This window comes from Lentibacter sp. XHP0401 (assembly GCF_025751535.1).
Taxonomy (GTDB): domain Bacteria; phylum Pseudomonadota; class Alphaproteobacteria; order Rhodobacterales; family Rhodobacteraceae; genus Lentibacter.
In genome coordinates, this window is the sequence record NZ_JAOWLC010000002.1 from 112058 (window position 1) to 167700 (window position 55643).

General features: G+C 57.4%; 59 protein-coding genes and 1 tRNA gene (2 of these 60 running past the window's edge). 32 read left to right on the top strand and 28 right to left on the bottom strand.

Going from position 1 to position 55643, the window contains the following annotated elements:
• From OE750_RS03405 to miaA, 3 genes are all read right to left on the bottom strand, one after another.
• Positions 1-100, bottom strand: partial view of an ABC transporter permease gene (locus tag OE750_RS03405; protein WP_412176189.1) — the 5' end (the start) only. The gene continues 1745 nt to the left of window position 1, outside the view; only the first 100 of its 1845 coding nucleotides appear in the window; the start codon lies at positions 98-100; its stop codon lies beyond the left edge, outside the window.
• A gap of 12 nt (positions 101-112) precedes the next feature.
• On the bottom strand, positions 113-1198 hold the full coding sequence (locus tag OE750_RS03410; protein WP_263761402.1) for an ABC transporter permease: 1086 nt from the start codon (positions 1196-1198) through the stop codon (positions 113-115).
• A 385-nt stretch (positions 1199-1583) separates the two neighbouring features.
• The gene (miaA, locus tag OE750_RS03415; protein ID WP_263761404.1) at positions 1584-2462 is read right to left on the bottom strand and encodes a tRNA (adenosine(37)-N6)-dimethylallyltransferase MiaA; all 879 of its coding nucleotides are present in this window, start codon (positions 2460-2462) and stop codon (positions 1584-1586) included.
• A gap of 130 nt (positions 2463-2592) precedes the next feature.
• Here miaA and pyrH point away from each other — a divergent pair, with 130 nt between their 5' ends.
• The 13 genes from pyrH to lpxB all read left to right on the top strand — a co-directional run bounded on the left by pyrH (position 2593) and on the right by lpxB (position 14808).
• Entirely contained in the window at positions 2593-3324 is a 732-nt protein-coding gene (gene pyrH / locus OE750_RS03420) for a UMP kinase (RefSeq protein ID WP_263761406.1), read from the top strand.
• Between the two features lie 130 nt (positions 3325-3454).
• Positions 3455-4018, top strand: a complete 564-nt coding sequence (frr, locus tag OE750_RS03425) for a ribosome recycling factor (RefSeq protein ID WP_263761408.1) — start codon at positions 3455-3457, stop codon at positions 4016-4018.
• Positions 4019-4045: 27 nt separating this feature from the next.
• Positions 4046-4771, top strand: a complete 726-nt coding sequence (uppS, locus tag OE750_RS03430) for a polyprenyl diphosphate synthase (protein WP_263761411.1) — start codon at positions 4046-4048, stop codon at positions 4769-4771.
• Positions 4768-5574, top strand: coding sequence for a phosphatidate cytidylyltransferase (locus OE750_RS03435; protein WP_263761412.1), 807 nt, complete (start codon positions 4768-4770; stop codon positions 5572-5574). The genes uppS and OE750_RS03435 overlap by 4 nt, the downstream gene beginning before the upstream one ends.
• Positions 5575-5576: 2 nt before the next feature.
• The gene (dxr, locus tag OE750_RS03440) at positions 5577-6752 is read left to right on the top strand and encodes a 1-deoxy-D-xylulose-5-phosphate reductoisomerase (RefSeq protein WP_263762008.1); all 1176 of its coding nucleotides are present in this window, start codon (positions 5577-5579) and stop codon (positions 6750-6752) included.
• Between the two features lie 31 nt (positions 6753-6783).
• Positions 6784-8106: an RIP metalloprotease RseP gene (rseP, locus tag OE750_RS03445; RefSeq protein ID WP_263761414.1), complete on the top strand. Its 1323-nt coding sequence runs from the start codon at positions 6784-6786 to the stop codon at positions 8104-8106.
• A gap of 90 nt (positions 8107-8196) precedes the next feature.
• On the top strand, positions 8197-8328 hold the full coding sequence (locus OE750_RS03450; RefSeq protein WP_263761416.1) for a hypothetical protein: 132 nt from the start codon (positions 8197-8199) through the stop codon (positions 8326-8328).
• Between the two features lie 131 nt (positions 8329-8459).
• Positions 8460-10841, top strand: coding sequence for an outer membrane protein assembly factor BamA (gene bamA / locus OE750_RS03455; RefSeq protein ID WP_263761418.1), 2382 nt, complete (start codon positions 8460-8462; stop codon positions 10839-10841).
• 19 nt (positions 10842-10860) lie between these two features.
• On the top strand, positions 10861-11430 hold the full coding sequence (locus OE750_RS03460) for an OmpH family outer membrane protein (RefSeq protein WP_263761420.1): 570 nt from the start codon (positions 10861-10863) through the stop codon (positions 11428-11430).
• A 67-nt stretch (positions 11431-11497) separates the two neighbouring features.
• Positions 11498-11971 carry a 3-hydroxyacyl-ACP dehydratase FabZ gene (gene fabZ, locus OE750_RS03465; RefSeq protein WP_263761422.1) on the top strand — a complete coding sequence of 158 codons (474 nt, stop codon included), beginning with the start codon at positions 11498-11500 and terminating at the stop codon, positions 11969-11971.
• A complete protein-coding gene (lpxA, locus tag OE750_RS03470) occupies positions 11968-12756 on the top strand; it encodes an acyl-ACP--UDP-N-acetylglucosamine O-acyltransferase (protein WP_263761425.1) in 789 nt (262 codons plus the stop codon). Before fabZ ends, lpxA begins: the two co-directional genes overlap by 4 nt.
• Position 12757: 1 nt before the next feature.
• Complete coding sequence (locus OE750_RS03475) at positions 12758-13678, top strand: LpxI family protein (protein WP_263761427.1); 921 nt, start codon at positions 12758-12760, stop codon at positions 13676-13678.
• Positions 13666-14808 (top strand): lipid-A-disaccharide synthase, encoded by a 1143-nt coding sequence (gene lpxB / locus OE750_RS03480; RefSeq protein ID WP_263761429.1) that lies wholly within the window; start codon positions 13666-13668, stop codon positions 14806-14808. The genes OE750_RS03475 and lpxB overlap by 13 nt, the downstream gene beginning before the upstream one ends.
• On the opposite strand, the gene glp is transcribed toward lpxB, so the two are convergent.
• The 5 genes from glp to OE750_RS03505 are packed head-to-tail and all read right to left on the bottom strand — an operon-like array spanning position 14801 to position 18853.
• The gene (glp, locus tag OE750_RS03485) at positions 14801-15976 is read right to left on the bottom strand and encodes a gephyrin-like molybdotransferase Glp (RefSeq protein WP_263761432.1); all 1176 of its coding nucleotides are present in this window, start codon (positions 15974-15976) and stop codon (positions 14801-14803) included. The two genes, lpxB and glp, sit on opposite strands and share 8 nt — an antisense overlap.
• On the bottom strand, positions 15973-16449 hold the full coding sequence (gene moaC, locus OE750_RS03490; protein ID WP_263761434.1) for a cyclic pyranopterin monophosphate synthase MoaC: 477 nt from the start codon (positions 16447-16449) through the stop codon (positions 15973-15975). Before moaC ends, glp begins: the two co-directional genes overlap by 4 nt.
• A complete protein-coding gene (gene trpC, locus OE750_RS03495) occupies positions 16450-17256 on the bottom strand; it encodes an indole-3-glycerol phosphate synthase TrpC (RefSeq protein ID WP_263761436.1) in 807 nt (268 codons plus the stop codon).
• Positions 17253-18275 carry an anthranilate phosphoribosyltransferase gene (gene trpD / locus OE750_RS03500; protein WP_263761438.1) on the bottom strand — a complete coding sequence of 341 codons (1023 nt, stop codon included), beginning with the start codon at positions 18273-18275 and terminating at the stop codon, positions 17253-17255. The genes trpC and trpD overlap by 4 nt, the downstream gene beginning before the upstream one ends.
• Positions 18272-18853: an anthranilate synthase component II gene (locus OE750_RS03505; RefSeq protein WP_263761440.1), complete on the bottom strand. Its 582-nt coding sequence runs from the start codon at positions 18851-18853 to the stop codon at positions 18272-18274. The genes trpD and OE750_RS03505 overlap by 4 nt, the downstream gene beginning before the upstream one ends.
• A 124-nt stretch (positions 18854-18977) precedes the next feature.
• On the opposite strand from OE750_RS03505, the gene OE750_RS03510 reads away from it, so the two are divergent.
• Entirely contained in the window at positions 18978-20366 is a 1389-nt protein-coding gene (locus tag OE750_RS03510) for a divergent polysaccharide deacteylase family protein (protein ID WP_263761444.1), read from the top strand.
• A gap of 14 nt (positions 20367-20380) precedes the next feature.
• Here OE750_RS03510 and OE750_RS03515 read toward each other — a convergent pair whose 3' ends face one another.
• The 8 genes from OE750_RS03515 to fabI form a co-directional block, all read right to left on the bottom strand.
• Entirely contained in the window at positions 20381-20935 is a 555-nt protein-coding gene (locus OE750_RS03515) for a pseudouridine synthase (protein ID WP_263761447.1), read from the bottom strand.
• 152 nt (positions 20936-21087) lie between these two features.
• A complete protein-coding gene (gene trpE / locus OE750_RS03520) occupies positions 21088-22599 on the bottom strand; it encodes an anthranilate synthase component I (protein WP_263761449.1) in 1512 nt (503 codons plus the stop codon).
• Positions 22600-22614: 15 nt separating this feature from the next.
• Positions 22615-24462, bottom strand: coding sequence for a peptidylprolyl isomerase (locus OE750_RS03525; RefSeq protein ID WP_263761451.1), 1848 nt, complete (start codon positions 24460-24462; stop codon positions 22615-22617).
• Positions 24463-24539: 77 nt separating this feature from the next.
• Entirely contained in the window at positions 24540-25715 is a 1176-nt protein-coding gene (locus OE750_RS03530; protein WP_263761452.1) for an aminotransferase, read from the bottom strand.
• A gap of 53 nt (positions 25716-25768) precedes the next feature.
• Positions 25769-26287, bottom strand: coding sequence for a xanthine phosphoribosyltransferase (gpt, locus tag OE750_RS03535; RefSeq protein WP_263761454.1), 519 nt, complete (start codon positions 26285-26287; stop codon positions 25769-25771).
• Positions 26288-26307: 20 nt separating this feature from the next.
• Positions 26308-26919: a LysE family translocator gene (locus OE750_RS03540; RefSeq protein WP_263761456.1), complete on the bottom strand. Its 612-nt coding sequence runs from the start codon at positions 26917-26919 to the stop codon at positions 26308-26310.
• Positions 26916-27509 carry a LysE family translocator gene (locus OE750_RS03545; RefSeq protein ID WP_263761458.1) on the bottom strand — a complete coding sequence of 198 codons (594 nt, stop codon included), beginning with the start codon at positions 27507-27509 and terminating at the stop codon, positions 26916-26918. Before OE750_RS03545 ends, OE750_RS03540 begins: the two co-directional genes overlap by 4 nt.
• 4 nt (positions 27510-27513) lie before the next feature.
• Positions 27514-28335: an enoyl-ACP reductase FabI gene (fabI, locus tag OE750_RS03550; protein WP_263761460.1), complete on the bottom strand. Its 822-nt coding sequence runs from the start codon at positions 28333-28335 to the stop codon at positions 27514-27516.
• Positions 28336-28445: 110 nt separating this feature from the next.
• Here fabI and pdxH point away from each other — a divergent pair, with 110 nt between their 5' ends.
• The 3 genes from pdxH to OE750_RS03565 all read left to right on the top strand — a co-directional run bounded on the left by pdxH (position 28446) and on the right by OE750_RS03565 (position 30195).
• Positions 28446-29051 carry a pyridoxamine 5'-phosphate oxidase gene (gene pdxH / locus OE750_RS03555; RefSeq protein WP_263761463.1) on the top strand — a complete coding sequence of 202 codons (606 nt, stop codon included), beginning with the start codon at positions 28446-28448 and terminating at the stop codon, positions 29049-29051.
• 161 nt (positions 29052-29212) lie between these two features.
• The gene (locus tag OE750_RS03560; RefSeq protein ID WP_412176190.1) at positions 29213-29728 is read left to right on the top strand and encodes a cold-shock protein; all 516 of its coding nucleotides are present in this window, start codon (positions 29213-29215) and stop codon (positions 29726-29728) included.
• A 35-nt stretch (positions 29729-29763) separates the two neighbouring features.
• The gene (locus tag OE750_RS03565) at positions 29764-30195 is read left to right on the top strand and encodes a DUF192 domain-containing protein (protein ID WP_263762012.1); all 432 of its coding nucleotides are present in this window, start codon (positions 29764-29766) and stop codon (positions 30193-30195) included.
• On the opposite strand, the gene OE750_RS03570 is transcribed toward OE750_RS03565, so the two are convergent.
• The 4 genes from OE750_RS03570 to OE750_RS03585 all read right to left on the bottom strand — a co-directional run bounded on the left by OE750_RS03570 (position 30162) and on the right by OE750_RS03585 (position 33480).
• Complete coding sequence (locus OE750_RS03570) at positions 30162-31040, bottom strand: glucokinase (RefSeq protein ID WP_263761465.1); 879 nt, start codon at positions 31038-31040, stop codon at positions 30162-30164. The genes OE750_RS03565 and OE750_RS03570 overlap by 34 nt on opposite strands.
• An 80-nt stretch (positions 31041-31120) precedes the next feature.
• Positions 31121-32200, bottom strand: coding sequence for a methyltetrahydrofolate cobalamin methyltransferase (locus tag OE750_RS03575; protein WP_263761468.1), 1080 nt, complete (start codon positions 32198-32200; stop codon positions 31121-31123).
• A gap of 12 nt (positions 32201-32212) precedes the next feature.
• Entirely contained in the window at positions 32213-33157 is a 945-nt protein-coding gene (locus OE750_RS03580) for a methylenetetrahydrofolate reductase (RefSeq protein WP_263761470.1), read from the bottom strand.
• Positions 33158-33174: 17 nt separating this feature from the next.
• Positions 33175-33480: a virulence factor gene (locus tag OE750_RS03585; RefSeq protein WP_263761472.1), complete on the bottom strand. Its 306-nt coding sequence runs from the start codon at positions 33478-33480 to the stop codon at positions 33175-33177.
• Between the two features lie 277 nt (positions 33481-33757).
• Here OE750_RS03585 and OE750_RS03590 point away from each other — a divergent pair, with 277 nt between their 5' ends.
• From OE750_RS03590 to OE750_RS03600, 3 genes are all read left to right on the top strand, one after another.
• On the top strand, positions 33758-34414 hold the full coding sequence (locus tag OE750_RS03590) for a sulfotransferase family protein (protein WP_263761474.1): 657 nt from the start codon (positions 33758-33760) through the stop codon (positions 34412-34414).
• 82 nt (positions 34415-34496) lie between these two features.
• Entirely contained in the window at positions 34497-35609 is a 1113-nt protein-coding gene (locus OE750_RS03595) for a Ppx/GppA phosphatase family protein (RefSeq protein ID WP_263761476.1), read from the top strand.
• Positions 35610-35623: 14 nt separating this feature from the next.
• Positions 35624-36337, top strand: coding sequence for an RlmE family RNA methyltransferase (locus OE750_RS03600; RefSeq protein WP_263761478.1), 714 nt, complete (start codon positions 35624-35626; stop codon positions 36335-36337).
• Positions 36338-36340: 3 nt separating this feature from the next.
• Here OE750_RS03600 and OE750_RS03605 read toward each other — a convergent pair whose 3' ends face one another.
• Positions 36341-36508, bottom strand: a complete 168-nt coding sequence (locus OE750_RS03605; protein WP_263761480.1) for a hypothetical protein — start codon at positions 36506-36508, stop codon at positions 36341-36343.
• Between the two features lie 179 nt (positions 36509-36687).
• On the opposite strand from OE750_RS03605, the gene glpD reads away from it, so the two are divergent.
• Together glpD and glpK are read left to right on the top strand one after the other, a co-directional pair.
• Positions 36688-38214, top strand: coding sequence for a glycerol-3-phosphate dehydrogenase (gene glpD / locus OE750_RS03610; RefSeq protein ID WP_412176191.1), 1527 nt, complete (start codon positions 36688-36690; stop codon positions 38212-38214).
• Between the two features lie 20 nt (positions 38215-38234).
• Positions 38235-39713, top strand: a complete 1479-nt coding sequence (gene glpK / locus OE750_RS03615; RefSeq protein WP_263761484.1) for a glycerol kinase GlpK — start codon at positions 38235-38237, stop codon at positions 39711-39713.
• 9 nt (positions 39714-39722) lie between these two features.
• Here glpK and OE750_RS03620 read toward each other — a convergent pair whose 3' ends face one another.
• Positions 39723-40646 carry a cation diffusion facilitator family transporter gene (locus OE750_RS03620; RefSeq protein WP_263761486.1) on the bottom strand — a complete coding sequence of 308 codons (924 nt, stop codon included), beginning with the start codon at positions 40644-40646 and terminating at the stop codon, positions 39723-39725.
• A 66-nt stretch (positions 40647-40712) separates the two neighbouring features.
• A tRNA-Ile gene (locus tag OE750_RS03625) sits at positions 40713-40789 on the bottom strand.
• A 120-nt stretch (positions 40790-40909) separates the two neighbouring features.
• Between OE750_RS03625 and purM the strand changes: the two genes are divergently transcribed.
• The 3 genes from purM (at position 40910) to rnd (ending at position 43762) form a co-directional block, all read left to right on the top strand.
• Positions 40910-41953: a phosphoribosylformylglycinamidine cyclo-ligase gene (gene purM / locus OE750_RS03630; RefSeq protein WP_263761488.1), complete on the top strand. Its 1044-nt coding sequence runs from the start codon at positions 40910-40912 to the stop codon at positions 41951-41953.
• Positions 41950-42540, top strand: coding sequence for a phosphoribosylglycinamide formyltransferase (gene purN / locus OE750_RS03635; RefSeq protein WP_263761490.1), 591 nt, complete (start codon positions 41950-41952; stop codon positions 42538-42540). Before purM ends, purN begins: the two co-directional genes overlap by 4 nt.
• A gap of 64 nt (positions 42541-42604) precedes the next feature.
• Positions 42605-43762 carry a ribonuclease D gene (gene rnd / locus OE750_RS03640; RefSeq protein ID WP_263761492.1) on the top strand — a complete coding sequence of 386 codons (1158 nt, stop codon included), beginning with the start codon at positions 42605-42607 and terminating at the stop codon, positions 43760-43762.
• Between the two features lie 20 nt (positions 43763-43782).
• Here the strand turns inward: rnd and OE750_RS03645 are convergent, their stop codons facing one another.
• On the bottom strand, positions 43783-44295 hold the full coding sequence (locus OE750_RS03645; RefSeq protein WP_263761494.1) for a hypothetical protein: 513 nt from the start codon (positions 44293-44295) through the stop codon (positions 43783-43785).
• Between the two features lie 122 nt (positions 44296-44417).
• Between OE750_RS03645 and OE750_RS03650 the strand changes: the two genes are divergently transcribed.
• A complete protein-coding gene (locus tag OE750_RS03650) occupies positions 44418-44825 on the top strand; it encodes a SufE family protein (RefSeq protein ID WP_263761496.1) in 408 nt (135 codons plus the stop codon).
• Between the two features lie 85 nt (positions 44826-44910).
• Here the strand turns inward: OE750_RS03650 and OE750_RS03655 are convergent, their stop codons facing one another.
• From OE750_RS03655 to OE750_RS03670, 4 genes are all read right to left on the bottom strand, one after another.
• Positions 44911-45555 carry a DUF1638 domain-containing protein gene (locus OE750_RS03655; protein WP_263761499.1) on the bottom strand — a complete coding sequence of 215 codons (645 nt, stop codon included), beginning with the start codon at positions 45553-45555 and terminating at the stop codon, positions 44911-44913.
• Positions 45556-45623: 68 nt separating this feature from the next.
• Positions 45624-46328, bottom strand: coding sequence for a corrinoid protein (locus OE750_RS03660; RefSeq protein ID WP_263761501.1), 705 nt, complete (start codon positions 46326-46328; stop codon positions 45624-45626).
• A gap of 186 nt (positions 46329-46514) precedes the next feature.
• The gene (bmt, locus tag OE750_RS03665) at positions 46515-47528 is read right to left on the bottom strand and encodes a betaine--homocysteine S-methyltransferase (protein ID WP_263761503.1); all 1014 of its coding nucleotides are present in this window, start codon (positions 47526-47528) and stop codon (positions 46515-46517) included.
• Between the two features lie 260 nt (positions 47529-47788).
• Positions 47789-48106, bottom strand: a complete 318-nt coding sequence (locus OE750_RS03670; RefSeq protein WP_263761505.1) for a DUF1476 domain-containing protein — start codon at positions 48104-48106, stop codon at positions 47789-47791.
• 156 nt (positions 48107-48262) lie between these two features.
• On the opposite strand from OE750_RS03670, the gene purC reads away from it, so the two are divergent.
• The 6 genes from purC to OE750_RS03700 form a co-directional block, all read left to right on the top strand.
• The gene (purC, locus tag OE750_RS03675) at positions 48263-49021 is read left to right on the top strand and encodes a phosphoribosylaminoimidazolesuccinocarboxamide synthase (protein ID WP_263761507.1); all 759 of its coding nucleotides are present in this window, start codon (positions 48263-48265) and stop codon (positions 49019-49021) included.
• 66 nt (positions 49022-49087) lie between these two features.
• The gene (gene purS, locus OE750_RS03680) at positions 49088-49318 is read left to right on the top strand and encodes a phosphoribosylformylglycinamidine synthase subunit PurS (protein ID WP_263761509.1); all 231 of its coding nucleotides are present in this window, start codon (positions 49088-49090) and stop codon (positions 49316-49318) included.
• A gap of 10 nt (positions 49319-49328) precedes the next feature.
• Positions 49329-49997, top strand: a complete 669-nt coding sequence (gene purQ / locus OE750_RS03685; RefSeq protein WP_263761511.1) for a phosphoribosylformylglycinamidine synthase subunit PurQ — start codon at positions 49329-49331, stop codon at positions 49995-49997.
• A 103-nt stretch (positions 49998-50100) separates the two neighbouring features.
• Positions 50101-51807 (top strand): sensor histidine kinase, encoded by a 1707-nt coding sequence (locus OE750_RS03690; RefSeq protein ID WP_263761513.1) that lies wholly within the window; start codon positions 50101-50103, stop codon positions 51805-51807.
• Between the two features lie 18 nt (positions 51808-51825).
• Positions 51826-53163: a sigma-54-dependent transcriptional regulator gene (locus OE750_RS03695; RefSeq protein WP_263761515.1), complete on the top strand. Its 1338-nt coding sequence runs from the start codon at positions 51826-51828 to the stop codon at positions 53161-53163.
• Between the two features lie 422 nt (positions 53164-53585).
• On the top strand, positions 53586-55643 hold the 5' portion of the coding sequence (locus tag OE750_RS03700) for an Rne/Rng family ribonuclease (protein WP_263761517.1). It continues 687 nt past the right edge of the window; only the first 2058 of its 2745 coding nucleotides appear in the window; the start codon lies at positions 53586-53588; the stop codon falls past the right edge of the window.

Genomic DNA, 55643 nt, shown 5'->3' on the forward strand with positions numbered 1-55643 from the left:
GCGCGGCGCAGAGGCCTGCTATGACAGCCATTGTTGCGAAGACGGCGAGGAAGGTTCCGAAGAAGCCTGCGTATGCGCCAAACCATGTAAGAGGTTCCATAATCATTATCCCTTACGAAATGCGAATGCGCGGGTTGAGGAAGACGTAGCCGATATCACTCAGAAGCTGGGTGATGAGGACCACGAAGACGGAGACAACCGAGACCCCGAGCAGAAGCTCGATATCGTTGTTGCCGGCGGCCTGCACCAGCGTCCAGCCGAAGCCCTTGTAGTTGAAGAGCGTCTCGACAATGACCACGCCGTTGAGCAGCCACGGGAGCTGGAGCATGATAACTGTGAAAGGCGCGATGAGCGCGTTTCTGAGGGCGTGCTGCATGACGATGTTGCGAAAGCTCACCCCTTTGAGGCGGGCGGTGCGGATGTATTGCGCTGTCATGACTTCGGCCATGGAGGCGCGGGTCATGCGGGCGATATAGCCCATGCCGTAGAGCGCGATGGTGAGCACGGGGAGAAAGAAATTCTCGAAGTTGGCGGATTCCATCGCCGAGGTGGCTGTGCCTTTGAAGAGGGTTTTGCCTTCGATGAGGCCTGCGTCGGCGAGAATCGGACTGAGGCCGAAGCGCGAGCTTGCCAGAAGGGCGATGAAGATAACGCCCGAGACGTATTCGGGTGTTGCTGTGGTGGCGATGGAGGCGGTTGAAAGCGTGCGGTCGGTGCGGGAGCCTTCGCGCATTCCTGCGAGCACGCCGACGAGCAGGGCCGAGGGGACCATGAGCACCATAACCCAGAACATGAGCTTTGCGGTGAGGCCGAGGCGGATGCCGATTATGGTTGTGACGGGTTCCTTGAAGACGGTGGAGTAGCCCCAATCGCCCTGAAGGATGCCACAGAAAGTTGGCGCTTTGGCGGGGTCAACGCCCGGGCGCAGGCAGCGGCCTGTCGCTTCGCCCTCGGAGTTGACGCCTGTGAAGCCGGGGGCGAGGCCGAGCCACTCGGCATATTTGCGCGGCAGCGGCTGGGTGTAGCCGCGGTTGTCGAGCCAGGAAGAGACCTGCTCGTCACTCATGCGCATGTTGCCTTGGGTTTTGGCGAGTTTTTCAAGGTTTGGGTAAAGGTTGGTCAGGAAAAAGACCACAAAGGTGAGGCAGAGCGCGGTGAGGATCATGACACCGAGCCGCCGGAGGATGAACAGTCCCATTCAGGTTCCCCTGTTATTCAGGCGATTGTCAGGCGTGAACGCCTGTTTTGGGTGATGCGCTGCGGAGAGTATCCTGTGGCGTATCTGCGAGTTTGGTTGCGTGCTACACGGAGGGGGGAGAACATACGGAAAGGTAGATGCGGCAATGCGGGCAAAAGCCTGCTTGGCTGGTAGGTGCTGCGACGGACACAAGAAGCCCGTTTCAGCCGCGCATGAGACCTGCGGCATGTAATACTCCCTTTTACGCCGGGGCCGTGCCGCTTTGATGCAGTCTTGTTCCTCCGACTTCTTTATACGGACACAGGAATGCCCCCTGCGTCAATGGGGTTTGGGAGAAAAATTTGTCGCTTTGCGACATTTTACTAGGCCAAAAACGACATGCGCCTCAGCCGAGAGGGATGGGTTGCCAGTTTCTCATTCGTGCGCGAAACCATGTGCGCTGGCGTTTGGCGTATTGGCGCGAGGCGATGATGGCGCGGGCGCGGGCCTCATAGAGGGTGATCTCGCCTTTGAGGTGCGCAATGAGTTCGGGTGCGCCGATGGCTTTTGATGAGGGTTTGTCGGGAGACCAATCGGGGAGGTTTGCCTCGGCTTCTTCAAGGGCGCCAGCGGCGAGCATCATGTCAAAGCGGCGGGTGATACGGTCATTGAGCCAGTCTTTGTCGGCGTGCATCACCAAGGGCTGGGCCGCGGCAAGTGGCATATCGGGCGCGGGTGTTTCGGCCTGCCATGTGGCGAGGCTGCGACCTGTGCTGCGCTGCACCTCGTAGGCACGCTGCACGCGCATCGGGTTTTGCAGATCGATTTTACCTGCGGTTGCCGCGTCCAGAGCGGCGCGCATTTGGGCCAGCCCTTCGGGTGTGCTGCGCAAGGCGTCGGCCTCAAGGCGCACTTCGGGAAGGGTGGCTGGAATGGCGGCGAGGCCTTCTGTGAGGGCGGCGAAATAGAGCCCCGTGCCGCCAACGATGATGAGGCGGTTGCCCACTGCGCGCAAAGCCCTGACTTCGGAGAGCCATTCGCCGACGGAATAGGGATGCGTGCCTGCGACATGGCCATAAAGCGCGTGGGGCGCACGGGCTTCTTCCTCAGGGGAAGGGCGCGCCGTGAGCACGCGCCAGTCGGAATAGACTTGCAGCGCGTCGGCATTGACGATGACACCGCCCTGCGCTTCGGCAATTTCAAGCGCCAGCGCCGATTTTCCGGAGGCCGTGGGCCCCGCGATGAGCACGGGCAATTCGGGAGAGAGGGAGGCCAAATCAAGCATACCCAGCCTTTAGCGCAGCCACGCGATGAGGCAAAGCGCGCTTTTTGGCTTGGGGGGACGCTTCGGGCGTTGCGCCTGAGCTGGAATTGCGACATTTAGAATAAAGCCCAACACAATCAGGAGACGCCAGATGTCAGAGCCAGCCGCGCCGAAAACCACCTTCAAACGCGTTATGCTCAAAATATCAGGCGAGGCCCTGATGGGGGATCTGGGGTACGGGCTGCATCCGCCGACTGTCCAGCGCATTGCGCAGGAGGTGAAGTCGGTTCAGGAAATGGGTGTCGAGATTTGCATGGTCATCGGCGGCGGAAATATCTTTCGCGGGCTGCAAGGCAGCGCGCAGGGTATGGAGCGCACGACGGCGGACTATATGGGAATGCTCGCCACGGTGATGAACGCGCTGGCGATGCAGAGTGCGCTGGAAGATCTGGGCGTGTTTACGCGGGTTATTTCGGCAATTACGATGAACGAAGTGGCGGAGCCTTACATCCGCCGACGTGCTGTGCGCCACCTGGAAAAAAAGCGGGTTTGTATCTTTGCCGCAGGTACAGGCAACCCGTATTTCACCACCGATACGGCCGCAACGCTGCGCGCCAACGAGATGGCCTGTGAAGCGATCTTCAAGGGCACAAAAGTTGATGGAGTTTACGACAAAGACCCCGCCAAGTTTGCCGATGCGGTGCGTTATGACGAGGTGAGCTACGACGATGTGCTGCAAAAGCGGCTTGGCGTGATGGACGCGAGCGCGATTGCTTTGGCGCGGGATAACGACTTGCCGATCATTGTCTTTAGTCTCGACGAACCCGGTGGCTTCAAGGGCATCCTCGCGGGCGAGGGAACCTATACGCGGGTACATGGGTGAAGCGGTTTGACGAGGCTCCTTCTACTTTTGGTGGCTGATCTTTGCGCCTGAGAGGCGGGGAGATTGAAGTGCTGGAAGAGCCTGAACAAAGCGGATATAGACAGGGCAACAACTTAAGAGGGATGGTCTCATGTCAGACGATTTTATGCTGGATACAGATGAACTTGAGCGCCGTATGGACGGGGCTATGGCCAATTTGCGCACCGAGTTTGCAAGCCTGCGCACAGGGCGTGCTTCGGCGGGCATGTTGGAGCCGATTGTTGTGGACGCCTACGGGCAACAAACGCCTATCAACCAGCTTGGCACAGTAAACGTGCCCGAGCCGCGCATGGTGACCATCAATGTGTGGGACAAGAGCATGGTGCAGGCCGTTGAAAAAGCGATCATGAATTCGGGACTGGGCATCAACCCGCAGACCAACGGCACGATTGTTATGTTGCCTATTCCCGAGCTCAACGAAGAACGCCGCCGTGATTTGACACGGGTTGCGGCGCAATATGCCGAGCACGCGCGGGTTTCTGTGCGCAATATTCGCCGCGACGGGATGGACCAGGTGAAGAAAGCCAAGGCAGACGGGCTGAGCGAGGATGACCAGAAGTTCTGGGAAGATGCGGTGCAGGATATCACCGACAAGCACATCAAGGCGCTGGATGCGGCGCTTGAGGCCAAGCAAGCCGAGATCATGCAGGTGTAAACCTGATATTGGCAAAGGGGCTGCAATTTGACGAGTGATACGGATAATAAAACGGGTCCACGCCATGTTGCGATTATCATGGATGGCAATGGCCGCTGGGCGCAATCGCGCGGGCGCCCAAGGCTGTTTGGCCACCACGCCGGTGCGAAACGTGTGCGCCAGATTGTGGAAGCCTGCCCTGATCTGGGTGTGAAATATCTTACGATTTTTGCCTTTTCGACCGAGAACTGGAAGCGCACACAAGTGGAAGTTGCCGGGCTGATGGGCTTGTTCCGTCGCTATATTTCCAAGGAAGCACGCGCCCTGAAAGACGAGGGTGTGCGCGTGCGTTTTATCGGTGATCGTGTGCGTCTGGATGACAAGCTGGTCAAGCTGATGGACGAGCTTGAGCTTTTGACCAGCGAGAACGACCGCGTACATCTGACGATTGCTTTGAATTATGGCGGGCGTGACGAGGTTTCGCGCGCGACAAAGCGCCTGGCGCAGGATGTGGCGGCGGGCAGGCTCGACCCTGAAAAAGTAGATGAAGAAACGCTGCCAAGATATTTGGATACTTATGTTTTGCCTGATCCTGACCTTGTGATCAGAACCAGTGGCGAAGCGCGGATTTCAAACTTCCTGCTCTGGCAATCGGCCTATGCGGAATACGAGTTTATCGACACGCTCTGGCCGGATTTCAGCCCCGAGATTTTTGCGGGGCTGGTGAACAACTATGGCAACCGGGACCGACGCTTTGGCGGGGTCGTGGCATGAGTGCCGGGGCGGGCAAATGGGGTGATTTGCGCCCGCGGATTCTCTCTGCCGTTGTGATGGTTGTGGTTGCGGGCGTTGATATCTGGCTCGGCGGTTACTGGTTTCTTGCGCTGTTGGCGCTTGTGGCGGCTGCGATGGTCTGGGAAGTGGCGCGGCTTGGCGGCGCGGCAAGCGGGCCTTTGCGAGACGTGCTGCTGCCTGTTTCGGGGGCTTTGGCCACCTTGGCGGCAGCCTGGCTTGGCTCGCCGCTCGGATTTGTTGTGATCGCCTGTGTAGCGGCGGGTGTTTGGGTGCTGTCTGAGCAGTTGCGCCACAGGCTCGCGCTTTATGCGTTTTTCTGCATGGTCGCGGCGCTGGCGCTTTATGCTATACGCGATGTCTTCGGGCTTGCGGTGCTGCTCTGGCTGATCGGAGTTGTGATTGTTTCCGATGTGATGGGCTATTTCGCAGGGCGGGTTCTTGGCGGGCCGAAGTTCTGGCCCAAGGTGAGCCCCAAGAAAACATGGTCCGGCACGGTGGCTGGCTGGATCGGGGCAGCGCTTTTGGGCTGGTATATGAGCGATATGACACTGGCCGCGTCCAAGCTGGACTGGCCTATACCGCTTGCTGTGATCTCTGTGGTTCTGGCTTTTGCGGCGCAGATGGGCGACATTGTCGAGAGCGCTTTCAAGCGCAAGGCTGGGATCAAGGACAGTTCGAACCTCATTCCGGGGCATGGCGGGGTTCTGGACCGTTTTGACGGGATGATCGGGGCGGCACTGGTGTTTTTCCCTGTTCTGTTCCTGGCGGGGCTTGCCGCGTGACTTTGCGCCGTATTTCTATTTTCGGGGCGACGGGTTCTATCGGGCAATCGACGCTTGATCTGATTGGCCGCGCGCCGGAGGCCTATGAGGTTGTCGCGCTGACGGGTGGGGCGAACGTGGCGCAGCTTGCCGCGGATGCGAAGCGGTTTAGCGCGCAGGTTGCAGTGATTGCGGATGAGGCTTTGTTGCCCGAGTTGCGCGCAGCCCTTGAGGGCAGCGGCACAGAGGCAGCGGCGGGGCAGGCGGCCCTGATCGAGGCGGCGGCGCGGCCTGCGGACTGGGTGATGAGTGCCATAGTCGGTGCGGCCGGGCTTGAGCCGGGGTTGAAGGCTTTGGAGCAGGGGGCCACGCTGGCTCTGGCCAACAAGGAATCGCTGGTGACGGCGGGTAAGCTTCTGCTGAAAACGGCGGAGCAGTATGGCGCGCAGGTTTTGCCTGTGGACAGCGAGCATTCGGCTGTGTTTCAGGCGCTTGTGGGCGAGGATATAGCCGCTGTCGAGCGGGTGATTATCACGGCATCGGGCGGCGCGTTTCGCGACTGGCCTATGGAGAAGCTGGCAAAAGCGACAGTGGCCGAGGCGAGCAGCCACCCCAACTGGGACATGGGCCAGCGGATTACGATTGACAGCGCCTCCATGTTTAACAAGGCGCTCGAACTTATTGAAACACATGAATATTTCGGAGTTTCATCCGAGCAGATCGAGGTTCTGGTGCATCCGCAATCGCTTGTTCATGCGCTTGTCGGTTTTCAGGACGGCGGGCTGATGGCGCATCTTGGTGCGCCCGATATGCGCCACGCGATCGGCTATGCGCTGCATTACCCGACCCGCGAGAAGCTGCCGGTGGAGCGGCTCGACCTTGCGCGCATTGGCCAGCTTGATTTTATTGCCCCTGACGCTGCGCGATATCCTGCTTTGGAGCTGGCATACAGGGTGATGCATGAGGGCGGGCTGAGCGGCGCGGTGTTCAACGCGGCCAAGGATGCGGCGCTTGACGGATTTATTGAAGGAAAGATCGGTTTTTTGCAGATGGCCGAGGTTGTCGAGCGGGTGCTTGACCTGCTCTTGCCAGACGATGGCCTTATCAATGCCCCAATGAACCTTGATAACGTGCGCCGCGCGACCCACTTAGGGCAGAGCAGTGCAGAGCGCCTGATACGCGGCATCGACAAGACCTAAAACAAGAAAACAGGTATATCTTTTGGACTTTATGACCCTCCTGCCAGAATTCGGCAATGTTATCCTCACCCTTATTTCATTTGTTGTTGCTTTGTCGATCATCGTCGGTGTGCATGAATACGGGCATTACATTGTCGGCCGCTGGTCGGGGATCAAGGCGGAGACCTTTTCTATCGGATTCGGCCCTGTGCTATGGGCACGAAAAGACAGGCACGGCACAAAATGGCAGATCGCGGCGATCCCGTTTGGCGGCTATGTGAAATTTCTCGGTGATGCCAACGCGGCGAGCGGCAAAGACGGCGAGGCTATGGAAGCGATGCCTGAGAGCGAGCTGCGCCACACGATGCACGGAGCGCCGCTCTGGGCGCGTTCGGCCACTGTTCTGGCGGGGCCTGTTTTTAACTTTATCTTCTCGATCCTTGTGTTTGCGGGGTTGCTTCTGGCTGTCGGCCTGATGACCAACCCACCGAAGATATCGACGCTTTACCCTTTGCCTTATGAGGGGATCACGATCGAGGAGGGCGACCAGATTCTGGCGATTGCAGGCAATCCTTATCCTGAAGAGCCGACACGAGAGTATTTTGACGCGCTGCCAGACACGCTTTTGCTGGATTACACAGTGATGCGTGATGGTGAGCAGATGACTGTGAAGGGGCCGCAATACAGCCCCGCGCGCATTGGCATGGTGCAGCCACGCTCGGCAGGTGAGGCGGCGGGGCTATTGGCGGGGGATGTGATCTTGCGCGCCGATGGCGAGGAGCTGGAGAATTTCGGCGAGCTTGTCAGTGTTGTGAAGGCGGCCGATGGTGGCCCTGTGCGGCTGAACGTCTGGCGGACGGGGGAAGAGAAAGAATTTGTAATCCAGCCCGAGCTTAGGGATGTGCCGACAGCCGATAACGGCTTTGAGAAGCGCTTTCTCATCGGGATTTCGAGCGCGACCTTCTTTGAACCTGTGACGGAACGCCCCGGTGTGTTTGAGGCTGTGGGCCTTGGTGTGAAGCAGACCTATTCTGTTGTCGAGCGTTCGATTTCGGGATTGTATCATTTGGCCGCGGGTAAAATCAGCTCTTGCAATATGTCCGGCGCGATCGGGATTGCGCGGGCTTCCAAAGATCAGGCGGAGGCAGGGCTTGTCGAATTTATCGGCTTTTTGGCGCTGCTTTCGACGGCTGTCGGGTTTTTGAACCTGTTGCCGATTCCGATGCTCGATGGCGGACACCTCGTGTTTTATGCCTATGAGGCAGTCATGCGCAAAAAGCCGAGTGACAAGGCGATGAACTTTTTGATGAGCCTTGGTATGGCGCTTGTTTTGAGTGTGATGGTCTTTGCTCTGTGGAACGATATTTTCTGCTAAAAATCGCGATTGCCTTGAAAAAACCACATTTGCGCCAAGCTTCCTGCACAAAGCCTTGCTAGCATAATTGCAAGAGCAGGAGAGGCTTTAATGGATACGATTGCGAAGAGTTACCAAGGTTTGCACTTGTTGTGGGATCTCAACTGGGACCGTGTGCTTTATCTGGCAACCATCACCCTCGCGCTTTTTGCGGGTGGCTGGCTTGGCAGTGTAATGCTCTGAGGGCGTTCTGTTCCACTGGAAATGTTGAGGTTTTAACGAGCGCGCCGTGATTTGGTGCGCTTCTCGTTTTGACATCAACGCCCAATGCGATTAGTCAGTTTGCATCGGGGTGTCTGACTGGAAAAGATAAAATGACGAGCAGAGTCAAAAGGGCAAAAGCCCAAACAGGCGATAACAAAGCCATAGGCAACACACTCAAAGCACTGCTTTTCGCAGCGTTTTCAGTGACTTTCTTATGGGTCGCAAGCGCTGTAGAAGCGCAAAATTACCGCTTTGGATCGGTTTCGATCGAAGGCAACAAGCGGATCGAGTCAGGAACGATCCTGTCTTACGCGGGAATCGCTCGCAACGAGACAGTGTCGGCGGGCGATCTGAATGAAGCATATCAGCGCATTCTGGCATCGGGTTTGTTCGAAAGTGTCGAAATCGAACCACGCGGCGGCACGCTGAATATTCGCGTCAAAGAATTTCCAACCATCAACCGCATCAACTTCGAGGGCAACAAGCGCCTCAAGGATGACGAACTTGCCGGCTTTATCAAGCTCAAGCCACGTCTTGTTTTCAGCCCGACGCAAGCCGAGCGTGATGTGGCAACGCTGACGGAAGCCTATGCCGAGAACGGCCGTCTGACAGCCAAGATCACCCCCCGTATTATCCGCCGCAGCGACAACCGTGTTGATCTGGTGTTCGAGATTTTCGAAGGCGGGATCACAGAAGTGTCGCGGATCGGCTTTGTGGGCAACCAGGTCTACTCTGACCGCCGTTTGCGCCGTGTTCTGGAAAGCAAACAGGCGGGGCTTTTGCGTGCCTTCATCCGCAAAGATACTTTTGTGGAAGACCGGCTGCAATTTGACCAACAGGTTTTGCGCGACTTCTATCTGTCACGCGGGTATGTCGATTTCCGCACAACGGCTGTAAACGCCGAGATTGCGCGCGAGCGTGACGGGTATTTTGTGACATTCAATGTGGAAGAGGGCCAGCAGTTTGCCTTTGGTGCGATCACCACAGTGAGCGAAATTGCCGAAGTGGATGCAGATGAGTATCAGAACGCGATCAAGCTGCGCGAAGGGCAGACTTACTCGCCCTCGCTGATTGAAAACTCTATCGCACGCATGGAACGCTTGGCGATCAAGAATGGTCAACCTTTCTTGCGGGTTGAGCCTCGTATCACCCGCAACGAGCGCGAATTGACGCTGGATGTGGAATTTGTTCTGGCCAAAGGCGAGCGCATTTTTGTTGAACGGATCGACATTGAGGGCAATGCAACCACGCTTGACCGTGTTGTGCGCCAGCAGTTCCGTGTGGCCGAAGGCGACCCGTTTAACCCGCGTGAAATCCGGGAGAGTGCCGAGCGTATCCGCGCACTTGGCTTCTTTGGGGAGGCCACTGTCAACGCGCGTGAAGGCTCTTCGCCCAACACCGTTATTCTGGATGTGGATGTCGAGGAGAAGACAACGGGTTCGCTTAACTTTGGCGGCACCTATTCAACCGACAACGGCTTTGGCATTGTTGCGCAATACACTGAAACCAACTTCCTTGGCCGTGGCCAGACCGTACGTTTCCGCGTATCGGGGGCGACGGACAACACCGATTACGGGCTTTACTTTGAAGAGCCTGCCTTCCTCGGGCGTGATGTGAAGTTTTTCTTTGATGTGGCTTATCGCGAAACCGAGAGCGCGAATGCAAACTACGATACAAGCCGTGGGCTTTTTGCGACGGGGCTTGAATTCCCGTTGGGAGACCGGGCGCGTTTGGGTGTGAACTACAAGTTTGACGCGACCAAAATGTCGCTGGATGACGATACGGGCCAACTTGCTGGCTGCGGCTTGACCACCTGTGTTGGCAGTGTTCTGTCAAACGAAGTAAATCTTGGTCGGCGCTCGAACAGTTCGCTTGGATACACCTACCAGTGGGATTCGCGTAAAGCTTCGCTTGATCCCGATGAAGGTGTGACGTTCCAGTTCAGCCAGGACTTCGGTATCGGGGGCGATGACACGTTTGTTCGCTCGAAAGCCAAGGTTACTGCGCAGATGCGTATCCTGAATGAAGAAGTTACCCTGCGTGCCACGCTTGCGGGGGGGGCAGTAAACTTCTCCGGCTCGGGCCCGGGCAGCCGCGCAACCGACCGCTGGCTGTTTGAAGATGACATCGTGCGCGGCTTTTCACCCGGCGGTGTCGGCCCGCGCGACTTCAACTCAGGCACAGGCATCAACGATGCTTTGGGCGGGAACTATTTTGCGACAGCCAAATTCGAAGCGTTGTTTCCGCTGGGTCTGCCAGAAGAATACGGTGTGACCGGCGGTGTTTTCTACGATATCGGGAATGTCTGGGGGCTTGATGCCACCGGTGCCGATACAATCTATGAAAGCGGTTCGTTCCGTCATGTTGCCGGTGTTTCGATTTTCTGGAAAACACCTGTTGGACCAATGCGTCTGAACTGGAGCAAGGCGCTCGAGAAAGAAGAGCAGGACGACGAGCAGAGCTTCGAGTTCACGATTTCAACCGAGTTCTAAAATGGCCTTTTGGCACAGAATGAAACCCGTAGCGCTCGCCTTAGGCTTTGGCCTTTGGGCGGGCGTTGCTCTTTCACAGAGCGCGGACCAACCTCTCAGCAATTCGCAAAGCGAAGTCGTGATTGTTGATCCGAACAGACTGTTTTCAGAGACACTTTTCGGGCAACATATTTCGGAGCAACTTGAGGCCGAAGCGGAAGAGCTTGCCGCCAACAACCGCAGGATTGAAGAAGAGTTGCGCACGGAAGAGCGCGACTTGACCGAGCAGCGCCCGACAATGAGCCCCGAAGACTTCCGTGATACGGCCGAGGCCTTTGACCAGAAGGTACAGGCGATCCGCCGTGAACGGCTTGACCGCGCGCGCGAGCTTGAGGAGAAACGCGCCAGTGCCGAAGCGCGGTTTCTGGCCACGGCGCAAAGCGCGCTTGTCGAGCTGATGAACGAGCGCGGTGCAAATATTTTGCTGGATATGCGATCGGTGATTTTGCGCGACAATGCCATCGACATTACCAATGATGCGGTGCGCAAAATTGATGAAGCGATTGGGCGCGGGGAGAATATGACGCTGCCCGATCAACAAGAGGACTAGCGCTGCGCGCTTGTTTCGCGGGCTGCGCGTTGCTACTGATGTGGCATATAGACCAAAAGGAAAAACAATGACATCTGAAGTTCTTCGCGCCGATATCGGGCTTATCCAGCGGATCATTCCGCACCGTTACCCCTTCCTGTTGGTGGACCGTGTTGAAGATATTGTCGGCACGCAATCGGCCCGTGGTATTAAGAATGTCACGATGAACGAGCCGCATTTTCAGGGGCATTTCCCGGGCAAGCCGATTATGCCCGGTGTGACGATTGTGGAGGCAATGGCGCAGACCGCTGCTGTTATGGTGGGTGTTGCGCTTGATATGGCCGACAAGGAACTGCTCGTTTACTTCATGGCGATCGAGAAGTGCAAATTCCGCCGCATGGTTATCCCCGGGGATGTGCTTGAGATGCAGCTGACAACGCTGCGGGGCAAGCCCGGAGCCAAGGTTTGGCGCTTTGGTGGTGTGGCGACTGTGGAGGGCGAAATGGCCTGTGAAGTTGAATTCACCGCGATGATGGACCTGCCGAAGGATGCCGCAGAGTGAGCATAGATATTCATCCAAGCGCGGTTGTTGAAGACGGCGCACAGATTGGAGAAGGCTGCTCTATCGGGCCGTTTTCACTGATCGGGGCCGATGTGGTGCTGGGTGCGAATGTGCAGATCAAGAGCCATGTGGTGATCACAGGGCAAACCGAGATTGGCGAGGGCACAGTTGTGTTTCCTTTCGCTGTGATCGGGGAAGTGCCGCAAGACCTTAAATTCAAGGGTGAGAAAACGGCGCTCAAGATCGGGGCGCGCAACCGTATCCGCGAGCATGTGACCATCAACTGCGGAACCGAAGGCGGCGGTGGTGTGACGCGCGTAGGCAATGACGGGCTGTTTATGGCGGGCTGTCATATTGCCCATGATGCGCAGGTCGGGGACCGTGTGATTGTGGTGAATTCTTCGGCTGTGGCGGGGCATTGTGTGATCGAGGATGATGTGATCATCGGCGGGCTGTGCGGCATCCACCAATGGGTGCGGATTGGTCAGGGAGCGATTATCGGTGCGCTGAGCATGGTGACCAACGATGTGATTCCGCACGGGCTTGTGCAGGGGCCGCGCGGCGAGCTTGACGGGCTGAACCTTGTGGGCCTCAAGCGGCGCGGTGTGGCACGGGCAGATATTACGGCGCTCAGGGCGGCGTTCCAGATGCTTGCGCAGGGCGAAGGCACGTTTCAGGAGCGCGCGCGCCGTTTGGGCGAAGACAGCGAAAGCGACTATGTGCAGCAGATCGTTGGCTTTGTGACGGGCGCGAGCGACCGTTCTTTCCTGACGCCCGGAAGCTGAGATGCTGGCGCTGATTGCAGGGCGTGGAGCGTTGCCCAAGACGATTGCGGGTGCGCAAGAGGTGATGCCACTGATCTGCGCTATGGAGGGGTTTGAGCCTGACGGGCTTGAGGCTGATCTTACATTTAGATTGGAAACTTTGGGAACATTGCTGCTCAGACTGGGCGAGCGCGCTGTGACGGAAGTATGCTTTTGCGGGGTGATCGGGCGGCCAGCTGTAGACCCCAGCAAGCTTGATTCCGAGACATTGCCGCTTGTGCCTATTTTTGTCGAGGCGTTTCAAAAGGGCGATGACGGTGCGCTGCGGGCGGCCATGGGGATATTCGAGCAGACGGGCTTTACGGTGCGGGCTGCACATGAGCTGTTGCCCGACCTGACGCGGCCTGAAGGTGTGCCGACGAAGGTAAAGCCCGAGCCCCGCCACGAGGCGGATGCACTTGTGGGTGAATCTGTGCTGGCCGAGATGGGCGCGCAGGATTTGGGGCAAGCCTGTGTTTTGCGGGCAGGTGAGGTGCTGGCACGGGAAGACGACAACGGGACCGATGCGATGCTGGCGAAGTTTGCCGAGAAATATGTGCCGCACCAGAACGGGCTGGGGCCGCTGGACTGGGCGCTGAACGCGGCGGACTGGATGAGCACGCCGCTGGACAACGCTTGGGACAGGATCGAAAGCTGGCTTGAGGATGCGCCCGAGCCCGTAGAAGGCCCGAAAGCAGCCAACGGGGCAGTGCTTTTCAAGGCGCCCAAACCCGAGCAGGACCGCCGCGCCGATTTGCCGACCATCGGACCCGCCACGGCGATGCGCGCGGCAGAGGCCGGGCTGGACGGGATCATCATCGAGGCGGGCGGTGTGATTGTGCTGGATCAGGAGCATGTCGTGAGAATTCTTGATGCCATGGGCATGTTTTTATGGGTGCGATAAGGCGTATATTTATCGTGGCGGGGGAAGCCTCGGGCGATAAACTGGGGCAGGCTGTAATGCGCGGATTGAAGGCTTTGCAGCCTGACATTGCGTTTTCGGGTGTAGGTGGGCCGCTTATGGAGGCCGAGGGACTCGACTCACTTTTTCCGATGAGCGAGTTGAGCGTAATGGGGCTTGCCGAGGTGCTGCCGAAATACCGCGCGCTTGTGCGGCGCAAAGACGAGACTGTGGCAGCGGCACTGGCGTTTGAGCCTGATCTCTTGCTGACCATCGACAGCCCTGATTTTTGCAAGCGCGTGGCAAAGGATGTGCGCGCAGCCAATCCTGCAATCAGAACGGTACATTATGTTGCGCCCTCGGTTTGGGCATGGCGGCCCAAGCGCGCGGAGAAACTGGCGAAGTTCACCGACAAGGTGCTGACACTCTTGCCGTTTGAGCCGCAACTCATGCAGGCGGCGGGGATGGAGGCGGAGTTTGTCGGCCACCCTGTTGTGGCAGAGCCCAAGGCGAGCCGCGATGATATTGCCGCCTTTCGGGCTGGACACGGGCTTGGTGATGCGCCGCTTTTGTTGTTGCTTCCCGGCTCACGGATGGGCGAGGTGAAGCGGCTTTCAGAGCGCTTTGGGGCTGCGGCGGAGGCTGTTTTGGCCAAGCAGGCGGGAATGCGGGCTGTGGTTGTCGTTGCGGATAATGTGCGGGACTATCTGACCGAAAACGAAGCACTTTTTCCGAAGGGCACGCTTTTTCTCAGCCCTAAAGATGCTGATGAGAAGCGCGCGGCGTTTGCGGCTTGCGATGTGGCGCTGGCGGCTTCCGGCACGGTGTCGCTTGAACTTGCCGCGGCAGGCACACCTATGGTGATCGGTTATGATATGGCGTGGCTGAGCCGTGTGCTCATGTCGCGAATGCTGCTTATTGACACGGTGACGCTTGTGAACCTTGTGAGCGAAACGCGTGCTGTGCCTGAGCGGATTGGCAAGTCCTGCACAGCAAAGGCGCTGGCGGAAGCCGTGTTGGACGTGCTCGCGCAGCCCAACGCGCAGGCGGAGGCGATGCGCCTCACGATGGAGCGGCTGGGCAGAGGCGGAGTAGATCCGGGCCTGCGCGCGGCCAAGGCGCTGCTTAACTGAGCCAAATATACTCGACGGTTTCATCCACACCACGCGCGCTGTCATGCGGAGGACGGATGAGCAGCGCGTTGGCCTTGGCCAGCACTGAAAGCAGCGCAGAATCCTGACGGGATTCGGCCGCGATCCGGCCGTTTTCAACACGCGCGCGCATGTAGTGCTCACGTGGCCCGTTGGCTTCGAGCGGCTTTGAAAGCGTGGCTGTGAAGCGCTGTGAGGGGGCGGCTTTGAGGCCCGTCATGGCGCGCAGGAAGGGCAGCAGAAAGACATGGCCACAAACCATGGCGGAGACGGGGTTTCCGGGCAGACCGATCATCACGGCACGGCCCATCCGGCCAGCCATGAGTGGCTTTCCCGGGCGCATGGCGACTTTGTAGAAGCTTTGCTCAAGGCCGAGGCCTGCGGCGACATCGGCCACGATATCATGATCGCCCACAGAAGCGCCGCCGATTGTGACGATGAGATCAGCGCCTTCACAAAGCGCGAATACGGTTTCCAGACTGGCGCGGGTGTCGCGCGCGATGGGCAGGATGCGGGCCTCGGCTCCGTTGGCATCGAGCAGGGCTTTTAAGCCATAGGTATTGGAGGCGATGATCTGGTCTTGCGCGGGCGTTTCACCCGGCTGGACAAGCTCGTCACCCGTTGAGACCAGCGCAACCACGGGGCGCTTGTAGACGGGCAGCTCTGCGTGGTTCATCGAGGCTGCGAGGGCGATATCGGAGGCTGTGAGTTGGCGCGGAGCGCTCATCTCGTCACCGGTCATGAAATCCTGCCCTGCAGGGCGGATGTTGGATTTACCTTTGTATTCGGTGAGCAGCGTAATGAGCTTGCCGCGGCGCTCGACTTCTTCCTGAATGGCGACCATATCGGCCCCCTCGGGCACGGGAGCACCTGTGAAGATGCGCACGGCTTGCCCCGCACCGAGCTTGCCTATGAAGCTATGGCCGGCGGCAGATTCGCCCACGACGACAAACTGCGCGTGTAGGTCGGCCTCGACCGAATTGAGCGCATAACCATCCATGGATGAGCTCGCGAAAGGCGGCTGTGTGAGCTTGGCTTTGATGGGCTCTGCCAGCACACGGCCAGCGGCTTGCGCAATCGGGCAAAGCTCGGTTGGTTGGGTGCGGACAAGTGCGAAAAGCTGGGCGAGCGCCTCTTCAACGGAGATCATTTGGCTTCATAACGTCCTGATTTTCCACCATCTTTCAGCACAACGCGGGTTGCGCCTATTTCCATGGCTTTGTCGACGGCTTTGACCATATCGTAGACTGTGAGAGCGGCAATGGAGACGGCTGTGAGCGCTTCCATTTCAACGCCTGTTTGCCCCGTTGTCTTGACGGTTGCTGTGATCTGTATGCCTGGCAGGCTTTCATCGGGCTCAAGCTCAAGCGCAACCTTGGTGATGGGCAGCGGGTGACAGAGCGGGATGAGACGCGAGGTTTCTTTTGCCCCCATGATGCCTGCAAGCTGCGCCACGGCGAGGACATCGCCTTTTTTGGCGCGGTCCTCGATGATCATGGCGAGGGTTTCGGGGGCCATGCGGATATGGCCCTTGGCTGTGGCGACACGAGAGGTGACGGCTTTGTCGGAGACATCGACCATATGGGCGTTGCCTGTCTCGTCAAAATGGGTGAGGCCCGACATTTACATGCCTCCAGCGGTGAAAGGGTTGGCCAGAAGTGTGCGTGTGGCGATTTCAACATTCTCCTGCCGCATCAGGCTTTCGCCGATGAGGAAACAACGCGCGCCATAGCGGGCCATTTCGGCAAGGTCATCCGGGGTTGAAAGGCCGCTTTCCGACACGATCATCCGCTCGACAGGAACATGCTTGGAGAGTTTGCGTGATACATCAAGAGAGGTTTCGAAGGTATTGAGATTGCGATTATTTATGCCGATGAGGCGAGAACTTAGCAGGTGTGTGCGTTCGAGCTCTTCAGCATCGTGCACCTCGATCAGCGCGTCCATGCCCCATTCGGTGGCGGCGGCTTCAAGCTCTTGGGCTTGCGCATCGGAGACAGAGGCCATGATGATCAGGATGCAATCTGCGCCGAGTGCGCGGGCTTCGGCGACCTGATAGGTATCGTAGAGAAAATCCTTGCGCAACACAGGCAGGTTGCACGCGGCGCGGGCTTCGGTGAGGAAGCTTTTATCACCTTGAAAACTGGGGGTATCGGTGAGAACCGACAGGCAAGTTGCACCGCCGGCTTCATAGGCCTGTGCCAATGCGGCGGGGTCAAAATCTTCCCGGATGAGACCTTTTGAGGGGCTGGCCTTTTTGATCTCGGCGATGAGGCCGTAGCCTGTTTTGCTTGCTTCAAACAGCGCGTCTGCAAAGGGGCGCACGTGCGGTGCAGCGTGGGCCTCGGCCTCGACCACATCAAGTGGTTTGGCGGCTTTGTCGGCGGCGATTTCCTCAAGCTTGTAAGCTTTGATTTTGTCGAGAATGGTCATGTGGCCTCCGATGTGAATTTGGCAAGGGCTGCAACTTTTTCGGCGGCGCTACCGCTGTCGATGCTCTCGCGCGCCATGTCGACGCCTTGGGCCACTGTATCAGCTTTGCCCGCAACGTGAAGGGCTGCGGCGGAATTGAGCAAAACAGCATCACGATAGGCTGAGGGAGCGCCTGCGAGGAGGGCGCGGAAGGCTGTTGCGTTTTCCGCCGGTGTGCCGCCGATGATCGCCTCGAAGGGATGTTCGGGCAGGCCGGCCTCTTCGGGGTGCAGCTCGTGCTCTGTTACAGAGCCGTCTTCATTGAGCGCGGCGATCCATGAGACGCCTGTAATGGTGAGTTCGTCAGTGCCATCGGAGCCGTGAACCAGCCATGCGCGCTCGCTTCCGAGCTGGCCGAGGGTTTCGGCCATGGGGCGGATCAGATCGCGGCTGAACGTGCCAGTGAGCTGGCGTTTGACGCCTGCCGGGTTTGTCAGCGGGCCGAGGATGTTGAAAATCGTGCGTGTTCCAAGCTCGGCCCGTGCGGGGCCGACATGGGCCATGGCCGGGTGGTGCATGGGCGCCATCATGAAACAAATACCGCAGCTTTCAAGAGCCTTTTCAACCACTTGTGCGCTGATCATCACGTTGATGCCAAGCTCGGTGAGCGCATCGGCTGCGCCTGATTTGGAACTGAGGTTGCGATTGCCGTGTTTGGCCACGGGCACGCCAGCACCTGCAACAACAAAAGCCGTAGCGGTCGAAATGTTGAGTGTTCCCTTGCCATCACCGCCTGTGCCGACGATGTCCATTGCACCTTGAGGTGCTTTGACCGGATGGCATTTGGAACGCATGACAGCCGCAGCGGCGGCGAATTCCTCAACTGTTTCGCCACGTGTGCGTAGGGCCATGAGAAAGCCGCCGATCTGGGCGGGGGTGGCCTCGCCGTTGAACAGCTCGGTGAAGGCAGCCTCGGCCTCGGCGCGGCTGAGCGCGCGCTCGGCGGCGGCACCGATGAGGGGTTTCAGCGTCTGGCTCATGCGGGCTCCTTTGCCATATCAAGGAATGTTTTCAGCATCTTGTGTCCGTGTTCCGAGCGGATTGATTCGGGGTGGAACTGGACGCCATGCAGGGGAAACTCGCGGTGCGCGAGCCCCATGATGGTGCCGTCTTCCAGCTCGGCGGTCACCTCAAGGCAGTCGGGCAGGCTCTCGCGCTCTACCACGAGTGAATGATAGCGGGTGGCCTCGAAGGGCGAGGGCAGGCCCGCGAAGACGCTTTTGCCGTGATGGTGGATGGTGCCCATTTTGCCATGGACGATTTCATGGCAACGCACGACCTTGCCGCCAAAGGCTTCCCCGAGGGTTTGATGCCCCAGACAAACGCCGAGAAGCGGGATGCGTGCCTTGGCAGCGGCGCGGGTAAGTTCAAGGCAAATGCCAGCCTGAGCCGGGTCTTTGGGGCCGGGAGAGACAAGAATTGAGGAGGGGCGCAGGGCGAGAGCCTCGGCTACAGTGAGGGCATCGTTGCGTTTGACCACAACGTCAGCGCCCAATTCGCCGCAATAATGCACCAGATTGTAAGTGAAACTGTCGTAATTATCTATCAGTAGCAGCATCTTGCCAATCGCTCTTAGGAAAGGGCTGGAGGCTCGGCCCAAGGTCGCGGTATACATGTTCAGGGTTCGCAAGGACCGTCAAGGGGCAGTGGCCTTTCAAGGCAGATAAATCAGAGGTGATCGAGTGGCACGCGGATTTCTGAGTGGTGTGATATTGGGAACGGTTGTGGCGGGCGCCGGCGCGGGAGCGCTTTCGCTTGCCACGGATATTCCGCGCGCCCGGGCGCCGCAAACGGGGGTGAGTGCGCCTGAAGTGACGGCTCCTGATATGCAGACGGCAGCTTTGCCTGATGTAAAGGATGAGGCCGAGCAGCCCGCTGTGAAGCCTGCCGCTCCACAGGGCCAAGCACCGGACACAGACCGCACGGCCGAAACAGATACGGCGACGGCAGCAAAGCCGGACGCCACGAGCGAGACAGCTGCCTTGAGCCAACCTGAAACCGGCAGTGCGCCCGAGGTTTTCTCGGAAACCGACACGCCGCCCGGGAACCAGACGCCCGGTGTTGCGCCTGAAATGCCTTTGAGCGAAAGCACTCCCGAGCTGACAGATGAAGCTACGCCCGAGCCCGAAGCTGAAGCGGCACAACCTGTGCCGTTGCCTGACGAGGAGCGTGAAGAAATCACACTGACGGTGCCAAATGTGCCTGAAGCCGAACCGTCAGCTCCTGTTCCTGCTGCGCAAGGCGAGCAGACAGCACGTGTGAGCATCGGAACGCCGGCGCGCACGCTTGGCTCGGGCTCGTCGAGCCGTTTGCCTTCACTTGGAGCCGAGAGCACAGAAAACAGTGGGGACACACCGCAAGATGCCTCTGCGCCCGCGGGCTCTGTCGATATTGCCGATCTGCCGCCTGTGGAGCGCTTCGCCGCACCTTTTGCCGGGCAGGCTGATACGCCCAAAATGGCGATTGTGTTGATTGACGACGGCACGAGCGATATTGGCGTCGAGGCGTTGAGCACCTTTCCTTATCCGCTGAGTTTTGCTGTGGATACCTCCTGGAGCGGGGCGGAAGACGCGATGGCAAAATACCGGGCTTCGGGATTTGAGGTTTTGGCGATGGTCAATCTGCCGAGCGGGGCGCGGGCTACGGATGTGGAAGTGTCGATGCCTGTGCTTTTGGGCAAGGTTCCCGAGGCTGTCGGCATTATGGAAACGCCTGATGCAGGGTTGCAAACCAGCCGCGAGGTGATTGAACAGGTGACGGAATATGCCAATGACAGCGGACATGGGCTGCTGTTGTTTCCCAAGGGGTTGAACACGGCACAGAAGCTTGCGGCGAAAGAAGGCGTGCCCTCGGCCACCGTGTTTCGCGACTTTGACAGCAAGGGGCAGAACGCCAGCACGATCAAACGGTTTTTGAACCATGCGGGGATGAAAGCCGGCGCGGAAGGCGGTGTCGTGATGCTGGGCCGTTTGCGCGCCGATACGATCAGTGCATTGCTGCTTTGGGGGCTGCAAGAACGCGGAGACCGCCTTGAGCTTGCGCCCGTGAGCCAGCTTTTGAAAGTGCAGTAAGCTCTGGCCTCTCTCTAGAGGTTCAATGCTTTCCATTCGCCTTGGGCGATGCCGTGCAGGCTGTGCGGCCCGATACTGACACGGATGAGGCGTAGCGTGGGGTGGCCGACATGGGCTGTCATGCGGCGGACCTGTCGGTTGCGCCCCTCTCTCAAGGTAAGTTCGATCCATGTGTCGGGAATTGCTTTGCGCACACGGATGGGCGGATTGCGCGGCCAGAGCCACAGCGGCTCCGCCACGCGGCGGGCCTTGGCGGGCTTTGTGAGGCCGTCTTTCAGCGTGACACCTTGGGCGAGGGCTAAGAGGGCAGCATCATCAGGTGTGCCTTCGACTTGCACGAGGTATGTTTTGGGCTCTTTGAACTTCGGGTTTGAAAGCCGGGCTTGCAGTTTTCCGTCGTCGGTGAGCAGGAGCAGGCCTTCGCTGTCGCGATCAAGCCGGCCAGCTGGGTAGACGGCTTTTTCGGTGATGTAATCCGACAGCGTCGCGCGCGGGGAGCCGATCGTGCCTTTATCGGTGAACTGGCTCAGCACGCCGAAAGGCTTGTTGAAGAGGATGAGGCGGCTCATTTGGTTATGCGAAGTGAAAGATCGAATTTTCGCTGCGCGAAAATCCGACAGCCTGGGGGCTGGCCCCAAGACGCAGGGTGAACTGGGGGCCAGCCCCCAGACCCCCGGGATATTTGTGGCAAGAAAAAAAGAACGGGCGAAAGGGGGCTTGGTCAGCCATTGCCATTGCCTGTAAAGCGGGCCGCATCGGCGGCGGCGCGGCGGATGGCCCCTGATTTGTGCAGGGTTTCCATATATTCGGCTTCGGGGTCGCTGTCATAGACCACGCCGCCACCTGCTTGAATGTAGAGTGTTTCATCTTTCACCAAGGCGGTGCGCAGCGCGATGCAGACATCCATATCACCATTGGCAGCGAAATAGCCGACGCCGCCGCCGTAGACGCCGCGCTTTTCGGGCTCAAGCTCGTCGATGATCTCCATGGCGCGCACTTTCGGGGCACCTGAAACTGTGCCAGCCGGAAGGCCGGAGAGCAGCGCGGAAAGGGCATCATGCTCTGGCGCAAGCTCGCCCACCACGTTGGAGACGATGTGCATCACATGGCTGTAGCGCTCGATGATGAACTCTTCGGTGGGGCGCACCGTGCCGATTTTGGACACGCGGGCGGTGTCGTTGCGCCCGAGATCAAGCAACATGAGGTGCTCGGCGAGTTCTTTTTGATCGGCCAGAAGATCAAGCTCCAGCGCTTTGTCCTCTTCCGGTGTGGCGCCGCGGGGTCGTGTGCCTGCGATCGGGCGGATTGTCACTTCGTTGCCAAAAACGCGCACGAGGATTTCGGGCGATGCGCCGACAACCTGAAAGCCACCGAAGTTGAAATAGAACATGAAGGGCGAGGGATTGGTGCGCCTGAGGCTGCGATAGAGCGCAAAGGGCGGTTGGCGGAAGGGTTGCGACCAGCGCTGGCTTGGCACGACCTGAAAGATATCGCCTGCGCGGATGTAGTCCTTTGCCTTTTCTACGGCGGCTTTGTAGCCCTCGCGGGTGAAGTTGCTTTTCGGTTCGCTGTCTTCATGGGCTTCGCCAAACTCGCGAGCTTGTTGGGGCAGGGCGCGCTCAAGGTCGCGCACGGCGTCCATCACCCGCTCGGCGGCCTGTGCATAGGCGGCGCGGGCGGACTGGCCATCGCTGGCCCAAGCGGGGGCAACCACGATGACCTCGCCTTTGACGCCATCGAGCACGGCTGTCACCGTGGGGCGCAGGAGCACCGCATCGGGCAGGCCGAGGGTATCTTCAGGAACATTTGGCAGGTGTTCGACAAGGCGGATCATGTCGTAACCCAAGTAGCCGAAGAGGCCTGCCGAGGCGGCGGGCAGGCCCTCGGGCATCTCGATCCGGCTTTCGGCGAGAAGCGCGCGCAGGTTGGCGAGGGGATCACCTGATTGACCTTCAAAGGCGCTTTCATCAAAGCGTGCCTGTCGGTTGAGGCGGCTCTCTGTGCCGTGGCATTGCCAAACCAGATCGGGCTTCATACCGATGATGGAGTAGCGCCCGCGCACTTCGCCGCCTGTGACGGATTCGAGCATAAAGGCGTTTTTAGCAGCACCCGTGAGCTTGAGCATGAGCGACACGGGTGTATCGAGATCGGCGGCAAGGCGGGTGTAGACAAGCTGGTTTTGCCCTGCGTTAAAGCCCTTTTCGAAGGTGTCAAAGGACGGGGTCAGCTCCATCTGGATACCTCTGCCTTACTGAAACTGGGTGTTCACCGCGTTGATCGCGGCTTCATCGAGCGTGACGGGCGTGCGCGCCTGAATGTCGGTGATGAACATGTTGTAAACATCTTGCGCCAGATCATTGCGATACTGATCTTCGAGAAGTTCGCGGGTGCTGGCCAGTTCGGGGTCATCCGGGTTTGGCGCGATGATCATGTCAAGCTGCACGAGGGCCACAATGCCGCCACTGCCGGAGACAGCGGAGTCGCCTTGATTTTGCAGTTTGAAAACATCGACGATGAGCGAGGCAGGGGCATCGGCGAGGAATTCGGAGCGGGACAGCCCGCTTTCAACCCGCGGCGTGACACCGAGGGATGCAAAGGCGCGGCCTTCGCCAAGATCTGCGGCAAGGGCTTCGGCTTTGGCTGTCAAAGCGGCTGTGAGGCGGCTCTGGCGCTCGTCGGCGGTAACTTCGTCACGCACATCGTTGAGCGGTTGGGCCACCGCTGGTTCTTCGGCATCAAGGCGCAGGGCGATGAGGCCGCCATCTTCGAGTTCGATGATTTCAGGGAAATCGTCGGTGGTGATCCTGTCGGCGGCTTCACGAAAGGCCGCGTAGCCTGATGGCCCACCATCGGCGCGGCTGTGCCATTCGATCTGGCCAAGCTCCATAATGGTTTCGGCTGCGATCTCTTCGAGTGTTGCACCGCCTGCGAGCAAGTCTTCGTAGGTGTCGCGCTCGTTGTCGATGAGGCGCCGGGCGCGGCTTTGGGCGAATTCGTCGCGCAGCTCGTCTTTGACATCTTCAAACTCGGTGACCACTGCGTCGAGCACGCCGTTGATACGGAAGAGGGCGGGGCCGAGGCTTGTGGGGAGCGGGCCAACCACAGCACCGCTTTCGGCAGTGAAGACAGCTTCACCGGCATCGTCAAGCTCTGCAAGCGTGACATCGCCCATATCGACATCGCTGAGAGCAAGGCCGCGTTCGGTGACGATGGCTTCAAAATTTTTCTCACCTGAGGCTATGGAACCGGCTGCGGCGCTGGCCTCTTCTTCGGAGGAAAACACCAAGCGCTCGACAAGGCGGCGCTCGGGGCGGTTAAGCTCGGCGGCGCGCTCTTCAAAGAGCTGTTGCAGGGTGGTTTCGTCTACCTCGACCTGTTCGATCATCTGCTCGGGGGTGAGCAGTGCGTAGGTGATTTTGCGCAGATCGGGGGTCATGTAGCGCGACTGGTTTTCCGCGTGAAAGGCCACGAGTTGCTCTTCGGTTGCCTCTTCAAGCGGAGCCTCCAGTGTGCTCTCGTCAATCAGAGCCCAAGTGAAATCACGCTCTTCGCCGAGAAAGTTGATGATTGTGTCGGCATAGACAGGTGTTGGCTCGATGTTGCTGAACATGGCGGATTGCACGATGCCACGGGCCATTTCCTCGCGCACGATCGTTTCATATTCGGCTTCGGTGAGGCCGATCTGTTGCAGGCGGAAGCGGTAATCCTCGCGGTTGAATGTGCCGTCGATGCCTTGGAACGCATCTGTGGTGACGATCTGGCGCGCGAGGCGGTCATCCCCGACAGAGAGGCCGATGCGGGCTGTCTCATAATCAAGCGAGCGCGAGGCGATCAACTGTGAAAGCACGATGCGGTCGAGTTGTTGCGCCTGTGCTTCGGCAAAGCTGAGTGTGCCGCCAGAGGCCGAGCTTTGGCTCTGCAACATCTGTTGCAGCGCGCGTGAATAGCTTTGGGTTGTGATGGGTTTGTCGCCCACAGCACCGACTGTGCGCACGGAGCCGCCCAGATTGGTGACGCCGAAGCCGCCAAGCCCGAGGATGAGCATGCCCATCAGGATCCAGACCAGTGTCTTTGTTGTTTTGCCACTCGCGTTCATCACGCTCTCCTCACGCCCAATTCTTGAAGGCAGTGTCTAAGGGTTTGCGCGTGCAGGGGCAAGGGGCAGAGGGGGGCTTAAACGTTTGTCTTTTCGAGGCGATCAAACAGGGTTTTTACGCCCGTCGCATCAACATTGGCAAAGGCGATGCGAAGTTCACGATTTGCAGCGGCATCGTTTACGGGGCGGAACATGGTTCCGGGCAGGCAGAGGACGCTTTGCTGTGCCACCAGTGCTTTGGCCAACTGGTCGGAGCGGGCCTCGAAGGGGTGTGCGACATAGGCGAAATAAGCGCCAAGGCCGAGAAGCTGCCAACCTTGCGTGGCCAAACGCGGGAACTCTGTTTCAATCGCTGCGCGACGAGCAAGAATTTCTGCGCGCTCTCCTGCGAGCCATTGGCTGAGGTTCTGCATACCCCAGAGTGCGCCGAACTGGCCGATCTGGCTTGGGCAGATGGTGACGGTGTCGAGGAATTTCTCGACTTCGGCAAGGCGGGCCTGTGACGCTGTGATCGCGCCGACGCGGTGGCCTGTGAGGCGGTAGGCTTTGGAAAAGGAGTAAAGCTGAATAAGTGTATCCTGCCAGCCGTGGCGGGTGAAGAGATCATGCGGTGCGCCAGTGCGGCTGTCAAAGTCGCGGTAGGTTTCATCGACAATGAGGGCGATGCCGTGCTCCTGGGCGAGATCAAAGAAGGCGCCGACAAGCTCGGCCGGGTATTCAACGCCAGCAGGGTTGTTGGGGGTGACCAGCGCAATCGCACGGGTGCGCGGTGTGATCAGCGCGCGGGCTTGTTCGGGATCAGGCAGAAGGCCTGCACCTGCGGGCAAGGGCACGCTGTTCACACCGGACATATCGAGCCACATTTTGTGGTTGAAATACCAAGGGGTCGGCAGGATCACCTCGTCGCCTTCGGCGCAGAGCGTGGCTATGGTGGCGGCAAAGGCCTGATTGCAGCCCGAGGTGATGGCGACTTCGGCTTCAGCGATTTCGCCGCCGTAGCTTTCGCGCCACCGGCCTGCCACTTCGGCACGCAGGGCGGGCAGGCCGAGGGACGGCCCGTAAAGGTGCATTTCCGGGCGGGTAAGAAGCGCTTCGGCCATTGCTTTGCGCATCGCTTCGGGCGGCGGCTCTGTCGGCGCGGCCTGGCTCACGTTGATCAGCGGGCGGTTGGCGGGAAAGCTTACCCCCTCAAGCCAGCGGCGCGCTTCTTGCACGGGTGGCGGAAAGGTTGTCGCGGTGCGGGGCAGGGTCATTGGGCAACTCTTGTTGTGGGGCGGGAGCCTCCGAATGGTAGAAATAGCAGGTGTCAATCTGCGCCGCGATAGGGTTGCACATATTGTAGTGCCATGTCCCACGGGAAGAAAATCCACGTATCCTGACTGACACCTGTGATGAAGGTATCAGCCTGTTTTTCGCCTTCGGGCTTGGCGTAGACGCAGGCGAAGTGGGCGTTTGGGTAGAGTGAGCGGACAAGCTCGAGGGTTTTGCCGCTGTCGACCAGATCATCGACCACGAGGATGCCTGTGCCATCGCCCATCATGTCGGCGTCGGGGGCTTTGAGCACTTCGGCATCGCGGCGCTGGTCGGCTTTGCCACCGCCCGAGTGATAGGATTTGACTGAAATCGTATCGACAGTGCGGATATCAAGCTCGCGGGCCACGATCATGGCCGGGGCCATGCCGCCGCGGGTGATGGCAACCACGGCGCGCCATTGTCCACTGTCGGGGCCTTTGCCATCGAGCCGCCACGCGAGCGCACGGCTGTCGCGGTGAATTTGATCCCAGGAGATATGGAAGCCTTTTTCATGTGGCAAACGATCGGTCATGGCAGCGAATCCTTTTGGTGCTATTTCGAGAAGATGAGGCGCAGTCCGAGTGCGCCGAGTATGAGTGCGGCTGTGCGATCAAGGACAGGCTTGAGGCGCAGATAGCCCGCGCGGGCGGGGGCTGTGGAGAGGGCAAGCGCGAAGAGCGTGTAAACAATCCATTCCACGAGCAAGTGATTGAGCGCGATGCCGGCCTTTTCCGTGAGGCTCATACCTTGCGGGAAGATCACCAGAAGCACGGCAGAGGCGAATATCACTGATTTCGGATTGCCCATGTTTACGGCGAAGCCTGTGAAAAACGCTCGGCGCAGTTTCGGGGCTTCTGCTGAAGTGGGAATGAGCGGTTTGGTTGCGTCTTTCCACATGCCATAGGCGATATAAATCAGGTAGAGCGCGCCACCTGTTTTGAGCGCCGTGTAGGCCCATGGAAAGAGGTTGAACACGCCCTCAAGGCCCAAGAGCGCGAGGCCTGTCCATATTGCGGCCATTGTGCCGAGCCCGAGGCCCGTGACAATGCCCGCCATGCGGCCTGACGTGAGGGTGGTTTTGAGGGCGAGCAGCAGCGCGGGGCCGGGGCTGGCCATGGAGGCCAGAAGTGTGAGGTTGAACGCGATGAGGGTTGCGACTGTCATATTGCCACCCTTGCCGCGAGCGCGCCAAGGAGTACGGCTGCGGTTCTATCAAGCACGCGCTTGGCGCGTTGGTAGGCGTTTATGATGCGCCTGCTGCCCAAGCCGTAGGCCAAGAGGCTGTAAAAGGCGATTTCGAGCAGAAAGTGGTTTCCGACAACAATGAGTTTTGCGTTGAGGTCCAGATCTTGCGGCATGATCGTTGCGAAAATCGCTGCGATAAACAAAACGGCTTTCGGGTTTGACAGGTTGCCAAGGATGCCCAGAGAGAAGCCCCGCAGCGCGCCTTTGGCCATGGCTGGCGGGGCGCCTGCCTTGCGCCATGTCGTTATGGCCAGCCATACCAGATAGAGTGCGCCCGTGGTTTTGATCGCGAAATAGGCCGCTGGCGCGGCAGCAAAGAAGGCGGTGAGCCCCGTGAGAGCCAGAATTGTCCAGAGCGTTGCTGCTGTCGCGAGGCCAAGCCCCGTGCGCAGAGCGCCCTGACGGCCTTCGGACATGGCCGAGCGGAGCATCAATAGAAAGGCAGGCCCGGGGCTGGCGAGGGCTGCCAATATAGCGAGATTAAAGGCTATGAGGTGCCCTGGCTCCACCGCGTCAGTCCTTGCGGCCTGTCACAACGTCAATATCCGGGGCATCGACGGCCTTCATGCCGACAACATGATAACCCGCATCGACATGCAGGTTTTCGCCCGTCACGCCCGAACCGAGATCGGACAGAAGATAAAGAGCGGATTTGCCGACATCGTCGATTGTCACGTTGCGGCGGAGCGGTGAGTTGAGCTCGTTCCATTTGAGGATATAGCGAAAATCACCGATGCCCGAGGCGGCGAGCGTTTTGATCGGGCCAGCCGAGATTGAATTGACGCGGATGCCGTCTTTGCCGAGATCTTCGGCGAGATATTTCACGGAAGCCTCAAGCGCGGCTTTGGCAACGCCCATCACGTTGTAGTGCGGCATGACCTGCTCGGCGCCGTAATAGGTGAGGGTGAGAGCTGATCCGCCAGCGTTCATCATTTTTTCGGCGCGCTGCATGATTGCGGTGAAGGAATAGACCGAAATGTCCATTGTCATGGTGAAGTTGTCGCGGCTGGTTTCGACATAGCGACCGCGCAGCTCGTTTTTATCGGAGAAGCCGATGGCGTGGACCACGAAATCAAGCTGACCCCATTCTTTTTGCAACTCGGCGAAGAGCGCGTCCATTGAGGCCTCATCGCCCACATCGCAGGGCAGAACAAGGCTTGAGCCAAGTTGGGCAGCCAGAGGGTTGACCCGCTTGAGCAGAGCCTCGCCCTGATAGGAAAAGGCCAGCTCGGCACCTGCATCGGCGCAGGCTTTGGCGATACCCCAGGCGATAGATTTGTCATTGGCAAGGCCCATGATGAGGCCGCGCTTGCCTGCCAACAGTTGATTGGACATGTTTGATCTCCGCCCGTGTGATAAAGTTAATGGGTTATTGACGTCTTTAGGCGATTGCCTAGGGTGCTTCAAGTCTGAGGACAAAACTGCAAACAGCAAAGGGAAAAAAGATGGCGGACCGCACGGGACTTTTTGCAGGAGACGACCCCTTTGTGATTGCGCAGAGCTGGCTGACCACGGCGGAAGAAAGCGAGCCGAACGATGCAAACGCGATTGCGCTTTCGACCGTTGATAGCGACGGGCTGCCCAACGTGCGTATGGTTCTACTTAAAGAAATTGAGGCTGATGCCTTTGTTTTTTATACCAATTACGGCTCGGCCAAGGCACAGGAGCTTGACGGGGCGGGCAAGGGTGCATTTGTGATGCACTGGAAATCGCTGCGCCGCCAAGTGCGGGTGCGTGGGCTTGTGAGCCGTGAAGAAGGCCCTCAGGCTGACGCATATTACAAGTCGCGCTCGCTGAAGAGCCGTTTGGGGGCTTGGGCCTCGGAACAGTCGCAGCCGCTCAGTTCGCGCACAAGTCTGATGGCCAAAGTGGCCAGGATTACGGCTGAAAAAGGCACGAACCCTGACCGCCCGCCTTTTTGGGGCGGTTACCGGATCACACCGCTGGAAATCGAGTTTTGGGCGGACGGTGCTTTCCGGTTGCATGATCGCTTCAAATGGAGCCGTGAAGCCGTTGATATGCCTTGGAAAATACAGCGTCTGAACCCCTGAAATCTCTTCTGTTGTGACGCTAAGTGGCGTCTTGTTACGTAACGTGATAACAATTGAGTTGATTTGTCGATTTCTGAATTTGGGGTTGAATAACGCGCCCGATTCCACGCACAAAGCTTATGGGGACGGAGTGTAACGGATAGGAAAGTTAGAGAATTATCGTGGATGACGAAACGTTAGTCTACGGCAGCGTCAAGTGGTTTGACCCCGCAAAGGGGTTTGGCTTTGTTGTTGCCGATGAGGGGGGGCCGGATATCCTGCTCCATGCTAATGTGTTGAGGAATTTTGGGCAGAACTCGGTCGCTGACGGCGCACGGGTTCATATCAAAGTACTCTCTACAGAGCGTGGTGTGCAGGCGATCGAGGTGCTCGAAATCGAACCGCCAGAATCATTTGATCAGGTTGCATTGGCCGATTTTGAAGAAATCGACCCGGCAATTATTGCTGCGGCGCCGCTTCAGGCTGCGCGGGTGAAGTGGTTTGACAAAACCAAGGGCTTCGGATTTGCCAATGTTTTTGGCAGCACGGACGATGTGTTTGTGCATATCGAGGTTTTGCGCCGCTCGGGCTTTGCCGATTTGCAGCCGGGAGAAGCTGTTGTTATCAAGGTTATTGATGGCAAACGCGGACGTATGGCAACGGAGGTTCGCTCTTGGGAGAGCGCGGCAAACAGCTGAGAACCGGGATTTGCGCCGTGCTGTTCAGCGGCGTGATGGCTGTGCCGGTTTGGGCCGGATGTACGCCTGACGAGGTGAAGCTGCGCGGGTCTTGGGGGCAGGCGCGGTTTACTGTCGAACTGGCGGATGACGCCAGCGAGCGGGCGCAAGGCCTGATGCACCGTGAAAGCCTGCCGCGCAGTGCCGGAATGCTCTTTGCATATGAGACCCCTTCGGAGGTGAGCTTCTGGATGCGCAACACTTTGATACCGCTTGATTTGCTGTTTGTTGATGAGACGGGGCAGGTCAACCACATTCATAGCGAGGCGCAACCCCTTGATGAGACATTGATTCCGAGCAATGGAAAGGCGCTTGCTGTGCTTGAGATCAATGGGGGCTTGGCCGCGCAATACGGCATCACCGTTGGTAGTGAAATGCAGCATCAAGTCTTTGATCAGGCTGGTGCAGTCTGGCCTTGTGAGAGATAGAGTGCGGCCCCTGTGAGGGCGGCGGCTTCATCTTCCAGAATATGAAAAGCAAAGCTTTGCATGAGGGGCGTATATGCACCACGTGTCTCGAAGGACGTGCGGAACGCGCCGTGATCGAGGTGTCTGAAAATGGCGCGACCTAGGCTGCCAGCGAGCCAGATTCCGCCATAGGGCAGCGCACCTAAGACCAGATCTCCGATATAGCACCCCAAAACCTTAAGATAGAGCTTAAGGGTCTCTTCGTGCCAATTTGAAGTGATGTCTGCCGCAGTGATATTTTGGCCAGTAAGTGCGTGATGTAGATGCGGAAGCGAGGCGCCCGAGAGCACGGCTTCCATCACGGGTGCGCCGTGACGACGGGCGCATTGGCTGAGAATGCGGTTTTCTGTTGTGCCGAGCAAAGGCAAATGGGCATAGCCAAGCTCTGCGGCGGGGGCGCTCCAGAGTCCGTGTGCCTTGCGAAGCACAGCCGCGTTGAGTCCTGTGCCGATGTTGAGCACGAGCCGGGGGCCTGTGGGCGCAGAGAAGGTGGCAAGTGCGTAACCCATGGCCTGTAAGTCATTGAGCAGATGCGCTTTTGCAAAGGGAAGGCGGGTGGTGTCGATCAGCCAGGGGTGGTTGGTGAGTTGGATAGTATTGTCTTGAACGGGCCCGGCTGCGGCGATGCAGGCGGTGTCTGGTGTTTCGCGCTGTGTAAGGTAGCGCGCGAGGGCGGCCTCAAAGCTTGGGTAAGCGTTGTTTGGTGTGTGCCAGATCGTGTCAGGCAAAAGCGCACCGTTTTTCGCCAGCGCAAAACGGCTGTTGGTTCCGCCAATATCGGCGAGGAGGGCGAGGGGTTGTGCCATGGGGTGAGTTTGGCACAGGTTGGGCCAAAGAAAAACGCCCCGGCGCATAGCCGAGGCGTTTTGTTGTCGCGCAAAAGCACTTAGCCGCGGCGGCGGCCGCCTGTGCGGCCTGCACGGCCACGATGCTCCTGGCCTGCTTTGGGTGCGACACGGTTGAAATTGATCCAGGCGGCGCCGCCGTCATCGTTGTTGGTGAGGAAGTTGGCTGCGCGGATCGCTTCCATCTCTTTACCGGCACGCGCCTTTGTGGAGCCTATGCCAAAGAGTTGGCAGAAGGCTTCGTCGTCCATATCCGAAGGCAGGATGATCCCTGCGGCCTCGGCCTCGGCACGCTTTTCGGCGATTTTGGTGGGGCCTGTTGCGATGGCGACGGGGTTCATGATCGCCGATGTCATGCCAGCGGTGATGGCCATGGGCAGGAAGGCGTTGTTGATACCGTGGCGGTTGGGCAGGCCGAAGCTGATGTTGGAAGCGCCACAAGTTGTGTTCACGCCGAGCTCTTCGCGCAGGCGGCGCACAAGGGTGAAGACTTGTAGGCCCGCTGTGCCCATTGCGCCGATGGGCATGACCAGTGGGTCGACCACGATATCGTGCGCAGGGATGCCGAAATCGGCGGCGCGTTCGACGATTTTTTTGGCGACGGCAAAGCGCACATCGGGGTCTTCGGAGATACCTGTATCGTCGTTTGAAATGGCTACGACCGGCACGTTGTATTTTTTCACAAGCGGGAGCACAAGCTCAAGGCGCTCTTCCTCGCCTGTGACAGAGTTGAGCAGCGGGCGGCCCTCGGCGGCGGCGAGGCCGTTTTCCAAAGCACCGGGCACCGAACTGTCGATGCAAAGCGGTGAATCTGTTACGGCCTGCACATGCTCGATGAGTTGCCTCATGAGCGTGGGCTCAACGAAGTTGTTGTCGGCATAGCGGGGGTCTTCGGCCATTTTTTTGGAGAAAACGGCGCCCGAGTTGATATCAAGGATGGTCGCACCCGCCGCAACTTGCGCCAGCGCGTCAGCCTGCACGCGGGTAAAGTCGCCGCGCTCGAGCTCTTCATTCAGGATCTTGCGGCCTGTCGGGTTGATGCGTTCGCCGATCACGGTGAAAGGCTGATCAAAGCCGATGATGGCTGTTTTTGTTTTGGATTCGACGATCGTTCTTGTCATTTCAGCGCTTTCTTATGCTTGGTTTGCGACGGCGTTTACTGGCGTGCCGGACGCGCCGCCGTTGTCTGTCGCCCATTGGGCGTTGGTTTTGATACCACCGAGCGGGAAGAAGTGCACCTGCTCGATGTTGAAATCGGGGTTGGCGGCTTTGTGGGCTGCCAACTCTGCGAGCACTTCTGTGGGCTCGTAGGGCAGGAGCAGTTTTGTCACGTCCATCGCGCGCTTTTGCAACACTTTGAGCGAGGGGCCAACGCCACAGGCGATGGCGAATTTGATCAGGGTTTGCAGCTTGGCGGGGCCAGCTATTCCGATATGCACGGGAATATCGACGCCTGCTTCTTTGAGGCTGTTGGCCCATGTGATGATCGGGCCGGCCTCAAAGGCAAATTGGGTGGCGAGGGCCATGCTGGCATCGGTGCGCTCGGAGAACTTTTGCTTCCACTGGAGTGCTTCATCGACGTTTTTGCTGCCGCCGTTGATGTCGATATCCTTGTTGCCTTCGGGGTGCCCTGCAACATGCAGGCGGGTGAAACCTGCTTTATCAAAGAGGCCACTTTCGAGAAGCTGCATGGAGGAGTGGAACGCCCCGTGAGGCTCGGCCACGCCGCCTGCGAGCACAAGCGCTTGTTTCACGTCGGCTTCGCCCTGATACATGGCGATCCAGTTGGCAAGCGTGGCTTCATCCTTGATGATACGCGCAGGGAAATGCGGCATGACGTCAAAGCCTTCTGCGTTAATGCGCGCAGCGGTTTCAACCATCTCCTCAATCGGAGTGCCCTCTATGTGGGCGATGTAGACGCGTGTGCCCTGTGGCAGGATATCGCGGAAACTTTCGACCTTGGAGGCGGTGCGGGGCATCACTTCGATGGAGTATCCATGCAGGAAAGCTTCCATATGGGCAGGATTGCCAGCAGCGGGCTTAGCGTCGGTTTTGCGGCGGAAATTCAATAGAGCCATTGTGGCCTCCCAGATGCTCATTTGGCTGTGGACCAGCCTTCGTTTGCGATCAGCGTTTTGATACGCTCTTGGTCATATTCGGCGTCGATACGTGCAACTTCGGCAGCGGCGATTTCGGCGGGGTCGCCTTCAAGAGAGAAAGGGGCTGCTTTTCGCCACTCGGCCATGTAGGCATCACCGTCTTTTGCGCCGATTTTCATGGCGGCACGGTCGATTGCTTGTTCGAAGCGCTCGGGTAGCGGGCCTTTCGAGCCGCGGCGGCCTTTGCCCACGATGACCTGCGCAGGAATGTCGCGCCAGTATACGATTGTGACGTCAGGCATGGTTGATTCCCTTTTCCTTGTTTGATCACGTCTAAAGGACGTTGAACGCCCTACAGCGCCCGTTTTCGACTTTGCGGCGCATTTGTGCGACCTTGCGCACATTTCAAACTGAAATTGAACCGCAACGCCCCGTGCGTTGCCTCGAAAAATACTCATGACCTTGATGAGGCCAGGCTCAGGTGCTTGACTGTGAGGTCGTGTTTTCTGCCGGGCAGCTTTGGTTGACAGGAGAGTGGGCCATCCGCTACGCCGACTGAAAATTTGGTCTGGAGCAGGTATGGTTATCAAAGTCGAAGCACATAAAATTGCTTATATGGCGCTGCCAAAGGCTGCGTGCTCATCGGTTAAAATGGCTTTAGGCTATATTGACCCTGCTTTGGATGGAAAAGACCGTGATGCGTTCTCGACTGCGAAGTGGCACCGTCTTTACCAAACCATGCGGTTTCGCGAAGACCGGTGGAAGCCATATTACAATGAAGAGTGGTTTAGTTTCTGTATTGTACGCGATCCGTTGAAGCGGCTTTTGTCGAGCTACTATAACCGTGTTGTCGAGATGCGTGACTTGCAGAAGAAAACTGTTTTCATCGAGGGGGTGCCCGAGCTGCCGCTTGAGCCTGATCCTGATTTCTTTTTTCAGAATCTGATGGGGTATCGTGAGATAAACACCTCGATCAAGCATCACACGATTGGCGCGCAAGTCTTTTTGGGGCCAAAGCCGCTGCGCTTTACTAAGGTGTATAAAACAAGTGAGCTTGGCGAATTGAGCCGTGATTTGTCGGAAAGATCCGGTCGGGAAGTGAGCCTGCCGCACGTTAACTCGAGCGGGCAGAAACTGACAGCCGAGCAGCTCAAGCCCGAGACGCTGGCGGCCATAAAACCGTTTATGGACACTCAATACGAGTATTTGTCCGAGTATTTTAAAAACCCTCTGTGACGGTTCGAGCATTTCGGAAACCCCTTGCAGAAGGCGGGTGCGCAGCATAGTTTGAGAGCAACACGAAATGGAGGGCGTACCTATGACGCCCAGGCGTCCCACAGGTGCGGGCGCTATCCCGAGAACGGTTGAGAGCTCCGCGCCCAATCCGCTTGATTCTGGTCCGCTATACGCGGCGCTGGACTTGGGCACTAACAGTTGTCGCATGTTGATTGCCCAACCTAAGGGCAGTCAATTTCATGTGGTTGATAGCTATTCAAAGTCGGTGCAACTCGGGCTGGGCCTTGAGAGCACGGGGCGGCTTTCGCGCAGTTCGATGCAACGCACGATTCAGGCGCTAAAAACCTGTCAGCAAAAGCTCAAGCGTCATAAAGTGCGCAAGATGCGGCTTGTGGCCACTGAAGCCTGCCGCCGTGCGAGCAACGGGGCAGAGTTTATGGCCAAGATCAAGCGCGAGACAGGGCTTGTGCTTGAGATTATTCCTGCCGAGGAAGAAGCGCGTCTGGCGGTGATTTCCTGCGCACCGCTGGTCAGCGCCAAGACCGAGCAGCTTCTGGTTGTGGATATTGGCGGGGGCTCGACCGAGCTTGTCTGGATTGACCTTTCCGATGTTCCAAAGAAGCAGCGCGCTAAGGCGATTATGAGAATGCACCGCGGCTTTGGCCATGTGCAGGAAGGTGAGCCCGCGGCGAAAGTTGTCGACTGGATATCGGTGCCTTTGGGAGTGGCTACACTGAAAGACCAGTTTGCCGATGTCGAAGATGATGCCGCGCGGTTTGCTCTGATGAGCTGGTTCTTCGAGGAAAATCTTGCAGATTTCACGCCCTATCAGGATGTGCAGCAGCGCGAGCGCTTCCAGATTGTGGGCACCTCGGGAACGGTGACAACTGTTGCGGCGAGCCATCTGGGCTTGAGGCGTTATGACCGCACCAAAGTTGACGGACTCAGGATGAGTTCCGAAGAGATCGACGCGGTGATCCGTGATTACCTTGCACTTGGCCCGGAGGGGCGGCGGAGTGATCCGCGCATCGGACAGGACAGGCAGGCGTTGATCATGTCGGGGAGTGCGATTTTGCAGGCGCTTTTGCGTTGTTGGCCGACCGACAAGCTGAGTGTGGCCGACCGAGGGCTGCGCGAAGGCTTGCTTTATGCTCAAATGAGTGCGGATGGTGTGTTGGAGGATGGGCCTTTTTAGGCTAGAGCAAAGTCATGGCAAAAAAACCGGACGGAAAAAACACATCGGGGCGCGGACAGCGCGAACTGAAAGTGAAAGTTAAAACGGCGCGGGGGCGACGCAGTTCTTCGACGCGCTGGCTTCAGCGGCAGTTGAATGACCCTTATGTAAAGCGCGCGCAGGCTGAGGGCTATCGCGGGCGCGCTGCGTTCAAGATTATGGAACTGGACGACAAGTTCGGCTTTCTTGTGCCAGGTGCGCGGGTTGTTGACCTTGGTTGTGCGCCAGGGGGCTGGCTTCAGGTGGCTGTGCCACGGGTAAATGCGCTTGGTGATAAGGCCGGCCCGCAAGGCAGGCTCCTTGGGGTCGATTTGCAGGTGGTTGAGCCTGTGACGGGCTGCGAGATCCACCAGCTTGATTTCATGGACGAGGGGGCTGACGGGCAGGTCAAGGAATGGCTCGGCGGCAAGGCCGATGTGGTGATGTCGGACATGGCAGCGTCAAGTTCGGGCCATAAACAGACCGATCACTTGCGTATCATTTCGCTGTGCGAGGCTGCGGCTTACTTTGCCTTTGATGTGCTGGAAGAGGGTGGAACCTTTGTGGCGAAAGTTTTGGCTGGTGGCGCTGAGGGCGAGCTGCAAAAACTGCTCAAGCAAAAGTTTACCAAGGTGGTGAATGTGAAGCCACCCAGCTCGCGCAGTGACAGCTCGGAGAAATTTGTGATTGCGACAGGCTTTCGCGGTTAGGCACTATGCGGCAGCGTGCAGGCTTTTTCGGGCCGATGCGATGAAATGTTGTGCATCGGTTAGCTCTGTGGTGTCGCGTGCGGTTTCGGGGCAGGCGGCTGAGGCCAGATTCTGCTGGCGGATCAGTTCAAAAAGCCGCGCATGGCGCGGCGCATTTGTGACATGGTTCATAGCGGTTCCTTTACAGCCAGATACCCACACCCAAGCCGATTGCGGTTAACATCGTACTTAAATGCGGCGAAAGTCGACCGTAAGTGATGCTTTTTCGTGAACTTTGCTGTGTAACGTTTGACGTTGTGTCAGGTCGGAAGCGGCTTTTCTTTTAGGTGTGTTGTGCTCATATGGTGCCTATGATGCAAGATCAAATCAGCGATATTTTTATTATAGGCGGCGGTGTGAACGGCTGCGGTATTGCCCGAGATGCGGCGGGGCGCGGGTTGAGTGTGACGCTTGTGGAGCAGGGGGATCTGGCGTCTGGCACATCGTCGGCTTCGACCAAGCTGTTTCACGGCGGGTTGCGATACCTTGAGTATTTCGAATTACGGCTTGTGCGCGAAGCGCTGAAAGAACGCGAAGTTTTGCTTGGCATGATGCCACATATCAGCTGGCCGATGCGGTTTGTGCTGCCTTTGAGCCCTGACATGCGCTTTGATACGGAGACCCCTGCGGCAAGGCTGTTGGCGAGGGTGATGCCATGGATGAAGGGGCGGCGGCCTGACTGGATGATCCGTCTGGGGCTGTTTCTGTATGACCATTTGGGCGGACGTAAAGAGCTGCCTGCGACTTCTGGTTTGCGACTGAAGGGCACAGCCGAGGGCGCGGTGCTTGATGAGCGGTTTGCCCGCGCGTTCGAGTATTCGGATGTTTGGGTGGATGACGCGCGGCTTGTGAGCCTGAATGCGCGCGATGCGCACGAGCGGGGCGCACATGTTCTGACCCGCACCCGCTTTGTGAATGCCGCGCGCGTGGACGGGCTTTGGCAGGTCACTGTTGAGTGTGACGGCGTGAATGAGGTGCATCGGGCACGAGCCTTGGTGAACGCGGCGGGGCCTTGGGTTGCGGAGGCTTTGAGCCATGTTAGCACCGGGATGCGCGGGCAGATCAGACTGGTGCGAGGCTCCCATATTGTTGTTCCCAAACTTTACGATCACGACAAATGCTATTTCTTGCAAGGCACGGACGGGCGGATCTGTTTTCTTATCCCTTATGAAGAAGATTTCACGCTTATTGGCACAACCGATGCTGACCATAGCTCGGTCGACGAGCGCCCAGAAGCAAGTGAAGCGGAGCAGGCTTATCTTATAGAATTTGTGAACAGTTACTTGCGTGCCGATATTTCGCTGGCTGATGTGGTTTGGTCTTACTCGGGCGTTCGGCCTTTGCAGGATGACGGCCAAACAAGTGCCTCGGCGGCCACGCGGGATTATGAATTGCGCCTTGAAGCGGGAGAGGCTCCGCTGCTTACAGTCTTTGGCGGAAAGATTACCACCTATCGCAAACTTGCGGAGGCGGCTGTTAGCAAACTTGCGCCTGAACATGCGCCCTGGACGAAGGGTGTGGCACTGGCCGGGGGTGATTTTACTGTGAGCGAAAAACCGGCTCTGGAGGCGCGTGTTGCCGAGGCTTATCCGTTTATTGAGCCTCGCACCGTGCGGCGGCTTGTGCGAAGTTACGGGCTTGATGTGTTTGAAGTGCTTGGAGATTGTGTTGCTCTCGTTGATCTTGGCGCAGGATTAAGCACGCGGGAGGTTGACTGGCTGATAGGGCATGAGTTTGCGCTCACAGCTGAGGACATTCTCTGGCGGCGTAGCAAGCTGGGGTTGCGGATGAATGCTGACGGTGTCGCCGCGCTTGAGGCCTATCTGGCAGCGCGCTAAACTGGCGTGAAGGGGGAAAGATGCGGTATATTCTGGCGATTGATCAGGGCACGACAAGCTCGCGTGCGATTGTGTTTGATGAAGCAATGCGCCCGCGTGGCAGCGCGCAGGAAGAGTTCGAGCAGCATTTCCCCCAGTCCGGATGGGTGGAGCATGCACCGGACGATCTTTGGCAGACGGTGCTGCGCACATGTTTTGGGGCGTTGGAGGCCGCAGGCATAGAGGCAGAGGCTCTGGCGGGCATCGGCATCACCAACCAGCGCGAAACCACGGTGCTTTGGGACCGCGCCACGGGAGTGCCGCTTTATAACGCGATTGTCTGGCAGGACAGGCGCACGAGCGAGGCCTGTGCTGCGCTGAAAGAGGCGGGGCATGAGGCCGAGGTGCGTGCAAAGACCGGGCTGTTGCTTGACCCGTATTTCAGCGGCACCAAACTTGCCTGGCTTTTGGACAACGTTGCAGGTGCACGCGCGCGGGCCGAGGCGGGGCAACTGGCTTTTGGCACTGTGGACAGCTGGCTTTTGTGGAAGCTGACGTCTGGCCGTGTGCATGCAACAGATGCGACCAACGCGGCGCGCACCTTGCTTTATGACATTCACGAGGGAGATTGGTCGCCGGAAATTTGTGCGCTTCTGGATATTCCGGTGAGCCTTTTGCCTGAGGTGAGGGACTGCGCGGGGCGCTTCGGGGAGACGGAAGCTCTCGGAGCGCCCGTGCCTATACTGGGCATCGCAGGGGACCAGCAGGCGGCGACGATCGGGCAGGGGTGTTTCAGCGCCGGTATGATGAAGGCGACCTACGGGACAGGATGTTTTGCGCTGCTGAATACGGGTGCGGATGCTGTAACTTCGGAACATAAGCTTTTGACAACAATAGCGTATCAGCTCGACGGTGAAGTGACATATGCGCTTGAAGGCTCTATATTTGTCGCGGGTGCTGTCGTGCAATGGTTGCGCGACGGGCTCGGAATTATCGGCTCGGCACGCGAAACACAGGCTCTTGCCGAAGCGGCGGATGCGGGGCATGACGTTATCATTGTGCCTGCCTTCACGGGGCTTGGTGCGCCCTATTGGAACCCCGAGTGCCGCGGTGCGGCTTTTGGGCTGACGCGGGCCACGGGGCCTGCCGAAATGGTGCGGGCGGCGCTGCAATCAGTAGGCTATCAGACCCGCGATTTACTTGAGGCGATGCGGGCAGATGGGGGGGCTTTTGCAGAGGCTGCTCTCAGGGTGGATGGCGGGATGTGTGCCTCGGATTGGACGATGCAGTTTTTGGCCGACATCACCGGCACGCAAGTTGACAGACCCACAGTGCTTGAGACCACGGCGCTTGGCGCGGCATGGCTTGCAGGGCACGCGGCGGGGCTCTATCCGGATCAGGCGGGGTTTGCGGATATGTGGCAGCTTGACCGCAGCTTTGAGCCGCAGATGAACGAAGAGATGCGCGCAGCCAAGTATGCCCGCTGGCAGCGGGCCGTAGCGGCCGCGCAGGCGGTTTGAGACGAATTCTCAGCAGTCTCCGTAGAGCGTGCCGGTGCAGCGTGTTTCATCACTGGTTTCAAGCTCGAGTGTGACGTGCTTGATGCTGAAGTGCCGCGCGAGGTGGGTTTTGATTGCGTTGCGGATTTGTGGTCCGCGAGACCAATCATCAGGATTAATGACGATGTGACAATCTAGTGCTGCTGTTTGTTCCTGCATTTGCCAAAGATGGACGTGATGCAGACTCTCGACGCCGTCGATTGCGCGGATGGCATCAATCACTTCAACGTTATCGAGGCCGTCGGGGCTGCCAAGCATGAGGGTGCGGATCGGGCCGCCGATTTCGGCAAAGGCGAGCCAGAGGATATAGCCTGCGATGAGGATCGTTATGATCGGATCAACTATGCGGATATCGTAAAACATGATGAGCAACCCGCCGATGATGACTGCAACAGAGGCCAGCGCATCGGAGAGGTTGTGCAGAAACATTGCACGAATGTTAATGCTGTCTTTTTGCATCGTGTAGGTAAGCAGGGCTGTGAGCGTGTCAATGAGAAGGGCAACACCACCTATCAGTACAACCAGCCAGCCTGTCACCTCGGGCGGCTCAATCAGGCGCATCATGCCTTCGTAAACCAAGTATAAGCCGACAAGAATAAGCGTGGTGTAGTTGATAAGTGCTGCGACAATTTCGATTCGTCCGTAGCCAAAGCTCATATCGGCATCCGCTGGCTTGCGGGCGATTTTTCGGGCGGCGAAAGCGATGACGAGTGACATCATGTCTGACAGATTGTGCAGTGCATCAGCGACAAGGGCGAGGCTGCCTGACAGGATACCACCGATGATCTGTGCGATTGTGAGAAGGCCGTTGGCCCAGATTGCTATGGCGACACGCCGGTCGCCGCTTTCTGGATCAAGATGGACGTGACCGTGATGAGTGTGATCATGTGGCATCGGGCCGATCCTTATGAATGCCAGCTTAAACCAGCGCTTTGAAACGCGGAGACATGGCGGAAAATTTGGTAGGCCCGGTAGGACTCGAACCTACGACCAAAGCGTTATGAGCGCTCTGCTCTAACCAACTGAGCTACAGGCCCGCCTGATGCTTTGGTTACCAGACCGCACGGGCGCGTCAAGTCTTTGCGTTGCTATCGGTCGTTGCTATGGGCCATGTGATGATTTAGGACGTGGGCCAAGTGACATATGGGGACTTGAGCATGGCTGGCAAAAACGGAATCACCTACGCGGATGCGGGTGTGGATATTGATGCGGGCAATGCGCTCGTTGAGCGGATCAAGCCTGCGGCCAAGCGCACGCAGCGCTCTGGTGTAATGGCGGGGCTGGGCGGCTTTGGCGCGCTGTTTGATTTGAAAGACGCGGGCTATGTCGATCCGATTCTTGTGGCTGCGACAGACGGTGTAGGCACAAAGCTGCGGATTGCCATTGATACGGGCGAAGTTGACGGCGTGGGCATCGACCTTGTTGCGATGTGTGTCAATGACCTTGTGTGTCAGGGAGCGGAGCCTCTGTTCTTTCTAGATTACTTTGCCACAGGCAAGCTTGAGATGGATATGGCTGCGCGGATAATCGAAGGCATAGCCAAGGGCTGCGAGCTGTCCGGCTGTGCTTTGATTGGTGGTGAAACCGCCGAGATGCCGGGGATGTATCCTGATGGCGACTTTGACCTTGCGGGCTTTAGCGTTGGTGCGATGGAGCGCGGCGCGGATTTGCCTGCCGGTGTGAAAGAGGGCGATGTGCTGCTTGGGCTTGGCTCGAACGGTGTGCACTCAAACGGATATTCGCTGGTGCGTAAGCTTGTCGAAGTCTCGGGCCTTGGCTGGGGCGCGGACTGTCCTTGGAGTGAGGGCACGCTGGGTGCTGCACTGCTGACACCAACGCGGCTTTATGTGAAGCAGGCTTTGGCGGCTGTGCGCTCGGGCGGTGTGCATGCTTTGGCGCACATCACGGGCGGTGGCCTGACCGAGAATCTGCCACGTGTTTTGCCTGAAGGGCTTGGCGCGGATATCAACCTTGATGCTTGGGAGCTTCCCGATGTGTTCAAGTGGCTGGCGGCGACGGGGGGCATGGCCGAGGCCGAGATGCTCAAAACGTTTAACTCGGGCATTGGCATGATTCTGTCGGTTGAAGCCGCCGAGGCCACGCGCTTGAAGGCGCTTTTGGAGGCAGAAGGCGAGCAGGTGTTCGAGCTTGGCCATGTCACCAAGGGCGAGGGCGTCCGCTATGAGGGCCGCCTCGTTTGACACGGGTTGCGCTCTTTATCTCGGGCGGCGGCTCCAATATGCTTTCGTTGGTTGAGAGTATGACGGGAGACCACCCTGCGCGGCCTTGCCTTGTTTTGAGCAACCGTGCGGATGCTGGCGGGCTTGCGAAAGCGGAAGCGCTCGGGATTGCTACAGAAGTTGTTGACCATCGGCCGCATAAGGGCGACCGCGCGGCTTTTGAAACCGAGTTGCAAAGTGTTTTGATGCGTCACAGCCCCGATCTTATTTGTCTTGCGGGGTTTATGCGGGTGTTGACCGAAGGTTTTACCAGCCAGTGGGAAGGGCGGATGCTGAATATTCATCCTTCGCTGTTGCCTAAGTATAAAGGGCTTCACACCCATCAACGTGCCTTGGATGCGGGCGACACAGAAGCGGGTTGCACTGTGCATGAAGTGACAGCCAAGCTTGATGACGGGCCAATCCTCGGGCAGGCGCGTGTGCCTGTTGAAGCGGATGATACAGCGGAAACACTTGCGGCGCGGGTGCTGGCGCAAGAGCATATTCTTTACCCTGCGGTACTTAAGCGCTTTGTGAGCGGAGACAAGACGCCGCTCTATTTGCCCTGATACTTTTCATTTCTGATCGCCTCGCGTATAGGCGGAGCCAGACATAGCAAGAGCACAAGCCTTTATGAGAACGATCACCACGACCGCAGAGCTGGCAGAGTATTGCCAAGAGGCCGCAACACACGACTACGTAACAGTCGATACCGAATTTCTGCGCGAGCGAACGTATTACTCAAAGCTCTGCCTTGTGCAGCTTGCGATGCCCGGCTCAACGGATGACAACGCGGTTTTGGTTGACCCATTGGCAAACGGAATCTCACTTCAACCGCTTTATGATCTGATGGCGGATGAGAGCACTGTGAAGGTGTTTCATGCGGCGCGGCAGGATCTCGAGATTTTTTTCCATGATGGAGATGTGATCCCCACGCCTTTGTTTGACACGCAGGTGGCTGCAATGGTCTGTGGTTTTGGAGAACAAGTGGGTTACGAGACGCTTGTTCGCAAGATTGCCAAGGCATCGGTTGATAAAAGCAGCCGTTTTACCGACTGGTCACGCCGACCTTTGTCGGAGGCGCAGAAAACCTACGCTTTGGCCGACGTGACGCACTTGCGCCAGATTTATGAGTTTCTGCGGGACCAATTGGCCAAAAACAAGCGCGGTAAATGGGTGAGCGAAGAACTCTCTGTGCTCACATCACCCGAGACCTATCTTATGGATCCCGACAAGGCCTGGGAGCGCGTGAAAGTGCGCACGAGCGCTGGCAAATTTCTCGCGATTGTGCGTGAGCTGGCGAAATTTCGTGAAGCTTATGCGCAAGAGCGCAATGTGCCGCGCAGCCGTGTTTACAAAGACGATGCACTGACCGAACTGGCCTCGACCAAGCCCAAGGATATGAATGATCTCTCACGCTCGCGGCTTTTGTTACGTGAAGCGCGCAAAGGCGAGATTGCTGAAGGTATCCTGAAGGCTGTGGCAGATGGTTTGGCCTGTGCACCTGAAGACATGCCACAAGGTGACAAAACGCGCGAGAAGCTGAATGTGAATCCTGCTCTAGCAGATTTGTTGCGCGTTTTGCTGAAGGCCAAAACAGAAGAGATGGGCGTTGCGGCAAAACTGATTGCCTCGGCCAGTGATCTTGACTTGATGGCTGCTGGCGAACGCGATGTTGCGGCACTCAGCGGCTGGCGGCGCGAAGCCTTTGGCGAGGATGCGCTGCGGCTGTGCAACGGTGAGATCGGCCTTGCCGTGAAGGGGCGCAGCGTAAAAGTAATTACCCTTTAACGCTGACTAGGCTTTTGAGCCTACCGGCGCACGGAGCGGGCGTTTTGAGCGCCTTTCACACGAATTGTACGCACACCGATAAGTTGCTCTTCGGGCACAAAGACAGCTGCGTTGAGTTCACGCGAGGTTGCTGGCGCGTTGGGGCGCGAGCGTGTCGAATACTCCGCTTTGAGCGTATATTCCAGCGTGGGCAGGGGAGAAGCACCTTCCTCGGGATCGACATCGGGGACAAGCTGGACATTGTATGCGCCAAGTGTCGGGCTGAGACCTTTGACGCGCACGATGGCACCGCCAGCGGCACGCTCGACGGAAAGTTCGAGGATCTGATCAACAGGAACGCCTTGATACGTTTGCTCGGCGCGCTTGAAGGAGGACCGCTTGGGAATGAGCGGGTTGACTTCGCCTTGAACGACTTGCTCGCTACGGCTTTTGCCAAACCAGTTGAACGGGTTGTATTTTGACCCGCCGATGCTTCCGCCGCATCCGGACAGGGCGAATGCCGATACCAGTGCTGTTGTCAGGATGATCCGCATGTTTCACTCCGCCGTTTGCTTGAGTATCGTGCTACCTGATTGTGGCGCTGTTGAAAAGACGGGAAAACATATGGACCTTTCCAGACAGCGCCCCTATCTCGACTGTAACAAGAGGGAAGACCATGGCCAGTGCTGCATTTGAAGAACTTGTAGAAGATTTCGAGTTTCTGGACGATTGGGAAGAGCGGTATGCTCTTGTCATCGAGCTTGGCAAAGCGATGGAGCCTTTGGCTGAGGCGCTGAAAGTTCCGGCAACCAAAGTGGAAGGCTGTGCCAGTCAGGTCTGGTTACACCCACAGATTACAGAGGGTGTCTTTTCCTTTGACGGCGAAAGTGACGCGATGATTGTACGCGGTCTTGTTGCTGTTTTGCGTAAACTTTACAATGGATTAGAGGTGAAAGCTGTTTTGGATGTGGATGCTCAGGCAGAGCTCGCGCGCCTCGGATTGCAAGAACATCTTTCGGCGCAGCGCTCTAACGGGGTACGTTCGATGATCGAACGAATTCGATCTGTGGCGGCGGCTGGCTGATACCGGTTCGAATTTTGCTTCGCAAAATCCGACCGTCTGGGGGCGCTGCCCCCAGACCCCCGAGGTATTTTGAACAGAAGAAGACTCAATCAGGCTTTTTTGATTGTGCTTTTAGGGTTGTCGCCAGATCGCCGTAACCTGTGAAGCGATACTCAAAAGCGAGACCGAGACGTTCGGCGCAATTTTTGGCTTTGGCTTTGAGCGCGGGATCGAGCGTTTGGGCCTGATAGACCAGTTTGGTGTAGTTTCCGAAGATCATGTCGCGCAGTTCAGGGTGTTTGTGTAGGCCCATTGGTTTCCAGACAAAGGCATCAAACTGCTTGACCAGGAAATCGGTGAGGTAAAAAGCGGTGATTTCATCGTCGAGTTCTGCAAAGGCTTCGTTGCCCTCAAAGAAGGAGTAGCAATGCGGGCCTGCGACCATTTCAACGCCGAGTTCGGCGCATTTGGCTTGCAGCAGGCCTCCTGTGCCACAATCGGCGTAGACTACGAAGATATTTTGATAGGCTGCACGGTGTTTGAGAACGCCGTTTTCAACGGCCTCGGTGATGCGCTCGGGGTAGAGGTGAAGATTGGCAGGCAGACAGGTGAGATCCATGTAATCCCAGTTGTTCAGCGCTTTGAGTGCGAGAATTTCGCGGGCCAGCGCACCACAGGCTATGAGCAGCATGCGGCCGCGCCCCTCTGGGGCAAGACCTTGCTCGGTGAGCGTTTTGTCATCTGGTAGCATAGGGGTGCTCCAATAAAAAAGCCCGCACGGCTATGCGCCGACGGGCCTTTGCACAAAGTGCACGGTGCTTAGCCTGCGGCAGCTTTGTTGTGTTTGCGAGCGACATGCTCTTTGGCGGTTTCAACGGCCACCGCTGCGTCGCGGCAGTAAGCGTCGGCGCCGATGGCTTTGCCGAACTCTTCATTGAGTGGAGCGCCGCCAACGAGAATGATATAGTCGTCGCGGATGCCTTGCTCGATCATCGTGTCGATCACGACTTTCATGTAGGGCATTGTGGTTGTCAGTAGGGCTGACATACCGAGAATTTCGGGTTTGTGCTCTTCAATTGCGGCGAGATAGCTTTCCACCGAGTTGTTGATGCCGATGTCTGCGACTTCAAAGCCCGCGCCTTCCATCATCATCCCGACGAGGTTTTTGCCGATGTCGTGAATATCGCCTTTGACCGTGCCGATGACCATGCCGCCGACGCGGGGTGCGCCGGTTTCGGCCAGAAGCGGTTTTAGAATCGCCATGCCGCCCTTCATTGCGTTGGCCGCGAGGAGAACTTCCGGAACAAACAGAATGCCATCCCGGAAATCCTGGCCAACGATTGTCATGCCGCCGACGAGGGCTTCTGTGAGAACCCGGTAGGGGGGCCAGTCGCGGCTGAGCAGGATATTAACGCCTTCTTCGATTTCCTCTTTGAGGCCATCGTAAAGGTCGTCAAACATCTGCTGGACAAGCTCGTCGTCGTCGAGATCGGCTAGGATGATGTCTTGGTCTTCGTCCGACATGGCGGATTCCTTTGATAGAAGTTCTTTTGAGTCAGCTTTTGCCAAAATGTCGCAACGAGACTGCCCCGATTGCGACACACGCGACGCTGTTGCCGACCATCTGTGCTTTTGTCTGTCTGTGCGGCCCTTTCAGGCTTGTTCATAGCGTCTTCGCAGCGCTCTGCTGTTGGTTGTGAAACCGGTGTGTCAGCTGCGGCGGCGGCGGTTCGTGCGTGTCGAGGTGGGCTCGTCATCGCCGAGACCGTCGCTGGCAGAGGAGAAGGCCCCGAGGCGCGACGTGATCTCTTCAAGCGAGGGCTTTTCACCTTTGGGCTGCGTTTCAAGGGCTTCGCGCATTTTTCTCAGGTGCTCTGGCATGGTCCCGCAGCAGCCGCCGATGATACGCGCGCCGCTGTCGCGGGCGAGAAGCGCATAGTCGGCCATGAGCTCTGGCGTGCCATCGTAGTGGATGTGGCCATCGACGTATTTGGGGATGCCTGCATTGCCTTTGGCGATGATCGGGCGTTCGGTGCCTTGAGCGGCAAAACCTTGAATGGTGCGCAAGAGATCGGATGAGCCGACACCACAGTTTGCACCGAAGGCAAGCGGCGGGTTGGCGAGCTTTTCAACCATTGTAACCATGGCAGCGCTGGTAACACCCATCATGGTGCGGCCGGCCGTATCAAAGCTCATTGTGCCACACCAAGGCATGTCTGCCAGAGCGAAGGCCTCGGCGGCGGCGATATATTCTTCGGGGGCTGAAATGGTTTCGACCCAGAGAACATCTGCGCCGCCTTCTTTGAGGCCTTCGGCTTGTTCGTGAAATATCTCGACCGCAAGCTCATGTGTGAGTTGGCCCAGAGGGGCCATAATTTCGCCTGTTGGACCGACGGAGCCCGCAACGATGACTTTATGATCAGCGCGGTCGGCGACATTGCGGCCTATTTCGGCTGAGATGCGGCTGAGTTCGCGTGCACGGTTGGCTGCGTTGTGAAGCTTGAGGCGTGCTGCGTTACCGCCAAAAGAGTTTGTCAGAAATATATCGGAGCCGGCATCGACAGCAGATTTGTAAAGGGTGGTGATCTTGGCAGGTTCCGAAACATTCCAAAGTTCGGGCGGCTCGCCAGAGCTGAGCCCCATGTTGAAGAGGTTTGTGCCTGTTGCCCCATCGGCAAGGAGCCAGTCACGGGTTTCCAGTAGGGTCTCAAGGGGAGATGTCATGCTTCGGCTGCCTTTGCTGTTTGCCACTCCTTCGCACAGAGTGAGGTTTTAGGCAAATTCATAAACACCATAAAGATTATGTATTCGGCACAGAGAAAGTGCCGGCGCAGAGCGTAATCAGGAAGAGTAAAGAAGCCAGGCAGGCGGGTGAATATGGCGCTTTCTGAAGTAAAATTCAAAGTGAGACCTAGACGGGAGCACAAAAAAAGTACCGCCCGGGTAAAAGGGCGGCACTTTGCCGTACAAAATCTGTCGCTGGCTTATTTAACTTCGGTCATCACTTGGCCTTTGGCCACGATAGCAAGCTCTGTGCGTTTGGCGCGGATGGTGTCCGCATCGGCCATTTCACCGAGGTCAGCGGCGACTTTGCGCACGACATCTTCGTGGCCTGCTTCTTCAAAATCGGCTTTGACGACTTCGGCCGCATAGGCATTGGCTTCATCGCCTGATTTGCCCAGAAGTTCGGCAGCCCAGAGCCCTAGGAGCTTGTTGGTGCGCGCTTCGGCTTTGAATTTCATTTCTTCGTCGTGGGCGTATTTGTTTTCAAACGCTTGTTCGCGGTCATCAAAAGTGGACATAAGGGCGGCTCCCAGCAAAGTTGAACTTGAGAATACATATGCAATTCGTCGCGGCGAAGCACAAGCCCTCATGGCGTGTCTTGCGACAATGAGCCCTTTGCCATAAGAGAGCACCAAGCACGGAGACTCACCTGCCGTGTCGAGATTGGAGCCCAGATGGCACGTCGTAAGAAAATTTATGAAGGCAAGGCCAAGACCCTGTTTGAGGGGCCCGAGCCAGGCACGATTGTTCAGTATTTCAAAGACGATGCCACAGCCTTCAACGCTGAAAAACGCGATGTTATCGAAGGTAAGGGCGTTTTGAACAACATGTTGTCGGAATACTTTATGAACGGTTTGACACAAATTGGCGTGCCGAACCATTTTATCCGCCGCCTCAACATGCGCGAGCAGCTTGTACGCGCTTGCGAAATTATCCCGCTTGAAATTATCGTGCGTAACTTTGCGGCGGGGTCCATGTCAAAACGGCTTGGAATTGAGGAGGGCACGGCGCTGCCACGGCCCATCGTGGAGTACTGCTATAAAGACGATGCGCTTGGCGATCCACTTGTTTCAGAAGAACATATTGCGGCTTTTGGCTGGGCCAGCCAGCAAGATATGGACGACATCCTGAGCCTTGCCTTGCGGGTAAATGATTTCCTGTCGGGTGTTATGTTCGGGGTCGGGATCAAACTTGTCGATTTCAAAATCGAGATTGGCCGCGTTTATGAAGGTGATTATCAGCGCCTTATCGTGGCGGACGAGATCAGCCCGGACAGTTGCCGCCTTTGGGATATGGAAACAGGTCAGAAGCTTGATAAGGATGTGTTCCGGCGTGACCTCGGCAGCCTGACCGACGCGTATAGCGAAGTAGCAAGAAGGCTCGGTGTGATGCCAAAGGGGGCGACCCCGATGAAGCCGACGTTGATTAACTGAAGCTTTGAAGAGATTGTTTGCCAAGGCGGAAATCTTGGCTTGAACGGAAGAGATACGGAGAAAACCATGAAAGCGCGTGTGCATGTGATGCTGAAGAACGGGGTTCTGGACCCGCAGGGCGAGGCCGTGCGGCATGCGCTTGGCGCGCTTGGCTTTGATGGTGTGCAAGGTGTGCGCCAAGGCAAGGTTATTGAACTGGAGCTGGCTGAGGGGACAACTGAAGCCACGGTGACCGAGATGTGTGAGAAGCTACTCGCGAACACGGTTATCGAAAGCTACACGATCGAACTCGGCTGAGGAGAGCGCCATGAAAGCCGCTGTGATTGTCTTCCCTGGATCAAATTGTGATCGTGACCTTGCTGTTGCCCTGGAAAAGGCGGGGGCCGATGTGCAAATGGTTTGGCACAAAGACACCGCATTGCCCAAGGGTATTGATTTGGTGGCTGTTCCGGGCGGGTTTTCCTTTGGTGATTATCTGCGCTGCGGTGCGATTGCGGCGAACTCACCGATTTGCGGCGAGCTGAAGACCCATGTGGAGCGGGGCGGTTACGCGCTCGGAATTTGCAACGGGTTTCAGGTGCTGACAGAGACTGGGCTTTTGCCGGGCGCTTTGCGGCGCAATGCGGGGCTGAAATATATTTGCAAGCCTATCGAGTTGTGCGTTGAGGCGACCGACACGGCTTATACCAGTGATTACACCAAAGGGCAGGTGATCACGGTGCCGATCGCACATCATGATGGCAACTACTATGTCGATGATGCCAAATTGGCCGAGCTTCAAGGGGAAGGGCGGATTGCGTTCAGCTATGTTGATAACCCTAATGGTTCTGTCGCTGATATCGCGGGTGTTGTGAGCCGAAACCGTCGGGTACTTGGTATGATGCCCCACCCCGAGCGGATGTCGGAGGCAAGCCACGGTGGGACCGATGGTAAGGCAATGTTTACAAGCCTCATGAGCCAAATGGCGCTTGCGTGATATCTACGAGCTTGTGAGGCGCGTGCGGGCTGGGTAAATTGGCCGAATGAGCCTGATTGTTGACCCTTCTGGAAAAGCACGCCCGAGCACCACTGGCTGGCGAATGCGTGCGCTTTTTGTCGGGCTTTTGCTGCTTGCTGTCGTGACGATTGCGGTGACAAACCGATTTCTGACAGAGCGGTTTACCGAGAACACCCGTAACCGAGCCGAACTTCGCCTGACGCTCTATTCAGGCAACCTGATGTCAGAACTCAAGCGCAACTCGATTGTGCCGCAGCTTTTGAGCCGAGACCCCGCATTGATCGGGGCGCTCAACTCGAATGATTTCAGCCAGTCTACACAGAGATTGATCTCATTTGTCGAGGAGATTGGCGCGGCCTCGCTTGTTTTGCTGGATGCCAGCGGGCGAACTGTAGCGGCTACCGACCGTGCGCGGATTGGGGAGCAGCACCGCCAGCAGAGCTATTTCATTGATACCCTGCGCTCGCCCAACACGCTTTTTGCGACAGTCCCGCGGGAAAGTGGAGGCTATCGCTTTGTGTATTCACGGCGTGTCACAAGCCAGAGCGAGACCATCGGGATAATCCTTGTCGAGGTTGATCTGGCCAAGTTCGAGCGTGCTTGGGCGGGTATTTCGGATGCGGTTTTTGTCACGGATAGTGAGGGGACGATCGTTCTTGCGACCGAACCGCGCTGGCGTGGTCTGCAAGAAACCGAAGCACTCAGCCATGAGCCGGCAGACAGCGCTATCGAGCGGGCTATACATGCGACACAAAACTGGACCTCACTGCCGCCTGACGCCTATGTGAAGGGCGAGGCCGTGATGCGCAAGGAAATGCGCGTGCCATTTAGGGGCTGGAAGATGGCGTCCTTTACCACTTATGCAAGTGTACGCGAGAGGGTGAATGGCGTTTTGGCGCTCGAGATCATGGTGTTTGCCATGCTCCTCTCATTTGTTTTCTATTTGCTCAGTCGCAAGTCGGCATTGCGTATGGCGCTGTTTCAACGGGAGTCGGCGGAGCTTCGCCAGTTGAATGCGCGATTGCAGCGGGAAATTGCCGAGCGGGAAAAGATGCAAGGGGCACTCAAGACCGCAGAGTTGAGCCTTGCACAAAGTTCCAAGCTTGCGGCTTTGGGCGAAATGTCCGCGGCTGTGAGTCATGAGCTGAACCAGCCTTTGGCCGCGATGAAAACCTATCTCGCAGGATCACGGCTTTTGCTGCAACGCAATCGCCCTGATGAGGCTTTGTCATCGTTTCACCGCATTGATGATTTGATTGAGCGGATGGGGGCTATTACGAAGCAACTCAAAAGCTATGCGCGTAAGGGACAGGATGAGCTAAGCCCTATAAATATGGGTGATGCGTTGACCTCTGCTTTATCGATGATGGAGCCGCAGCTAAAGCTGAGGCATGTCAAAATCGACCGTATTTTACCGAAATGGCCTGTAATGGTCATGGGGGACCGGGTGCGCATCGAGCAGGTGATGGTCAATCTCATCCGTAACGCTCTGGACGCGACCAAGCTGGTGCGTGAGCCCGAGATCGAACTTATCCTGGCGGCAGGTGAAACGGCCACTCTTGCAGTGCGCGACAATGGCCCTGGCATTGAAGATCTCGATTCACTTTTCGAGCCGTTTTACACTACAAAACAGCCTGGAGAAGGTGTTGGGCTTGGGCTTGCCATTTCATCAGGGATCGTAAACGACCTAGGGGGACGCCTGACCGCACGCAATTCGATAGCGGGGGGGGCTGTTTTTGAAATGCAACTACCTATCTTGGAAGACAGCAGCTCTGAAGCTGCCGAGTGATTTGAAAGAGAAAAGATTATGGCCAAAGCTATGAAAATTGCGATTGTGGACGACGAGCAGGACATGCGCCAGTCCATCAGCCAGTGGCTCGCGCTTTCGGGTTATGACACACAGACTTTTCCAAGTGCGGAAGAGGCGCTGAAAGAGCTTGGCGCAGATTATCCGGGCATTGTGATTTCTGATATCAAGATGCCCGGCATGGACGGTATGCAATTTCTCAAGAAGCTGATGGGTGCTGACAGCGCTTTGCCTGTAATCATGATTACCGGACATGGCGATGTGCCTATGGCAGTTGAGGCGATGCGGGTTGGCGCATATGATTTCCTTGAAAAGCCCTTCAACCCTGACCGTATGACAGAGTTGGCAAAGAAAGCAGCCAATGCACGCCGTCTGACGCTTGATAACCGTGCTTTGCGCCGCGAGCTCTCCGAGGGCGGACAGCTTATGAAAAAACTCATCGGCGCGAGCCCGGTGATGGAGCGGTTGAAGGAAGATATTCTCGACCTTGGCCAAGCCGACGGACACGTGCTGATTGATGGTGAAACAGGCACAGGCAAAACACTTGTTGCGCATGCTTTGCATGCTGTGGGCGCGCGAGCGGGCAAGAAGTTCGTTTTGGTGAGCTGTTCGGCGTTGGAGGAAGACGCGTTGACCAAGCGGCTTTTCGGGCCGATGCTACCTGAGGACACACGCCTGCCCGCCGTGGAAGAGGCGCGTGGCGGCACGCTTGTTTTGGAAGACATCGAGACACTACCTGATGCAGTGCAGGCAAGGCTTTTGAGTTTTATGAACGATGAGGGCACACCGCCCGAAACGCGGATTGTGGCGATATCAAACTTGCAGGAGCAGGATCGCACCGTTGAAGACGCGTTGCGCAATGATCTGTTTTACCGCCTTGCCGCTCTGCGCATCACTGTGCCGCCGCTACGCCAGCGCGGTGAGGATATCCTGACGCTGTTTACCCGTTTGTCTGATGAATTTGCTGATGAATATGGCTGCGATGCGCCAAAGGTGAGTGCGCAGGAGGCGGCGCAACTTTTGCAGGCGCCTTGGCCTGGAAACGTGCGCCAGTTGATCAACACTGCGGAGCGGGCTGTTTTGCAGTCACGTCGAGGCTCGGGTTCCATCACTTCGCTTTTGATGAGCGACCATGACGAGATGCAGCCTGTGATGACCACAGAAGGCAAGCCATTGAAAGAGTATGTCGAAGCCTTTGAGAGAATGCTCATCGACAATACGATGCGTCGCCATAAGGGCTCTATTGCCGCAGTGATGGATGAGCTCTGTTTGCCGCGCCGCACTCTCAACGAGAAGATGGCCAAGTATGCCTTGCAGCGATCCGACTATCTGAACTGAGTAGGTGTTGGGCCTGTCTGTAAAAGTGATGCGGTCACGGTGCGAAGGCATATTAGCCATTGTATTTTGACGCGGCCTGACATTATGTAGAAAGAGCAGAGTTGCGAGATTTCGCACTTTGAGGAGTTTATCTGCTTCGGATACTGCGCACTGCGCGATCCCCTGCAGGATGAATTGGCCCAGAAATGTGGCCGAACGGACCGGCAAGCCTTTGTGCTTGCCAATAAATGGGCGCTTTTGCCTGCATATGCAGAGAAGTGTCGGAGAAGAAACGCGATGAAGCGCGCGGTATATTCGAGTTCGAGAGCAGAGGGCGCATGCGCCCCTTTCGAGCACGCGCCTGACATTGCCCGAAATAGACACGTTTTGATTTCTGCTGTGCCCTTTGGGTTATGCAGGGATTTTGCGTGCAAATGGACTTCATGGCTAAGAAAATGCTTATCGACGCCACCCACGCAGAGGAAACTCGCGTTGTTGTGGTTGATGGAAACAAAGTTGAGGAATTTGACTTTGAAACCGAGAACCGCCGGCAGCTTGCTGGCAACATCTATCTCGCAAAGATAACACGGGTCGAACCGTCGCTTCAGGCGGCTTTCGTTGACTATGGTGGCAACCGCCATGGTTTCCTCGCGTTCAACGAGATTCACCCCGATTACTATCAGATACCGGTCGCGGACCGTGAAGCGCTGATGGAAGAAGAGCGCGCCTATGTGGAAGCACAGCGCGCGCGTGACGAGGACGAAGAAGACAAGCCTAAGCGCCGCCGTTCTTCGCGGTCCAAAGCGTCGCGTGCGAAAACCGATGACGCGGTGGAGACGCGTGAAGTCGCGGCTGAGGTTGACGGCGATGTTTCCGGTATGGAGACCATCGACTTTGAAGAAGGGGACGACACCGCTGAAGGCTTGTCGCCCATGGAGCTTGTAGGCGACACGCCTGTGGAAGAGCCAGATGATGCGGTTGAAGCTGAATCCGGTGATGATGCTTCAGAAGAAGTCAGCGAAGAGTCTGGTGAGCTGTCCGATGACGAAGATGGCGCCCCCAAGGGCCGCAGCAATCGTGGTAAGAAAGACGCCAGTGCCAAAGACGAGACCATTGAGAGTGTAGCTGAGGATGACGAGGAGGAGGATATTCGCCCCCCTCGCAAGCCACGCCCGCGTCGCTACAAGATTCAGGAAGTGGTTAAAGTGCGCCAGATCATGCTGGTGCAGGTTGTTAAAGAAGAGCGCGGCAACAAGGGAGCGGCCCTTACAACTTACCTGAGTTTGGCTGGTCGCTATTGCGTACTTATGCCAAACACAGCGCGTGGCGGCGGTATTTCCCGCAAAATTACCAATCCTGCGGACCGGAAAAAGCTCAAAGAAATTGCGCATGAAATCGAAGTGCCTAAGGGTGCTGGACTGATTGTGCGCACGGCAGGCGCAAAACGCACCAAGACCGAGATAAAGCGCGACTATGAGTATTTGCAGCGTTTGTGGGAGCAGATCCGCGAACTGACGCTGAAATCAACGGCACCTTCAAAGATCTATGAAGAGGGTGATCTTATCAAGCGTTCGATCCGCGATCTTTACAGCCGCGAGATTGATGAAGTGTTGGTAGAAGGCGAGCGCGGTTACCGCATCGCTAAAGATTTCATGAAAATGATCATGCCGTCGCATTCCAAGAACGTGCAGCGTTATGAGGACAGCTTGCCGCTATTTGCACGCTATCAGGTTGAGAGCTATCTGTCGGGGATGTTTAACCCGACTGTGCAGCTTAAATCGGGTGGTTACATTGTCTTTGGTGTGACTGAAGCTCTGGTGGCTGTTGATGTGAACTCGGGGCGCGCGACGAAAGAAAGCAGCATCGAGGAAACAGCACTCAAGACCAACCTTGAAGCCGCTGAAGAAGTTGCACGCCAGTTGCGCCTGCGAGATCTGGCTGGCTTGATTGTGATCGACTTTATCGACATGGACGAACGCCGCAACAATGCTGCTGTTGAAAAACGCATGAAGGACAAGCTCAAGTCTGACCGCGCGCGCATTCAGGTGGGTCGGATCTCGGGTTTTGGCCTGATGGAAATGTCCCGCCAGCGCTTGCGCCCGGGTATGCTTGAAGCGACGACCCAGCCTTGCCCAAGCTGTCATGGCACAGGGCTTATCCGCTCGGATGATAACCTTGCGCTGAGCGTTTTGCGCCAGATCGAGGAAGAGGGCACGCGCCGCCGTTCACGCGAAGTATTAGTGACTTGCCCTGTAGGGATTGCCAACTTTCTGATGAACCAGAAACGCGAGCATGTGGCACATATCGAAGCGCGCTACGGTATGTCGGTTCGGATTGAGGGCGACCCCAAGTTAATCAGCCCTGACTTTACGCTTGAAAAATTCAAGACTGCGACCCGCAATGTAAAGGAAATGCCCTCGACTGCAATTTCGGCTTCGGCTGCTTTGATGGATGACATCGACAGTGAAGTGACGGATGAGATTGAGGAAAATACTTCTGTT

Coding starts and splice junctions, on each gene's coding strand:
- OE750_RS03410 (WP_263761402.1), bottom strand. CDS start 1,198: ATGGGACTGTTCATCCTCCGGCGGCTCGGTGTCATGATCCTCACCGCG.
- miaA (WP_263761404.1), bottom strand. CDS start 2,462: ATGCTTGATTTGGCCTCCCTCTCTCCCGAATTGCCCGTGCTCATCGCG.
- pyrH (WP_263761406.1), top strand. CDS start 2,593: ATGTCAGAGCCAGCCGCGCCGAAAACCACCTTCAAACGCGTTATGCTC.
- frr (WP_263761408.1), top strand. CDS start 3,455: ATGTCAGACGATTTTATGCTGGATACAGATGAACTTGAGCGCCGTATG.
- OE750_RS03435 (WP_263761412.1), top strand. CDS start 4,768: ATGAGTGCCGGGGCGGGCAAATGGGGTGATTTGCGCCCGCGGATTCTC.
- rseP (WP_263761414.1), top strand. CDS start 6,784: ATGACCCTCCTGCCAGAATTCGGCAATGTTATCCTCACCCTTATTTCA.
- OE750_RS03450 (WP_263761416.1), top strand. CDS start 8,197: ATGGATACGATTGCGAAGAGTTACCAAGGTTTGCACTTGTTGTGGGAT.
- bamA (WP_263761418.1), top strand. CDS start 8,460: ATGACGAGCAGAGTCAAAAGGGCAAAAGCCCAAACAGGCGATAACAAA.
- OE750_RS03460 (WP_263761420.1), top strand. CDS start 10,861: ATGAAACCCGTAGCGCTCGCCTTAGGCTTTGGCCTTTGGGCGGGCGTT.
- fabZ (WP_263761422.1), top strand. CDS start 11,498: ATGACATCTGAAGTTCTTCGCGCCGATATCGGGCTTATCCAGCGGATC.
- OE750_RS03475 (WP_263761427.1), top strand. CDS start 12,758: ATGCTGGCGCTGATTGCAGGGCGTGGAGCGTTGCCCAAGACGATTGCG.
- lpxB (WP_263761429.1), top strand. CDS start 13,666: ATGGGTGCGATAAGGCGTATATTTATCGTGGCGGGGGAAGCCTCGGGC.
- glp (WP_263761432.1), bottom strand. CDS start 15,976: ATGATCTCCGTTGAAGAGGCGCTCGCCCAGCTTTTCGCACTTGTCCGC.
- moaC (WP_263761434.1), bottom strand. CDS start 16,449: ATGTCGGGCCTCACCCATTTTGACGAGACAGGCAACGCCCATATGGTC.
- trpC (WP_263761436.1), bottom strand. CDS start 17,256: ATGACCATTCTCGACAAAATCAAAGCTTACAAGCTTGAGGAAATCGCC.
- trpD (WP_263761438.1), bottom strand. CDS start 18,275: ATGAGCCAGACGCTGAAACCCCTCATCGGTGCCGCCGCCGAGCGCGCG.
- OE750_RS03505 (WP_263761440.1), bottom strand. CDS start 18,853: ATGCTGCTACTGATAGATAATTACGACAGTTTCACTTACAATCTGGTG.
- OE750_RS03515 (WP_263761447.1), bottom strand. CDS start 20,935: ATGAGCCGCCTCATCCTCTTCAACAAGCCTTTCGGCGTGCTGAGCCAG.
- trpE (WP_263761449.1), bottom strand. CDS start 22,599: ATGGAGCTGACCCCGTCCTTTGACACCTTCGAAAAGGGCTTTAACGCA.
- OE750_RS03525 (WP_263761451.1), bottom strand. CDS start 24,462: ATGAACGCGAGTGGCAAAACAACAAAGACACTGGTCTGGATCCTGATG.
- OE750_RS03530 (WP_263761452.1), bottom strand. CDS start 25,715: ATGACCCTGCCCCGCACCGCGACAACCTTTCCGCCACCCGTGCAAGAA.
- gpt (WP_263761454.1), bottom strand. CDS start 26,287: ATGACCGATCGTTTGCCACATGAAAAAGGCTTCCATATCTCCTGGGAT.
- OE750_RS03540 (WP_263761456.1), bottom strand. CDS start 26,919: ATGACAGTCGCAACCCTCATCGCGTTCAACCTCACACTTCTGGCCTCC.
- fabI (WP_263761460.1), bottom strand. CDS start 28,335: ATGTCCAATCAACTGTTGGCAGGCAAGCGCGGCCTCATCATGGGCCTT.
- pdxH (WP_263761463.1), top strand. CDS start 28,446: ATGGCGGACCGCACGGGACTTTTTGCAGGAGACGACCCCTTTGTGATT.
- OE750_RS03565 (WP_263762012.1), top strand. CDS start 29,764: ATGGCTGTGCCGGTTTGGGCCGGATGTACGCCTGACGAGGTGAAGCTG.
- OE750_RS03570 (WP_263761465.1), bottom strand. CDS start 31,040: ATGGCACAACCCCTCGCCCTCCTCGCCGATATTGGCGGAACCAACAGC.
- OE750_RS03575 (WP_263761468.1), bottom strand. CDS start 32,200: ATGACAAGAACGATCGTCGAATCCAAAACAAAAACAGCCATCATCGGC.
- OE750_RS03580 (WP_263761470.1), bottom strand. CDS start 33,157: ATGGCTCTATTGAATTTCCGCCGCAAAACCGACGCTAAGCCCGCTGCT.
- OE750_RS03585 (WP_263761472.1), bottom strand. CDS start 33,480: ATGCCTGACGTCACAATCGTATACTGGCGCGACATTCCTGCGCAGGTC.
- OE750_RS03590 (WP_263761474.1), top strand. CDS start 33,758: ATGGTTATCAAAGTCGAAGCACATAAAATTGCTTATATGGCGCTGCCA.
- OE750_RS03595 (WP_263761476.1), top strand. CDS start 34,497: ATGACGCCCAGGCGTCCCACAGGTGCGGGCGCTATCCCGAGAACGGTT.
- OE750_RS03600 (WP_263761478.1), top strand. CDS start 35,624: ATGGCAAAAAAACCGGACGGAAAAAACACATCGGGGCGCGGACAGCGC.
- OE750_RS03605 (WP_263761480.1), bottom strand. CDS start 36,508: ATGAACCATGTCACAAATGCGCCGCGCCATGCGCGGCTTTTTGAACTG.
- glpD (WP_412176191.1), top strand. CDS start 36,688: ATGATGCAAGATCAAATCAGCGATATTTTTATTATAGGCGGCGGTGTG.
- glpK (WP_263761484.1), top strand. CDS start 38,235: ATGCGGTATATTCTGGCGATTGATCAGGGCACGACAAGCTCGCGTGCG.
- OE750_RS03620 (WP_263761486.1), bottom strand. CDS start 40,646: ATGCCACATGATCACACTCATCACGGTCACGTCCATCTTGATCCAGAA.
- purM (WP_263761488.1), top strand. CDS start 40,910: ATGGCTGGCAAAAACGGAATCACCTACGCGGATGCGGGTGTGGATATT.
- rnd (WP_263761492.1), top strand. CDS start 42,605: ATGAGAACGATCACCACGACCGCAGAGCTGGCAGAGTATTGCCAAGAG.
- OE750_RS03645 (WP_263761494.1), bottom strand. CDS start 44,295: ATGCGGATCATCCTGACAACAGCACTGGTATCGGCATTCGCCCTGTCC.
- OE750_RS03650 (WP_263761496.1), top strand. CDS start 44,418: ATGGCCAGTGCTGCATTTGAAGAACTTGTAGAAGATTTCGAGTTTCTG.
- OE750_RS03655 (WP_263761499.1), bottom strand. CDS start 45,555: ATGCTACCAGATGACAAAACGCTCACCGAGCAAGGTCTTGCCCCAGAG.
- OE750_RS03660 (WP_263761501.1), bottom strand. CDS start 46,328: ATGTCGGACGAAGACCAAGACATCATCCTAGCCGATCTCGACGACGAC.
- bmt (WP_263761503.1), bottom strand. CDS start 47,528: ATGACATCTCCCCTTGAGACCCTACTGGAAACCCGTGACTGGCTCCTT.
- OE750_RS03670 (WP_263761505.1), bottom strand. CDS start 48,106: ATGTCCACTTTTGATGACCGCGAACAAGCGTTTGAAAACAAATACGCC.
- purC (WP_263761507.1), top strand. CDS start 48,263: ATGGCACGTCGTAAGAAAATTTATGAAGGCAAGGCCAAGACCCTGTTT.
- purS (WP_263761509.1), top strand. CDS start 49,088: ATGAAAGCGCGTGTGCATGTGATGCTGAAGAACGGGGTTCTGGACCCG.
- purQ (WP_263761511.1), top strand. CDS start 49,329: ATGAAAGCCGCTGTGATTGTCTTCCCTGGATCAAATTGTGATCGTGAC.
- OE750_RS03690 (WP_263761513.1), top strand. CDS start 50,101: ATGCGTGCGCTTTTTGTCGGGCTTTTGCTGCTTGCTGTCGTGACGATT.
- OE750_RS03695 (WP_263761515.1), top strand. CDS start 51,826: ATGGCCAAAGCTATGAAAATTGCGATTGTGGACGACGAGCAGGACATG.